Below are 55478 nucleotides of genomic sequence, written 5' to 3'. Positions count from 1 at the left end.
AAAGTAGCTTGAGACATAAATTCACGCGGCAATTGTGCCGATTCTTCAACGAGTGAAAGTGGGACGGGATTAATATTTAAATTATACGAACTCGCAATGATGCGAGCTTTTTCTTGAGCGTGTTGGACTGCTTGTAAGAGTGCTTGTTGATAATACGCGTTTGGATGGGAAATGCGGAAGCGTAATCCTCTTGCTACATTTGCACCATTTGTAACAGCTATATCATATACTTCCCCAGCTTTTTGTACATTTAAAACGGTAATTTCATACAAATGCTCTACTCGGTATCCTTGTAATAATGCCTTTTCGTTTACGTATTCATATTGAGGAGTAATTGTATAGGAAATGGTTTCTATATCTTTATCAGCGATACCAATTTGTTTAAGTGCAGCAAGTAATTGTTTAGATTGGATTGCATTTTCCTCCTGTGCTTGTTTCACATCTTTATTATCTGTTCTAATGCCTATTGTTAATACAACGACATTTGGTTTTGCTTTTATAATTCCTTCACCTTGAACAGTAATGGTTGCTTGTTTTCCGTTACGGATATCAGGTGAATAGGGGTTCATGCCAACTTGCATTTTTGCTCACCATCCTTTTTATCTCGCTATTTGCGGGCAGTAAGACCCCACCTCAAGGTTCAGAGGAAACCTAGGAAGTTAAGTGGGGGATGACTGCCCGTAAATGTCCGATTGGTTCAACTAATAATCAGTATGGGATGAAGAGAACCCCCATTGATTAAAGTTTCACTTTATATGTATATGAGTGAAAGAAAGAGAAAATTGTATGTAATAAGTTACATAATTGAGAATTATGAGGAAAGAAAACATATACAACATAGGTATTTATAGATTATAATATGTATAAATATGATGAAAAAGGGTCGAGGCTAGTGAACGAAAAAAGAGAAGCACTGATTTTAGATTTATCTACATCATTTCGAAAGATGATACGTTTATTACAAAATGATATTAATACACGTTTTTCAGAGCATATGCCATATAATGAATTTTCTGTATTACGCGCGTTATTTTTGAAAAGCCCACAAATGGCTTCACAAATAGCTAGTGAAGTAAACGTAACATCCAGCCATATTACAGCAGTAACAGATCGCCTTGTACGAAAAGGTTTTGTAACGAGAAAACGTTCTGATTCGGACCGCCGTATTGTTTATTTGGAAATTACAGAACATGGAAAAGAAGTTACACAAAAACTTGAAGCTGTACGTAAAGAATACTATAAAGAGAAGTTTAAAGAGTGGAGCGATCAAGAGGTTGAGATGGTATTAGAACTATTTGGTCGCGTACTATAATTACAATAAATGAGGATAGGAGGCGAAGTGCTCTCCTATCTTTTTTCTTTTGAATAAAAATATTTTGAAACTCTAATACTTTAAGTAAAAAGTATCGGAGGAAAAATAATGAAATATATCGTTTCACTTGCAATTATTATTGGAAGTTTTATATGCTCTAGCACATTAAGTTATGCAAAAACACCAATCCAAGTTGTGCAAAAAGAATTACATTATATTGCGAGTGATCAGCCTGTTTTATATTCAAAGCTATGGGTTCGCTCTATGCAGAATGCTATTCTTTTTCACCATAGTAATAATATTCGTGGGCAGGATACACTGCGCAATGTCACAAATTCTTCTCTCGTAAAAGTAAAACAACTTTCCCTTGAAAAAGCCTCGCATTATATCCCGAGATTATCTCAATACGTCTCTAAATTTGAAAATAAAAATGTTCAAGTTTATTACGTTGCTGTTCGTTATGAAGTGAAAAAAGAAAATCCATATCAATTGAATGGAATGAATTATTTTCTTCAAGTGTTTATACAAGAACAAGGTGATTGGAAAATTGCTGAAAGTATTGTAGCTCCCACAGATCAAATGATAGAGAACGGTGATGGATTTGGAATGAAAGAAGAGAAGAAATATGGGAAGAGAAGAGAGAGCGTGAAATAATCTTTTATATAGTAATAAGGCATTGCTCGGAAGCAATGCCTTGTTTATTTTGTATATAAAGAAAGTTTATGCTTTAAAAGACGCTGTAAGATAACATATGTCAGTACGCCAGACCCTATAAAATAAATGTAGTAAAGAGGTAAAGAATTACTACCATCAATAAAAACTGTGCCACCAAGAAGCCCAAAACAAAGAGAAGTACAGATTAAGAAATACTTATGAAGTTTTGGGTATAGCAGTATTTTTCCGTTATGTTCATTTGGGGCACGTGTATATAAATAAGCCCCTAGTGGAAGACAAATAAGTATATACATAGCAGGGCTTAACAATGTCCAAGCGGACGGAATATGATGGTAGGTAGGCCCTGTTTGTATATTGCCGAATTCATCTTTATAAGATTCACTTTGTGGGTCATAGTTGTAGTTAATACGAAAATGAGTAAGAGGAGATGCAATACTTACATTTTCTGTATAAAGAGCGTACTTATTATAATTATAATTGTATTCCTCCTGTGGTAAATCCACATGTAATGCAAGGAAAGGGAAAATAAGTCGAAAGATGTATAAAGGTAAAATGATAATAATATAACTTAAAGTCCCTTGTGAGATTACGTTCCCTGTAATGGTTCCAATAAAGAGTGTGAATGTGTAAACTGCAATAAGCATAATGATTGTATACGTAAAGTATATATGAAATGGTTCAAAAGATTGATATTGAGCATGTATCGTGTTCTTGTAGATGATATACATAAGAAGCCAACTAAGGCTAAGCGCACCTACGATATGAACGATGCCTAGTAACCATTTTGATAAAAATAAGTGTGACCGTTTAAATGGCATAGACCAAAGAAAATCGATTGTTTGATTATTGCGTTCCCATCCTATTAAGAGGATCGCTAATCCCATTAATAGAAGGGCTGGAAATAGTATAGCGTCAGCTCCCTGTATATGATACGTATAATAAGTATCTGTCGTTTTCCGTAAATATTCAGCCGTGTGCTGTGCATTCATATAATATTTATATGGTAAGGTGTATAAAGTACTTAGCCAAAAGAGCCAAATCACATATTTTCCTTGTTTATAGTTACGTATCCATAAGGCTTTATGAAACATGTATCCACCACCTCAATTTGTATTTATTTCCCTCCAAAAGCAAACTTCAATTTTAATAGACGTGTAAAAATGAAATAACTCATGATAGCGAATAGGAAAAATCCAACATAATAAGACAGCAGGGCATCTCGTCCACCTAATATTCTACCGCCAAGTAATCCGAAGCATAGAACAGTACAAAGCATGAACCACTTTTGCAAGCTAGGAAACAATAGTATTTTTCCGTTTTGTTCGTTCGGTGTACGTGTGTATAGAAAAATTGATAATGGTAAAAAGATAATGATGTAAGCAAATGGTGTTAATAGTGTCCAAGGAGAAGGCACAGAAGTATGCTCCATTGGATTGTCCTGTGGTACACTAGAAAGTTTATTTCCATAGTCATCAAATGTTTCTATCGGATGGTAATCATAAGTAATAGAAAAAGATTCTAATGGTGAAATAATCCCTACATGTTGTAAGTACTCATGAGTCTGCACCTCTATTTCTCCCATCGCCTCTAAAGACCATTGTGTATGGGTATAAATGAATCCAGAGATTAATAATATGGAACCGTATGGTAAAAATAATAAAATTGCTGTTAAGCTACTTTGGGAGAAAATATTTCCAGTAATAGTTCCGATAAATAAAGTGAATGTATAAATAGCAATGAGTACAACCGTAGCATATACAAAGTAACTATGGAACGGAGTAAAGATTTGATACTCATTGTGAAACGATATGTTTTTGATTCCGTACATGCTAATCCAACAAATGATCTGTACTGCAATAATATTGAAAACGCCGAATAACCATTTTGTTAAAAAAATATCTTTTCGCTTAAAAGGCATTGAAAAGAGAAAATCAGTAGATTGATTGTTACGTTCCCATCCAATTAAAAGACAAGCCAGTGCAATAAGAATGGCTCCTTGCGTGACGAAGGGATTATCGAATGTATTAAAAGAGTAGGAATAATAATATACATAGTCATCCAGTTTCATTTTTGATTGGTTAAGCTCCATTTGTGCTGCTTGATAATATTTATAAGGTAGTTGATACAAACTAATGAGCCAAAACAATAGAATCATATATTTTCCTTGTTTCCATTGTCTCATCCATAAAGCTTTATGAAACATGCGAATCCTCCTCAAACGTTGTGACAAATATATCTTCGAGTGACATTGGTAATTCTTCTAATAAAAGAGGTCGTTCTCTATGAAACTTCTCTAACGTAGCTGTCACATTGCCTTCAATTAAAATTGTATACACTTTTCCTGTTTGATTTAATATTTTTACATGATTTAAGTTTTCTAGTTTTTGCGGTAGTGAACGTTCGTAAGCGACTTGTATTTTTGCATAGCGAGATTTTGTATCTTCTAATGCTGTAATCGAAGCAATCGTATGATTTTTTAAAATAATGACTGTGTCTGCAATTTTTTCTACTTCATCTAAGTGATGGGTCGAAATGAGAATTGTAATCTCTCGTTCTGCTACTTCTTCAATTAAAAATTGTAGAATTTGTCTTTTTACAATCGGATCGAGTCCATTTGTTGGTTCATCTAAAATAATGTATTCTACACCTGTACAAAAAGCTAAAATAATAGCTAGAAGTGCTTTCATACCGCGTGAGTAACTACGAATGCGTTTTTCAGGTAGATTGAAGCGCTCTAGCAGCTGATAAAAATATTCTTCATTAAAGTTTTTATAAACAGCCTTATAAAACTTCGCAATTTCTTTTACTGTATATCCGCTTAATATATTAGTAGAATCCGGCACATAAGCTACCTTTTGCTTAATTCCTGGATGTTTATGAACATCTATATCGTCATATGTAATCGTTCCTTCATCGGGATCTAAAATACCAACAATTGTCCGCAGTAAAGTCGTTTTCCCCGCACCGTTTCTTCCGAGTAATCCAACAATACTTCCTTTTTGTAATGTGAAAGAAATATTGTCTAAAATGACTTGGTTATCAATTGTTTTCTTGATATTCGTCACTTTCAGCATCTGTATTCCCTCCCAGTTCTTTATAGTATGAGTCAATCCAATCATGAATTTTTTCTTTTGTAATTCCAAGATAAGAAGCCTCTAGTAATAGTTGATGAAATTGTTTTTCAACCATAGCGATTTTCCTTTCATCTAATGTCGGTGTAATCGATTGGGAGACAAACGTCCCTTTTCCTCGTAACGTTTCAATAATTCCTTGCCGTTCTAATTCTTGGTATGCTTTGCTCACTGTGTTTGGATTAATGACAAGAAGTGAAGCGAGTTCACGTACAGATGGAAGCTTGTCACTTGGAGCTAGCATGTTTTTTAATACGAGTTCTTTTATATTTTGAACAATTTGTTCCCATATCGGAGTGTTGCTTCTTGGGTCAAGTTGAATGTGCAAGAGCAATGTCTCCTTCCTGATGAAATTTAAGTGTACTATTAGATATAGTACACTTAATACAATATATGCGGTAGATTTGTTTGTCAATACGGATTTATAGAAAAATATGGTATAAAAACGCAGCGATTGGAAAAAATAGGTTTGATATAGAATGGAGGGTTAGTCATGAAGCGAGTTTTTGGAATACTTGTTTGTTTCATGTTGCTATTTTCTGGTGTTTCGGTTGGCTTTGCAGAATCTGAGAAAACAGAAGTCGAAACAGGGCCGAAGCTAGCGGAGCAAGCATCGTCAGCAATTGTTATTGAGCAAGATACGGGTAAAGTTTTATTTGAGAAAAGTCCAAATGAAAAACTGCCACCTGCTAGTATGACAAAGATTATGACAATGCTACTGATTATGGAACAAGTTGAAAAGGGAAAACTAAAACTAGAAGATAAAGTCAGAGCAAGTGAACATGCAGCTTCAATGGGTGGTTCACAAATCTTTCTTGAGCCGGGTGAAGAGATGACAGTGAATGAAATGTTGAAAGGAATTGCAATTGCATCGGGAAATGATGCATCTGTTGCAGTTGCTGAGCATATCGCTGGTTCAGAAGAAGGTTTTGTAAACATGATGAATAAAAAAGCAAAGGATTTAGGGCTGAAAAATACACATTTCCAAAATCCAACGGGTCTTCCAGCCAAAGATCATTATTCAACAGCATATGATATGTCAATTATGGCGAAAGAATTGATGAAATATCCACTCATTCGAAAATATACAGGAAAATACGAAGATTATTTACGCGAAAATACGGAGAAAAAGTTTTGGCTTGTGAATACAAATAAATTAGTTCGTTTTTATCCAGGGGTAGATGGGGTGAAAACAGGTTTTACGACAGAGGCAAAATATTGTTTAACTGCATCAGCTGAGAAAAATGGAATGCGTGTTATTTCTGTTGTCATGGGAGCACCGACTTCAAAAGAACGTAACAACCAGGTAACAAAGCTTCTTGATTATGCATTTGGACAATATACAACAAAAAAATTGTATAAGCGCGGAGAAAAAATTCAAACCGTAAAAGTAGGAAAAGGTAAGAAGGAAAAAGTAGATTTAGTTGCATCAGATAATGTATCGCTTCTTATGAAAAAAGGCGAAAATATGGATAAGGTGAAACAGGAAGTTATCGCTGAAAAGAAAGTAAAAGCACCAATAAAAAAAGGCGATGCACTCGGCACACTTGTTATTAAAAAAGATAAGGATGTTTTATTAAAGCAAACGATTGTAGCGAAAGAAGATGTTGCTGCAGCAAGCTGGTGGGAACTATTTAAAAGAACTTTAGGGATGTTTTCAACATCGAAATAGCGACAAGGATATTGCCCCTTTCCTATCCGCATACATGAAAAAGGTAGAATAATTGCTGAAAGATTCACATTATGGCGAAATAGTACTTCTTTTGTCAGTAGGAAGGATTCTTATTTTATGTTCACGAAAATCTTATGTAAATGAGTCAAGTTTAAGCATAAGGAGGAAATCGTGTGAGTCTTTCCATGCATTTAGAAGTAAAGCGTGATGTCTTATGTGTTCGGCTAGCGGGTGAACTAGATCATCATACTGCTGAAGAGTTGCGAGCAAAAGTAACAGATATGATTGAGACGCATCGCGCTCATCATATCGTACTAAGTTTAGAGAAGTTAACATTTATGGACAGTTCTGGTCTTGGTGTTATATTAGGCCGATATAAGCATGTTAAAGGTTTAGGAGGGGAGATGGTCGTTTGTGCAATCTCACCTCCTGTAAAGCGTTTATTTGAAATGTCAGGTCTGTTTAAAATCATTCGCTTAGAAGAAAGTGAAGCGCATGCGCTCGCGACATTGGGGGTGGCATAAATGAGAAATGAAATGAACCTTCAATTTTCAGCATTAAGTCAAAATGAATCGTTCGCTCGCGTTACAGTTGCTGCTTTTATTGCACAATTGGATCCAACGATGGAGGAATTGACAGAGATTAAAACTGTTGTGTCTGAAGCAGTCACAAATGCAATTATTCATGGATATGAAGGGAATGCAGAAGGTATTGTTTACATTTCAGTAATTTTGGAAGAAGCAATGGTGAAACTCATGATTCGAGATGAAGGGGTTGGCATTTTTAACTTAGATGAGGCAAGGCAACCTCTTTTTACAACTAAACCTGAATTAGAGCGTTCCGGAATGGGATTTACTATCATGGAAAATTTTATGGATGAAGTAGAAGTTATTTCAAATGAATCTTTCGGGACAACAATCCATTTGACAAAATACTTATCAAATAGTAACGCTCTATGCAATTAAGGAGAATTGCCTATGGACATAGAGGTCAGAAATGAGAAAAAGAAACCTCAGTTAAAGGACCACGAGTTAAAAGCGTTAATTCAAAAAAGTCAAGATGGAGATCAACAAGCAAGGGATACGATAGTCCAAAGTAATATGCGTCTTGTATGGTCAGTTGTACAACGGTTCCTCAATCGAGGATATGAACCAGATGATTTATTTCAAATTGGATGTATTGGACTCTTGAAGTCGGTAGACAAATTTGATTTGTCTTTCGAAGTGAAATTTTCAACCTATGCAGTTCCAATGATTATTGGAGAAATACAGCGATTCTTGCGTGATGATGGATCGGTGAAAGTAAGTCGTTCTTTAAAGGAGACTGGAAATAAAATTCGGAAAATGAAAGATGAGCTTTCTAAAGAATATGGAAGGGCTCCAACGATTAATGAGGTAGCGGAAGCGCTTGAGCTGACGCCAGAAGAAGTTGTTCTTGCGCAGGAAGCGAGCCGTGCTCCATCATCAATACATGAAACGGTTTATGAAAATGATGGGGATCCCATTACGATATTAGATCAAATTGCAGATCAAACAGAAACGAAATGGTTTGATAAAATTGCTTTAAAAGAAGCAATTAGAGAACTAGATGAGCGCGAACGTTTAATTGTATATTTGCGCTATTATAAAGATCAAACTCAATCAGAAGTAGCGGAGCGAATTGGAATTTCACAAGTTCAAGTATCAAGGCTTGAAAAGAAAATATTAAAACAGATGAAAGATCGAATAGATGAATAGCCATCTATTCGATTTTTTGTTTTGGACTAGAAGGGAGTGTTATTTCACATAAGATTGGGTAGAAGCAAAAAAACATGAAAAAGTTGTATCTTATGTTATTGTTGTTATCCTTTCCAAAATCAAAAAGTTTCAATCATCCGGAATTATTAACAGAATTCATTTATAATTTAGTGGATTTAAAATATAATCCAAGTATAAACTTGTCATTGCATTGATTATTAGCTTAAAAAATGGAATGCACAAATACATTCAGATTCTGCCCAGCTTGAAAAAGAATGGAAAAATCGAGGTGTTTCGTGATGAGTGGATCAGCAATTATGATGATGATGATTGGAATTGTAGTCATTTGGGGAGGATTAGCTTTAAGTATTTTAAATTTATTAAAAAAAAGAAGGCATAAAGAAAAAACATCTGCGCCACAATGGTGCGGATGTTTTTTTCTTTATTAATTAATAAACCTCACCTGAAAGCTCAAAATATGAAAATAACGATTTTAAAATGATACATTCGCTTTATTTACTGAGTGATTGTTGAGAAAAATCCACTGTGCACAGTTTCATTTTATAAAAAAGTTGTATTAGAAAAATTTCCAGAAACCATACTACAACTACAAGGAATAGTGAAGAGGTGAATGGAGTGGAGCGAACAATCTATCTCAAAATGCGAAATCGTCTGCAAGTATCCCCTTCATATGAGGTGAAGATTGAAGATATTGCACAAGTAGTTGGAGAGTCTGGTGTAGTAGAAAAAATAAAAAAGCAACTCGTCTATAAAATCACAAAACGTGATAAAACACATGTCGTAATTGATGCGATGAAAATTATTCAAGTGATTCAACAAACTACGCAGCATATACAAATTAATTTATTTGGTCCTGGACAAACACTTGTTGAAATCGTCTATGAAAAAAAGAAAGTACACCCTATTTTCTTTGGACTAGTTTGGATGTTACTTTTTGTCGGGGCGGCTCTTGCGATTATTTATTTTCATGAAGATGTCAGTATGCAACAAGTACATGGACGCCTATATTACATGATTACAGGAGAAATCAATTATAAACCGCTCCTATTTCAAGTTCCGTATTCTTTAGGATTGGGATTAGGGATGGTCCTATTTTTTAATCATGTGTTTCAAAAACGAATTAATGAAGAGCCAAGTCCGTTAGAAGTGGAAATGTTCCAATATCAACAGTCACTCGATCAATATGTCATGATCAATGAAAATAAAGAGAGTGCAAAACAAATTGCAGATGATTGAGTGTGGTTTGGTGATAGTAATTGGGCTTGCTGGTGGGATTGCAGTTGGAGGAGGATATGTTGCATTTTTAGCTGTGCTTGGTGTCATCCCACGATTAGCTCAGTTAACAAGGAGTGGCCATCGTATTCAATTTTTTGAATGGGCTGTAATTGGTGGTTCTTTGGCTGGAGCATGGTGCAGTTTAAGAAATATAACCTTTCAAGCCTCTCAGTATTGGCTCATTTTACTTGGCTTATTTTGTGGAACATTTATTGGTATGCTTGCTGCGGCTTTGACAGAAGTATTAAATGTTTTACCTATATTAGCAAAACGGGTAGGGGTAGATGGGAAGATTGTCATTTTACTCGTTGCACTTGTACTTGGAAAGGTAATGGGCTCTTTATTTCATTGGATTTATTTTGCAAGGTAGGAGGCATCAAGATGACACAAGATAAATTAAAAGATGATTACATAAATAAAGTAAAAGATTATCATCCAAAGCCAAACTATGTGATGAATTGTGTAAAAGCGTTCGTTGTAGGGGGACTGATTTGTACAGTAGGGGAATGCTTGATGAAATTTTATATGCATTATTTTCACTTCAGTGAGCAAAATGCGGGAAACCCTACGGTAGCGACGCTTGTGTTATTATCAGCCGCATTAACTGGATTTGGTGTGTATGATAAAATCGGTCAATTCGGAGGGGCGGGCTCAGCAGTTCCTGTTACTGGGTTTGCAAATGCAATGGCAAGTGCGGCAATGGAGCATCGCAGTGAGGGAATTGTACTCGGAGTTGCTACAAATATGTTTAAGCTTGCTGGAAGTGTAATTGTATTTGGAGTTGTTGGAGCATACATTGTTGGCCTAATCAGGTATACGTTTAAACTTTGGATGTCTTAAAGGAGACTAGATATGAGATTGACAGGGAAGCAAACATGGGTATTTCAAAATCATATATTTGTGAATGCAACAGGCACTGCTGTCGGTCCAAAAGAAGCGGAAGGTCCTCTTGGAAAGTGTTTTGATATTTCATATAATGACTTGCACTGTGAGGAAGAAAATTGGGAGCTGGCTGAAAGAAGATTGATGAATGATTCGATTCACCAGGTCATGCAAAAAGGGGATATAAGGCCTTCGCAAATTGATTTTTTTTTAGCAGGTGATTTATTAAACCAAACAGTGACAGCAAATTACGTCGCTCGCGAGCTGGGTATTCCTTTTTTAGGTATGTTTAGTGCGTGTGCAACATCGATGGAGACGTTGGCAGTTGGCTCAGCTTTTATTGATGGTGGTTTTGCTAACCGTGTAATCGCGACAGTAAGTAGTCATAATGCAACAGCTGAAAGACAATTTCGTTATCCGACAGAGTATGGTGGTCAAAGACCTGGGACAGCAACTTCGACTGTGACTGGAGCAGGCACAGCTTTAATTAGTAAAGAGCGAAGTGCTATTAAAATAACGGCTGCGACGATTGGAAAAGTACAGGATTTAGGAATTACGAATCCATTTGATATGGGAGCGGCAATGGCGCCAGCTGCAGCTCATACAATTCAACAGCATTTTGAAGATTTAGGGAGAAGTGCAGCGGACTATGATCTTATCGTTACAGGTGATTTATCAGGTGTTGGGGCACCGATTACGAAGCAACTGCTACTTGAGGAAGGGTATGATCTAGGGAATATATATAATGATTGCGGATTAATGATCTATCACGAGGATCAAGAAGAGGTTTTTGCAGGTGGAAGTGGTTGTGCTTGTTCAGCGGTTGTAACATACGGACATTTACTACAAGAAATGCAAAAAGGAAATTTACAGCGTATTTTTGTAGTTGCAACAGGAGCATTATTAAGCCCGGTTATGATACAACAAAAAGAAACAATTCCAACAATTGCACACGGTGTTGTATTTGAAAGGGTAAAAGGAGTGTGAAGTTGTGGATTTTATATATGCATTTATCGTTGGAGGAGCCATTTGTGTAGTAGGACAAATTTTGTTGGACTTTGCAAAATTAACACCTGCTCATTTAATGGCAACTTTTGTAGTAGCTGGAGCTATTTTAGATAGTTTTGGACTATATGATAAGCTCATAAAATTTGCTGGTGCTGGGGCAACCGTTCCCATTACAAGTTTTGGGCATTCCCTTTTACATGGGGCATTAGAGGCGGCAGAGAAACATGGTTATTTAGGAATCGGAATTGGCATGTTTAGTTTAACTTCCGCGGGGATTTCAGCGGCGATATTATTTTCGTTCTTTATAGCACTTATATGTAAACCGAAAGGATAAATCAAATGAGACGAAGGGTTATTTTGGTGACAGATGGAGATGAATATGCAAAGCGAGTAATTGAGCTGTTAGCAAAGGAATTTGGAGGCCGGTGTATTTCTGCATCGCAAAGCAATCCAACGAAATTGACAGGAAAAAAGATTATGGAGCTAATTATGCAAACGCCATATGACCCTGTATTTGTCATGTTTGATGATAGTGGATTTATAGGAGAAGGTTCCGGTGAAAAGGCGTTAAAATATGTGGCAATGCATAAACAAATTGATGTTCTTGGTATTTTAGCTGTTGCATCTAATACACACCGCCTGGAGTGGGCTCGTGTAGATATCAGTGTAGATCGAGAAGGCAGATTAACAGAATATGGTGTTGATAAATTCGGACTTCCTGATGGTGAAATTGGCAGAATTAATGGGGATACGATTTATTGTTTAGATGAATTAAATGTCCCAGTTATTGTTGGGATTGGTGATGTTGGGAAGATGTGTGGAAATGATGAATGGGAGCGAGGATCACCAATTACTAAAAAAGCAATTCAATTAATTTTAGAAAGGAGTGGGTTTTATGACAAAACAGAAGAAAGTTAATATTCCGATTTCTTCTTTTTTGAGTGATAATGAAAATTATTTAAAACAAACAGCTGGACTGGGCGTCACATTTGATGTCGGCATTCGTAAGTTTCAAATTCTTGATAAAGAAATCGGTGTATTATTTGTAAATGGATTGTGTGATACCAACTATATCATCCATATTTTAGAAGAAGCAGTCGATACAAATGAGATCAGAGATGTGGAAGAAGATACAGTTAAGCTTTTAGAAAATCGACTTATTCATCAACAAGTAAGTAAAGTAAAAACGATGGATGAGGTGATGGTACAAGTATTATCTGGCCTTATTATAATTTTTGTAGAAGGTGAAACAGAGGCCTTCGCAATCGATGTCCGCAGTTATCCAGGACGAACACCGACAGAGCCAGATACAGAAAAAGTGGTACGTGGGGCAAGGGATGGTTTCGTAGAAAATATTATTGTGAATACAGGACTAATAAGAAGGCGTATTCGTGATCCACGCCTTCGAAACGAAATTATTCGGGTTGGGGATCGGTCACAAACGGATATTTGTATTACGTATGTTCAGGATGTTGCTAATCCAGATTTGGTAAAGATCATTAAGCAAGAACTAGAGAATATTGAAGTAGATGGAATTACGATGGCTGACAAAACGATTGAAGAATTTTTAGTAAAGCAAGGATACAATCCTTTCCCGCTCATTCGTTATACAGAAAGACCAGATGTAGCAGCGACTCATTTGCTCGAGGGACATGTGTTAGTTATCGTTGATACATCTCCAAGTGTGATGATTACACCAACAACTTATTTTCATCATGTACAGCATGCAGAAGAGTTTAGACAAAATCCAGCAGTTGGTACATTTTTACGATGGATACGATTTGTTGGTATCTTATTTTCATTGTTTTTGATGCCTTTTTGGCTCGTATTTGTTTTAGATCCAACATTATTACCGGAAAACCTAGCTTTTATTGGACCGAATAAAATGACGCATTTACCCATTTTATTGCAAATTCTTATGGCAGATATTGGGCTCGAATTTTTAAGGATGGCATCGATTCATACGCCAACCCCTCTATCATCAGCTGCCGGCTTAATTTCAGCGATTTTAATTGGACAAATTGCGATTGATGTTGGGCTATTTGTTCCTGAAGTTATTTTATATACAGCTCTTTCGATGATTGGGATATATGCGACACCGAGTTATGAATTAGGACTTGGAAATAAACTAGGGAAATTATTTGTTGTTATTTTAACTGGTTTTTTCCATGAAATAGGATTCGTTATTGGGATGACGACGTTACTCTTGTTTTTAACATCGATTAAAAGTTTACAAACACCGTATCTATGGCCATTCCTACCATTTGATTGGGGGGCATTAACAAAAATTTTATTACGCCCGACCATTTCTAGTTTGAAAGTGCGTCCAAGCATTGTACATCCACAAAATATACGTAGACAAAAATAAGCAGGAGTATATTCCTGCTTATTTTTCATTATAAATTTATCGTTTTTTAACAAAAACACAACATTTTTTTCGTACACTTAGAGTAGATATTGTGTATGAAAGGGGAAGAGAGAATGATCAAATTATTTGTAAGCGATTTAGACGATACACTTGTTTATAATGTAAGCAATATTCATAAGGAAGATGAAAAAGCACTTTGTTGGTTAGCAGAAAAAGGGACAAATATTTGCTTTGCTTCTGGCCGTTTTACACATCGGATTCACGATGCGGTTAGGAAATTCGCCTTTCCATATTATACGACAGGGTTAAATGGAGCTACGATGCTATTGCCAAACGGACAAATATTTCATGAATCAACATTTGATGATGAAGTTGCCCAGGAAATATATCGATATATACATGAAAAAAAACTAGCTGACATTGTGTGCGCAAAAGAGCAGCGATATACGAAAAAGAAAAATGAACATCATCATGTTTTTGAAGAATCTCTGAGCGTGCATATTGCTGAAGTAGAAGCATTGGAAGAAGAATTTGGTAAGACAGTCCATCCTGCGAAGTTATTTGTGTATGGAGCAGAAGAAAAAATTGTAGCATTAGATCAAGAATTAAGAGAAACCTTTCAGGAACAAGCTGAAATTTTTATTTCTGGAAAATGTTATGTTGATATTATGCCAATAGGTGTGAGTAAAGGGAAGGCTTTGAAACGTTTAATGGAGCATTTGAAAATTGAAGCGAATGAAGTAGCATGTATTGGTGATTCTTTTAATGATATTTCTATGTTTGCGGTAACACCGCATTCATTTACTCTTCATCATGCACACCCGTATGTGAAGGGAAAAGCAAACCATGTTGTTCGTTCTGTAGAAGAAGCCATTATGAAATTACCGCTACTTGTATAATAAAAAGCTCGTCATTGACGAGCTTTTTATTACTTAAATAATGATTTAATAAAATCAATGATACTAGAGAAGAAATCTTTTACTTTATCTAAGAAACCTTGGCCTTCCTCAGATCCTAAGAAAGCTGAAACATGTTCTTTCGCTTTATCTAATTGACTACCAACTTGGTTCCAATCGATATTTAAATTTTTCATCTTATCAAAGAGTGAAACTAAACTATCTAACTGTTCATCTGTTAGGGTAATGCCAAGTTGATCCGCAATTTTTTGAATCAGTGCACGTAAATCCTCTGTTGTTTTGGGTTGTTCTTTGGCAATTTCTTCTTTTACTTTGGCAACGAGCTGAACAGCTTTTTCTTCACCAATTTTGTCACCAAGTTTCGCGGTTTGTACCATCTCTTCATTGGCTACTTTTTTTACTTCTTCAGGAATTTCTTTATTCGCTGTTGTTTCGTAAGCTTTCATTAAGCCTGTTAAAGCAGCTGTTCCTGATACCTTAAATGGTGCAGTGATTTGAATTTCTGCATCTTTAACACCTGCTGTAATAAGTGCGTTTGTGTACATTGCATCTGTTACCCAGTTAATGTTTTTTGCTCGTACAATAAGACCAGATCCTGGTTTTGTATACGTAATCATAGAAGAAGAAATCGCTCTCGTACCAATTTGCGCTTTTGGAACGATACCTTCTAGAAATTTATGTTCTTCCGCATTAGATACAGTAATAATTTGCGCATCTTTAGGTGCCTTCATTTCTTTTAAAAGATCTTGTTTTTGTTGTTCAGATAAATTTTCTCCTAATGTAACGATTGATTCTCCCTCAATTATGTCTGCAAATGAAGCTGTTGGCATAATGAATACCGTGACAGCTAATAGCAGAGCTAATAGTTTCGTTTTCACGAAAAATCGCTCCCTTTCTCTTTCTGGAATTTGCGGGCAACACAGTAATTATAGTATATTTTTAAAATTTGTCATCCGTCTTCTTGCTGATTTTAAAAAAGAAGCATACGGATTGTCGGATTCTTTTTGTTTCTGAGCACGAATATGGTAATATAGTGCTGAGATAGTTGAAAGGAGACATACACGTATGAAAACTTTAGGATACATATTAATGGAGAATGGTGAAAAAATCGAATTGGAATTTTTCCCAGAAGAAGCACCGAAAACAGTTGAAAACTTTAAAAAATTAGCAGATCAAGGATTTTATAACGAAGTTACATTCCACCGCGTGATTCCTGGTTTTGTAAGCCAGGGCGGAGACCCAACAGGAACAGGAGCAGGTGGCCCAGGTTACTCAATTCCATGTGAAACTGATGGAAATCCTCATAGACATGTAGTTGGATCACTTTCTATGGCACATGCTGGCCGTAATACAGGTGGTAGCCAATTCTTTATCGTTCATGAGCCGCAACCACATTTAGATGGTGTACATACTGTATTTGGTAAAGTGACAAGTGGTATTGAAACAGTATTAAATATGCGTCAAGGCGATACAATGAAAGAAGTTAAAGTTTGGGAAGAGTAAGTTGAAGAGAGCACTGTGCTCTCTTTTTCTTTTTTTCGTTGTTATATAATCATCATTCGAAAAATTCAGAAGATATTAAGGGAGATAGGAAATATTTGGGGATAAAATTTTGCTTTGTTCAATGTTTGTAGTGGCAAGTAGAGAAAAAACTTAAATAAGAAAAGTTTTACTCTATAAACAGGAATTTGTAAGCAACGTGCAGTAAATGATAAGAGAGAGTAAAGGATAAAGTTCTTATAGCTGACTAAACTGTTAGCAATAGAACTATTTTTGCAAAAATACATAGGATACAGAGAAGTTTTATTTCGCTATTCACGGTCAATAAACTTTGTAGTTCAATGAGTTCTACGAGAAGATAAAAAATTAGACGGAGTTTATTCATTCGTTTTAGAAAATTAAATTCTCAATGAGAAAAGTTTCCTTTATTAGTGAAAATAAAGGAATACTATACATTTGACTTTCCTAAACTCTCTTTGTATGATTATCAAGTTGTTTTGGTAGCCCTTCTCACTATAGTGAAAATATTGTAGAATGGATATGAGGTAGAAATAGTGGTAGAGGGGATATATGGTTTATAACTTTTGTAAGAAGGGATAAGGTTTATGTTAATTCGTTTTAAAAAAAGTTATGAAAAGATTGCAATGGGGCTTCTTTCTTTTATGCCGACTGAAAAAGATGTAAAAACTTTACAATTAACAATGAAAGAATATGATAAAAATGATAGTTGGCAACTGTATTTGTGGAAACAAAATGATGATTTTGTTGGGATAGTTGGAATTATCAATGAAAAAAATGTATTAGAGATTCAACATCTTAGTGTAAATCCATCACATCGTCACATGGGGATTGGTACGAAAATGGTACAAGAGTTAAAAAATAAGTTTCAAGGTGTTACAATTTGTGGTAATGAACAAACTGCTAGTTTTTGCGAAAAGTGTAAGGAAGTTGAACAGAATATACATTCATGAAAGCAGAGATAGAAACCATGTCATCTCTGCTTTCTCTTTTTTAGTTGCTTGTTTCGTTCGGCAATTACATCATTTCTGTCTCGCAATTTATGTTTATGGATAATGTACTCAGTAGCTAGCGAATGAGCATCTTTCCAAGGAATCCTTTTTTCTGTACACAATTGCAAGCATGTGTTTTCTAAAAAAGGATCTGAGAAAGGTAAAAATATAGGTGTAAAAGGTTCTTTCCTTTGAATAGACTGTAATTGTTTTTGCAAAATAGTTAAAAGTTTAGGGTGATCAAGACCTAATTTGTGTACTTGTTGACTTTCTTTTTTTAAAATAGCAATGGCGCTTTTCATCATTCGTATTGAACCATTCCAATTCGAGCGTCTGTGATGGTATAAAGAAACTGCTATTTGAATAAAACCAACCCAGTAGCTGTCACGCTCTCCTCGTGGTTTTAATTTCCAATATTCTTCTAGTACTTCGTGACATTCAAAGTAATCGTAATCTCCATGAAAATGAATTAAAAACTGTATGTATGCAGTAGGGTACATTCTTTTCGCTCCTGTCTAAACGGTCTTACGTACAGTGTATCATGAAGCGAAGCTGTAATGTGAGTAGGGGAAAGTTCTAACGCCTTTATTTTTTCAAAACTGCGAGATAAATAATAAACGACTAGAGAATCTCTAGCCGTTTATTATATTCTGCATTAGCAGAAGCAAGCCGCGCCTACAATGATTAATAAGATAAAGAGCACAACAAGCAAAGCGAAACCGCCGTGAAAACCACAATCAACATGGCCCATAGTTTTTTACCTCCTACATTGAACTTACTACACTTTTATCATATGAAGGGGTGGGCATTGTTGCATGGGCAGATGTCTATTTTTAACTAAATTTCTTAAAAAGGTTGGATAGAACATAAGTATGCTCTATACTTATGTTGTTATAGAAAAAATGTGGTGGGATGCTTTGTGCAATATAATTTTAAAGTAGAGGCTTTTGAAGGGCCTTTAGATTTATTGTTACACTTAATTCATCGTTATGAAATCGATATATATAATATTCCTGTAGCGGAAATTACAGAGCAGTATTTATCTTATATTCATACGATGAAAGAATTGCAACTGGATGTTGCAAGTGAGTATTTGGTGATGGCTGCAACGCTATTGCAAATTAAAAGTAAAATGCTGTTACCGAAACAAGAGGAAGATGTACCTGATAATGGTGAAGACTTTATAGATGATCCCCGTCAAGAGTTGATGGAGCGGTTAATTGAATATAAAAAATATAAGCAAGTTGCTGCTGAATTAAAAGAGAGAGAACAAGAAAGAGCACAACTTTATACACGTCCACCAATCGATTTTACATCGTTTCAGCAAGAAGAGGAGACAAGTTTACCTCTCGATGTCACACTGTATGATATGTTAGCAGCATTTCAAAAACTTATGCGTCGTAAAAAATCAAAACGTCCAGTAACAACGCGGATAACTCGTCAAGAAATACCGATTGAACAACGTATGAGTGATATTTTACAGCAATTAGAAACAGCTGAAGGACGCCAAAGTTTTTATGATTTATTTGTTGATGAAGAGCGCGAAGTAATGGTAGTAACGTTTTTAGCTGTACTCGAACTTATGAAAAACCAACAAATTATTATTGAGCAAGAACACAATTTTGATGAAATCTTTTTGACTCGCTCTAAAGCTTAGTAAAATACCGATTTCAAGATTGCGAGGAAAACTAGCAGTAAGTATTTGATTAGTGAGAGCTAATGATCAGTGGAAATACCCCACTGATCAAAGTTTCACATCATCTTGTTTGGGAACAATAGAAGGAGTGTTGGACCGGACGCAATATACTGTGATTCGGTTTTTGTCATGGATATTTTTGTATGGAAAGATATGAGAAAGGAGATTATACGTTGGATAGAAAAGAACAGATGGCAATTATTGAGGGGCTTTTATTTGTTGCGGGTGATGAAGGGATTTACCCGGAACAAATTGCAAAAGTACTTGAGATTGAAGTGGAAGATGTAATTAAGATTATTGAGGAAATGCAAAGGAAATGTGAAGGTGTACAGCGAGGTTTGCAAATTGTACAATTTGCAAAAGTGTATCGTCTTGCCACGAAAAAAGAACACGCGCCTTATTATCAAAAGCTAATGGATACACCAACAGCTGCGTCTCTTTCCCAGGCAGCTCTTGAAACATTGGCGATTGTTGCCTATCGTCAGCCGATTACAAGAACTGAAATGGAAGAGATTCGTGGTGTGAAAACAGATCGAGCATTGCAAACATTGGTTTCACACTTACTTATAAAAGAAACGGGTCGGGCAGAAGGACCAGGGCGCCCTATTTTATATGGTACTACGAAAGAGTTCTTAGATACGTTTGGACTTCAAACATTAGATGATTTACCGACCCTTTCAGAAGAAAATGAACAAATGAATGAAGCAGACTTATTCTTTGGCTCCTTGCAGGAACTGTCAAAATCGTAGCTTAGCACATTGCTAAGCTTTTTTTGTATATGAAATATGCCTCGTGCCATACTAAATGAAAAAAGGAGACGAATTATGAAAGGTGTACGGATTATTCTATTGCTAGTTTCTGTTTTATTATGTTTTTCATTAAACAGCACATCTGCCAAAAGATATATGACGTCTGTTCATACTGCGTCCTCTTTTTCCATGCAACGTCCGCATTTAGGAAGAATGAAAGTGAGTTTTTTTAAGGTAGGACAAGGTGATGCTACACTTATTATTTTACCTAATGGTCAAACAATGTTAATCGATGGAGGACCTTATGAGGCTGGAGAGGTAATCATTCAAAAATTAATTGAAAAGGGAATCAATCATTTAGACGTTGTGGTAGGGACTCATCCAGATATGGATCATATAGGCGGGCTTATACCGATTATAGAACAAATGCCAGTGTCACTTATATTAGATAGCGGCAAAACCTATAGTTCTTTTACATATCATACGTATAGGAATAATATTAAAAAGAGGGGTATTCCGTTTGTTCGTGTAAAACAAGGACAGCATATCCCGTTAGATCCTAAAGTTTCAATCCAGGTATTAAATAATGGAAAGTCAAAAAATGAAAATAATGAATCATCAATTGTTTTAAAAGTTCGATATGGTAAAGCTGATTTTTTATTAATGGGAGATGCGGATATACAAACTGAAAAGAAAATAATAAAGCAGTATGATGTACATGCAGATGTTTTAAAAGTAGGTCACCACGGTTCATATACGTCAACCAGTGAACAGTTTTTAGATAAGGCAAATCCTCAATTCGCTATTATTTCTTATGATAAAAAAAATCCATATGGGCATCCACATCAAAGTGTAATAAAAAGGTTAAAGAGATATGGTGTGATGACCTATACAACGGATAAACGAACGGTAGAAATTGAAACGAATGGAGAGCATCTTATAATGTGGCCTAATGTGCGACTTCCATTATTAAAGTAAATCACTATTCTTACTGTTATATATCTAAATAAAATAAGGAATCGTTACCAAATTTCATAAAAGGTTCACTGTCTCCTTTTGGAAAAAGTGAATAATATATATTATAATGAGAGAAGAAAAATAAATTTCCTTTTTTAATCATAAAAGAGGAAATTTATTTACAATGTATAGACAACTACTCGTGTATATATTAAGATGGAATTAGGCAAATAGGTAATAATAACAAGTAGGTATTTCATGGGAAAGGATCGATGAAAATGAAAACGCAAGTTGTCATCAACGCCAAAATTTATACAGGTCACGAGGTAATGGAAAGTGGATTTATTCGTTACGCAGAAAAAATTGAAGAAATTGGTTTGATGGCTCAATATGTATCACAAGAAAATGAAACTGTTTTTGATGCAGAAGGAAAAATTGTGATTCCAGGTATGATCGATGTTCATATTCATGGTGGATACGATATTGATGCGATGGATGCAAATAGCGATGGATTGGTAACTCTAGGTAAAGAAATGTTAAAAGAAGGGGTTACAACTTACTTCCCAACAACAATGACACAGGCTCCAGAAGCAATTGAAGCAGCTTTAAGTGCTGCAAAAGAAGCGAAAGAAAAAGGAGCGTATTTTGAATATATCCATTTAGAAGGACCATATGTTTCAAAAAAACGTGCAGGAGCACAGCCACTTGAGCATATCGTTCCTGCGAATATTGAACAATTTAAACAATGGCAAGAAGCAAGCGGTAATCTAATTAAATTAGTAACCTATGCACCAGAAGAAGAGGGTGCGGCAGAGTTTGAACAGTATCTTGCTGAAACTGGTGTTGTTGGTACAATAGGGCATACAGATGCAATTGATGCACAATTAAAAAATAGAAATATTACACACGCTACACACTTATACAATCAAATGCGTGGTTTACATCACCGTGAACCAGGTGTTGTTGGTCATGTGTTATTGAACCCAGATGTAATGGTTGAAGTTATTACAGATGGTATTCACATTCACCCAGACATGGTGAAATTAGCATATAAATTAAAAGGTCCTAAAAAAGTAAGTGTCATTACTGATGCGATGCGTGCAAAAGGTTTAGAAGACGGATTATATGAACTTGGTGGACAGCCTGTACACGTAAAAGATGGCAGTGCTCGTTTAGAAGACGGAACGTTAGCTGGTAGTATCTTGAAAATGGACCAAGCATTCCGAAATGTAATTGAATTTACAGGCTGTTCTATTGATGATGCTGTTTTGATGACATCAGTTAACCAAGCAGAAGAATTTGGATTAACGAATAAAGGTACATTAGCAGCAGGGAAAGATGCAGACTTTGTTGTCATGACTGAAGATTTACATGTATATGATACAGTTCGATTAGGAATTCATATGAAGGAAGGGAAGTAAATAGATGAATATTCTTGTTGTGAAAACTCCAGAAGAATTGGCAGAAGCGGGTTATAAATTAATTGAAGAAGTTGTAAAATCAAAAGAAAATCCAACATTAGGAATGGCTACAGGAAGCTCACCACTTGGGATTTATGCAGAAATGCGAAAAAATAAACTTGATACAAGCCGTGTAACCACTGTAAACTTAGATGAGTACGTAAATTTACCACACGAAGATAAAAACAGCTATCATTACTTTATGCAAGAACAGTTGTTTGATCATCTTCCATTTAAAGAAACTTATGTACCAAATGGGATGGCAAGTGATTTAGAAGAAGAGTGCAAGCGCTATGAAAGCATTCTAGCAGCTAACCCAGTTGACCTACAGATTCTTGGAATCGGTGAAAACGGTCACATCGGATTTAACGAGCCAGGAACAGCTTTTGATTCTCCAACTAACATTGTAGAATTAACAGAGTCTACACGCCAAGCAAACCTTCGTTTCTTCGAAAAAGAAGAAGATGTGCCAACTCATGCAATTACAATGGGGATTGGAAGCATTATGAAAGCAAAGCAAATTCTACTTGTTGCTATGGGACCAAAAAAAGCAGAAGCGATCAAGGAATTATTGCAAGGTGAGTATAGCGAAGCGTGCCCTGCTACAGTGTTGCAACGTCATCCGAATGTAACCGTAATTGCTGATCCAGAAGCTCTATCTTTATGCAGTGAGGCGATTGCTGATGAACATCGACAAGTATTCACCATTTCCGATCTATTATCAGATTCAAGAGTGGGTGAAACAGCTAATTGAGGACGGTGAATGGACGCCGGGAGATAAAATTCCATCTGAGAATGAACTTTGTGATAAGTTCGAAGTAAGTCGCATGACAATCAGACAGGCAATTAATAACTTAGTGGAACAAGGGTATTTATATCGAAAACGTGGAATTGGAACGTTCGTTCAACTTCCAAAAGTGGAGCAGAAACTGCAAGGAATGACGGGATTTACAGAGGATATGCTCTCCCGTGGTATGAAACCAAGCAGTCAGTTATTAAGCTTCCGCCTAGTTCCAGCTACTGCTAAAATAGCAGACCGGCTTAGAATTCAAGAGGGGGAATCGGTATATGAAGTGAGGCGTATTCGCTTAGCTGATGACGAACCGATTGCCTTTGAGACGGCATATTTGTCGCCAACTCTTGTAAAAGATATTAACGAAGAAATTCTGCAACAATCTTTATACGAACATTTAGAGAAAAAGTTAGGCTTTAAACTTGTTCGTGCTACCCAAGCAATTGAAGCGTCAATTGCAACAGATGATGAAGCGGAACATCTGCATATACCTAAAAAAGCACCTGTGCTTGTAATGCGACAATGGTCATATGCAGAAGGCGAATTACCGTTAGAATACGTGAAATGTATTTATCGTGGAGATCGTTATAAGTTTATTACGAATATTTCACGAAACAAGTAACATACTTTATTTTGTAAAATACATGAAACTCTCGATTCATTGGGTATGTAGAGAAATAAAAATACGACTCATCCTTATATGGAGTGAGTCGTATTTTTGTTTTGTTTTGAATTGTAAGTTACCACGTGTTTGACAGCGTCTTTAACAGACTCTACGACATAATGTGCATGTTCTTTCACTGCATCGTCAGCTTGTGACATGGCAAAGCTATGAGGTGTTAGATTGAACATAGGAATATCATTGTAAGAATCACCGATACAAGCAATTTCTTCAGGTTTTATTTGGAATTCTTCTAATAAAACAGAGATAGCCGATCCTTTACTAATATTTGGTGGCATGACATCTAAGCATTGTTCAGCTGAAATAAAAGTACTGACTTTCCCATGGAATTCTTCATCGATTTTTTTCTGAAGGGCTTGTAAGTCTTCTTTTATGCCACCAACAGAAATTTTATTTGGGAAGATTGTGTCATCAATTTTTTGTAATAAATTTGGTTCTTCAACAGAAGTCATTGTAACTTGTTTTTCAAGTTCATGGATAAAAGGTGTTTTTTCTTCGATGTAATAATTATGTTCATCACTTACATAACGAAAATACGGTTCCTCTTTTGTCATAGCTAACAAGTCAGGTAAAATATTTGAATCAAATGTCGCTGACAATAGCTGTTTATTTTCATGCGTATACACAAAGACACCGTTCACACTGATGCGGTGAAAATGAGTACCAACCTCTTTCATTAAACCAGCAATTTCATTATCAAGCCTGCCAGAGGCGAAACAAAGAATTACATCTTGCTCTGCGAGACTACGAAGTGCGGCAATATCTTCTTGATCAATGATGCCTCCATGTTGCATCATTGTACCATCAATATCGCTTACAAACATTTTAATCATGTTGCTTTGCTCCTTTCTATGTACATTCGCTCTTACATTATACGCATCTTGTGCAGTCATGTCTAAAAAATGACTTTTTCTAAAATGGTAGATGTTTTGCATTGACGAAAAAGAAGGATGTTCTGTAACATAAAAGCAGGCTATTTAAGTACGAGGGTGGTGTTATATGAATAATTATCTAGAAATTAAAAAAGTTTTAAATAATAATGTCATCATTGCGAGCCATCCGGAACATGAGGAAGTAGTAGTGATTGGCAAGGGAATTGGATTTGGAAAAAAAACAAAAGATGTGTTAGAAGCGGAACAAATTGAAAAAATGTTTGTTTTAAAAAATGAACGTGACCGTGAACAATATAAGCTTTTAGTGCCACATGTGAGCGAAAAGTTAATTGAATTGATGAACGATATTATGCTGTATATTCAAGAGAAGGCGCAGTCACCATTAAACGAACATATTCATATTGCCTTAACAGATCATATTTCTTTTGCAATTAAACGACTGAAACAAGGTTTTACAATAGATAACCCTTTTTTAGTTGAAACAAAAATGCTGTACCCAGAAGAATATAAAATTGCTCAAGGAGTTGTGCAACTCCTGAATTCCCGTTTGCAAATTACACTTCCGGAAGGGGAAATTGGTTTTATAGCTCTGCATATTTATAGCTCTTTAACAAACTCTGATTTATCTTCTGTTAATCAAAACTCCCGTCTTATTGCACAGCTGGTTTCTTTAATTGAAATAAATTTACACATTACCTTAGATCAAGAAAGCATACATTATCTACGTCTTATTCGTCACCTGCAGTACGCAATTGAACGAGTGAAAAACGGAGAAAAGGTTGAAGAGTCGCAAGGGTTTGCCGAGTTGCTAAGAGCAGAGTACCCTATTTGCTATAATTTGGCATGGAAATTGGTAAAGGTAATGCAAAAGGAATTACAGTTACCTGTATATGAAGCGGAAAGTATTTATTTAACGATGCATTTGCAAAGATTAGTAAAAGCGGATCAGATGTAAAAATATTTTATTTTTGTCTAAAATGAAAACGTTAAAAAAAATGATTGAATCGCTTACAAATATTTAGTATAATAATTCATGCAAAGTTATACAAATTTCGACAAACAATTTAAGGCAAATAACGAAAACGTTTGCTTTAAATAGTGAACTTATACGTAAAACTATTTTTGACACGTGTTACTGATTCGATCAGGCATGAGTGGAGAAAAGCCAGGAATGTAAGCTAGAGAAAGGGACATACTACCTTTTGTATAGCTACCGTTCTATCTTTTTTTCCTCATGCCTTTTTGGCGTTTGTCGAAAAATTATCAATATAGATAAGAGAGGAAGGGTTTCCATGTTTAAGAAGATCTTTGGTGTTCTTCAAAAGGTCGGAAAAGCGCTTATGCTTCCAGTAGCGATTTTACCGGCGGCAGGTATTTTACTTGGGTTTGGTAACGCATTTCAAAATGAAACGTTAACGGGTTTCATGCCTGCTTTAAAAGCAGATTGGTTTGTCATGGTTGCCAAAATCATGGAACAATCTGGTGATATTATTTTCGCGAACCTTGCGTTGTTATTCGCAGTTGGGGTAGCGATTGGACTCGCTGGTGGAGACGGAGTAGCTGGATTAGCAGCATTCGTTGGCTACTTAATTATGAACAAGACTATGAGTGTGTTCTTAGAAGTAGATAAGCTAGTGAAAGTAACAAGCACTGGGTCTGATCCAGTTAAAATTGGTTTTACAGATCCTGCTTACGCCAATGTATTAGGGATTCCAACGTTACAAACAGGAGTGTTTGGTGGTATTATCGTCGGAATATTAGCGGCATATTGCTATAATAAATACTTCAATATTGAATTGCCACCATACTTAGGATTCTTTGCAGGTAAACGTTTCGTACCGATTGCAACAGCAGCATTCTCTTTATTATTAGGGATTTTAATGTGCTTTATTTGGCCAACGATTCAAGGTGGCTTAAATACGTTCTCGCATCAAATGATTGATGCAAATAAAACGTTAGCGGCATTTATTTTTGGATTAATTGAACGTTCATTAATTCCATTTGGATTACATCACATTTTCTATTCACCATTCTGGTTTGAATTTGGTCAATATACAAATGCAGCGGGCGAATTAATTCGTGGTGACCAAAAGATCTTTATGGCACAATTAAAAGATGGTGTAGAATTAACAGCTGGTACATTTACAACAGGTAAATATCCGTTCATGATGTTCGGTCTTCCAGCAGCAGCTCTAGCAATGTATCATGAAGCACGTCCAGAAAATAAAAAATTAGCAGCTGGTATTTTAGGTTCTGCTGCGTTAACAGCTTTCTTAACAGGTATTACAGAACCACTTGAATTCTCATTCTTATTCGTAGCACCAGTACTATTCGGAATACATGCTGTATTCGCTGGTCTATCATTTATGACAATGCATATTCTAGGTGTTAAAATTGGTATGACATTCTCTGGTGGTTTAATTGACTTCATGTTATTCGGTGTTCTTCAAAACCGTACACCATGGTGGTGGGTAATCGTTGTAGGTCTTGTACTTGCAGTTATTTACTACTTCGGATTCCGCTTTGCAATCCGTAAATGGGATTTAAAAACACCTGGTCGTGAAATAACAACAGATGCTGATGGCGCAGGGAAAACAGAAGCAGGTGAACTTCCTCGTGAAGTGTTAGTAGCACTTGGAGGTAAAGAGAATATTGCTTCTCTAGATGCTTGTATTACTCGTTTACGTGTTCAAGTTAATGAACAAAAAAATGTCAACAAAGATCGTTTAAAAGAACTTGGGGCAGCGGGAGTACTTGAAGTTGGAAATAATATTCAAGCTATTTTCGGACCTAAATCTGATACATTGAAATCACAAATTCATGATATTATGTCAGGTCGTACACCTCATGTTGAAAAAGAAGAGCCAGTAAAAGTAGAAGAACCTGTACAAAAAGCTGATACAAATGAAACAATTGTATCTCCAATTGAAGGGAATCTTTTACCAATTACAGAAGTACCTGATCAAGTTTTTTCAGGGAGAATGATGGGTGATGGATTTGCAATTGAGCCAACGGAAGGAACAGTTGTTTCTCCAGTGGATGGAGAGATTGTTAATGTATTCCCAACAAAACATGCGATTGGTATTCAATCTGAAGGTGGAAAAGAAATCCTAATTCACTTCGGTATTGATACAGTAAAATTAAATGGTGAAGGTTTTGAAGCACTTGTAGCACAAGGTGATAAAGTGAAACAAGGACAACCTTTATTAAAAGTAGATTTAGCATTTGTAAAAGAAAATGCACCATCTATTATTACACCAATTATTTTTACAAATTTAGGGCAAGGGCAACAAGTTGAATTGAAAAAAGAAGGTAATGTTAAGAAGGGCGAAGCAGCTATTATTGACATTCAGTAAGAAATTGACGCAAAATGTTTATAATTATAATAGGCGATGTGGTTGACCGAACATCGCCTATTATATACAATATAGGTGGTGTAGTACTAACGTCTATACAACTTAAAAAATACTGTATTTAAAGGAGATAAATTATTATGGAAAAAATCTTTAAAGTAACTAGTGACTCAGGAATTCATGCTCGTCCAGCAACTCTACTTGTTAACACTGCAAGCAAATTTGGTGCTGACATTAACTTAGAGTATAACGGTAAAAACGTTAACTTAAAATCAATCATGGGTGTTATGTCTTTAGGTATTCAACAAGGCGCAGAAATTAAAATCACTGCAAATGGTGATGATGCAGCTCAAGCACTAGCAGCTATCGAAGAAACTATGAAAAACGAAGGATTAGGAGAATAATGACTCTTAATATTCAAGGGATCGCTGCATCAAGTGGGATTGCTATTGCAAAGGCTTTCAGACTTGAAAATCCTGAATTTAACATTGAAAAGAAAACGATTACGAACGAAGCTGCAGAAATTGCACGCTTAGACGCTGCGCTTGAGAAAGCAAAATCTGAATTAGAAGCAATTAAAGACCATGCTTTTGCTGAGCTTGGTGCTGATAAAGCTGCTATCTTCGAAGCACATTTACTAGTACTAAATGATCCAGAACTAGTTAACCCAGTAAAAGATAAAGTAAACAATGAAAAAGTAAATGCTGAATTTGCAATGGATGAAGTTGCAACAATGTTCATTACTATGTTTGAAAACATGGATAACGAATATATGAAAGAGCGCGCAGCGGATATTCGCGACGTAACAAAACGCGTTCTTGCACATTTACTAGGAATTAACTTCTCAAACCCAAGTACAATTTCTGAAGAAGTAATCATCATTGCTGAAGATTTAACACCATCTGATACAGCTCAATTAAACCGTAAATATGCAAAAGGTTTTACAACTGATATTGGTGGACGTACATCTCACTCTGCAATTATGGCTCGTTCTATGGAAATTCCAGCTGTTGTTGGTACAAAAGTTGTTATGGAGAAAATCCAAAACGGCGATATGGTAATTATCGACGGTTTAGATGGAGAAGTAATTGTGAACCCATCTGAAGAAACTCTTCATGCTTTTGAAGAAAAGAAAGCGAAATTCGAAGAACAAAAAGCTGAATGGGCTAAGTTAAAAGATCAAGCAACTGTAACAAGCGATGGACATCATGTTGAGCTTGTTGCAAACATCGGAACACCAAATGATGTACAAGGTATCATTGACAATGGTGGAGAAGGCGTTGGTTTATACCGTACAGAATTCTTATACATGGGCCGTGATAATCTTCCAACAGAAGAAGAACAGTTCGAAGCGTATAAAGCAGTTCTTGAAGGTGTAAAAGAAGGTCAACCAGTTGTCGTTCGTACACTTGACATCGGTGGAGATAAAGAGCTTCCGTACTTACACTTACCAAAAGAAATGAACCCATTCTTAGGTTACCGTGCAATTCGCTTATGTCTTGAAGAACAAGATGTGTTCCGTACACAACTTCGTGCATTACTTCGTGCAAGCGTATATGGTAATTTAAAAATTATGTTCCCAATGATTGCAACTCTTGATGAATTCCGTCAAGCAAAAGCAATTTTATTGGAAGAGAAAGAAAGACTTGTTCAAGCTGGTACAACTGTTTCTGACGCTATTGAAGTAGGTATGATGGTAGAAATCCCTGCTTCTGCAGTATTAGCAGATCAGTTTGCTAAAGAAGTTGATTTCTTCTCTATCGGAACAAATGACTTAATCCAATACACAATGGCTGCTGACCGTATGAATGAGCGTGTATCTTACTTATACCAACCGTATAACCCGTCTATTTTACGTCTTGTAAAAATGGTTATCGATGCTGCTCATAAAGAAGGAAAATGGGCTGGTATGTGTGGTGAGATGGCAGGAGATTCACTTGCAATCCCATTATTACTTGGATTAGGATTAGATGAATTTAGTATGAGTGCAACATCTATCCTTCCTGCAAGAACACAACTGAGTAAGTTGTCAAAAGCACAAATGGAAGAATTAGCACAAAAAGCATTGACAATGTCAACTGCTGAAGAAGTTGTTGAATTAGTTAAAAGCATTTAATACTAATAAAAAAACCTGAGCCGATTTGAAATCGGTCTCAGGTTTTCTTATATACTAAACCTAGATGAGCTTTTATAAATCTGGGGATACGAAATAGATTTAAACAGCGATTGCGATTATATCTTCCGGGCAGACACGTAATAAACCTCTAAATGTGTTTACTTCTTCTCCATCAAGCTCTTCTGCATCTGCTTCTTCAAATTGGGAGAAAAGCGCTACTCCACAGGAAAAACCTTCAAATACAACGTCACGGAATGTACCGCAATGTTTGACTTTTAAAAGAGAAATTCTTGTTCCGATTGAAATGTTAATAAGAACGTTACATAGTGATGATTTTTTTCGATCGTCTTTATGGAAATCATCTTTTCGAAAATCATCTTTTTTACAATCATTGTCAAAGTGACAACCTCTAAAGTCGTCACGACATCCAAAAGATCCAAACATAATTCTCATCACCCCCTTCACACTTATAATGTATGTAAGTTACATATGTGGTGATTGGACAGAGCGGGAATTTTTGCTGGGATATTTTCTTATTTTAAATGACTAGATAGGTATTTGTTACTTAATGGTATTTAGATAAGGACAAATGACAGGAGGATAGATCGAAACTTTTCTTAGTGTTTTTTCTTTATTCAAGAATTTGGGTTTTATCATCTTTGCATCAATAAGAGTTTTTAGGGGACTTATTATCCACGTATAATTGGATACATAGAAAAAGATACCTTCGTTGATAACAAGGTATCCTTTACACTTTTTTACTTTTATATAAAACGATTGCATACACGGGAAGAGCCAACAGTAATGGTACGATAGATTGTGAAATATGTAGTCCGTCTTCTAGCTGTAGTGCTTTTTCTTTTGGAAATTGTAGCATTGTAATATTTGTGGCATCTCCAATAAAGTATAGAAGCAGTACAGTTACGGTATAGCTTAAAAATGCAATAAAGCTTCCATATGAATTCAATGAAAATCCCTCTCTTGTTATCTATTTGTTACTATTGTATCATAATTGTAACAAAAAAACACCCCTATATTTCAAATTAGAAACATAATTCGACACGATACGTCATTTTTAAGCGTATATCAGGGGAGAATGAAGTTGAATTTATAGAGTTATGTCGATTTTTATATAGAGTTATTACAGAGAGATGACATTAAAGTAAAAACGAAGGACACTAGCCTTCGTTCTTAACTCATTATTCATAGTTAGTAACTTTCTACCCTGAAATTTCAAGATAGTATAGATTTAATTTATTTTATTTTACCCATTCTGTTACTTGTTCAACATTCATACGTGGTGCTGGATGTCCTTTTAATGTAGATTCACCAATTGTAATTAGCATGATTGGTACATAGCGAGAAGAAACATTAAATTCATCCATTAGTGCTTGCGGATTAAAACCACCGATTGCACAAGTGTCCCAGCCAGTTGCCTTAGCTGCAAGCATAAGTTGCATTGCGGCTAAGGATGCATTAGAGAAGGCTGCATCGCGTGGATATTGTTCACGCTTATATGCAGATTCGATATTTTGTGCTAAACGTTCTTTTGCTTCTTCTTTCATAAATCCTTGCTCTACGATTGGTCCATATACAGAATCAATGTTTTTATTTGCTTCTAGATCACCTAAAATAGCGACTACTGCAGAGGCATCGAGAATTTGTTGTTGGTTATAAGCGATTGGATGTAAACGGTTTTGTACATCTTTGCCTTGGAAAACAAGGAATTTCCAATGTTGTAAGTTCCAAGCTGACGGTGCTTGACCAGCTGCTTTCAAAATTTCTTGTAATTCCTCTTTTGAAATCTCTTTTTCAGGATTGAATGCACGATTAGATGTTCGTTCATATAAAACAGTAAAGAAATCTTGCTGTGTCATAATATACCTCCTAAGTTTTATGCGGATTTATAAAAAATACCATATGTAAAAAAATCAACTTACATTTTGTAAGTTATTACTGTAAAAGAATATAATATCTTTATTTTAATTGTCAAGTTGTTGAGAATAGAATAAAAAGGGACATTCGTACAATCGCTGTCATTCATATAGTCATACAATAAAAGGATGATTCACAGATCAAGAAGAAATATGTAAAGTGAAGCTTCTGTCAGTGGGAGAGTTCCTCATTCCTGTTGATGATCAGCCCTCACCAATCGGGTTCTTTTGATAACGGTCCCTTATAGAAAAGGATAGTGAAGAATTCAGTAGAACAGGATATATGAAGTGAGTGAAGACCAGTGGTGAACATATTACATTTTTTATTAGAGAATACGGTTTTTCAAAATGTATTACAGGATCTCCATGTAAATGTACTTTATATAGAAGAAGGGCGTAATCACCAGTATACGATAGACAATATACATCCGAAATGTATGTTTATAGCAAGTAGTTTTGAAGAAGGAGAAATGTTATTTGAAAAAGTGCGACCACAAATTGTGATCATTTATGTGTCGAATGGTACGCAAGTAGAGTATATAAAACAAATATATAATTCAATGAGTTCTTTTATTGTTATCTGGGATCAGCCGGTGACTTCAAAATTTGTAGATTTGCTTACAATAGGGGTACGAAATATTGTGATAGCTCCTGTTACACCACAGGCTGTGTTAGAAGAGGTAAACAAAAGCCTCTATCAATTAACACTATTGCAACAAGTGACTATTCAACAAGAGCTTCTTCAAATGATGTTTGATTTTCAAAATGATTTATTATTCATTTTAGAAGATGATGAGATCGTCGACTGTAATACGAACTTTTTGAGTTTTTTTGGATATGAAAATTTAGTTTCATATCATGAGAATCATATGATATTTGCGGAACATTTTATTCAAGAGCATGGATATTACGCAACAGATCACGATATAACTTGGCTCGATGATTCTTTAGCGCAAGCCAGAAAAATAAAAATGTATAATCATGAAGGCGAAGAGTTTGTTTTTTTATTACGTGCTGCATCTGTACCAGAAGATTTCTCTAGGTTTATTGTTAAGTGTACAGATATTACGGAATTAGATGAACTATATCAAGAACAAGAACAGCTTGCTGCAATTGATTCTTTAACAGAAATATATAATCGTTTGAAGTTTCAACAACTATTAGAAGAAAAATGGAAAAAAGAGAAACGAATGAATCAAACAATGGCAATTATTCTTTTTGATATAGACGATTTTAAAAAAGTGAATGACACATATGGTCATGATTTTGGTGATTTAGCATTAATTCAGTTAGCCGAACTTATGAAATCTAAAATAGCATCCCAGCATATTTTCGCACGGTGGAGCGGAGAAAAATTTATTATATTAGTAATCAATACGACGGAAAAAGAGGCCTTCCAAGTTGCTGAATCACTACGTTTTTTTATTGAAACGAAACAATTCTCGAGCATTTCGAAGTTAACCGCAAGTTTTGGAGTTGCTTTATATGAGCAAGGGATTACAAAAGAAGAATTGATGCAGCGAGCGGATATTGCTTTATATGAAGCGAAAAAAAATGGGAAAAACCAAGTGCGTTTATATAGAAAAGAAAAAATGTGAATTTTTCGCAACAAAGTGTTGCGATTTTTTTCTGTTGTCTGATAATAGAAAGAGGGGACCATTTATAACGAAGTAACTGCGGAGGTTTTTGAATGATAAAAAGATTTATTATGATGGTCTTCGGCTGCTTTATAGTATGCGGAATTGTGTACTACTTTTTTTATACGTCGGAGAAGCAAGAAGTGTCAACATCAAAGGTAACGCCTTCTGTTAAATCTGAATTACAGGATAATTTGGAAGAAAAAAAGGAACCGTCAATTGATTATGCTAGTGTGGCACAAAAGTTAGATCAATATTTAAAAAATAAAGATTTTAATGGAACGGTTCTTGTAACAGATAAAGATCATGTTGTGCTGAACAAAGGATATGGATATGCGGATGTTCAAAGTAAAATTGAAAATACGCCACAAACCAAATATCGAATTGGTTCAATTACTAAGACTGTTGTGGCAACATCAATTTTACAGTTGCAAGAGCAAGGAAAGTTAAATATTCAGGACAATGTAAATAAATATATTCCTGTATTTCCGGCAAATAAAAATATCACATTATATCACTTATTAACACATACTTCGGGTTTACCAGGGGAGGGAAAGGGAAAAGTAAATGCCGCGTCACGTTTAAATTTAGTTACGTGGATTGGAAAACAAAATGTAGAATTTCCACCGGGAACTGGCTGGAGGTATACGGATTATAATTATATGGTGTTGGCTTATATTATAGAAAATATAACTAAAAAGCCTTTAGGTGAATATATAAAGGAAAACATTTTTGAGCGAGCGAAAATGTATGAATCGGGCATGGGGAATATGGTGCCAGGAGATCAACATTTTACTAAAGGATATACAAAGAAAGATAATGTACTTGTACCTGCACCAAAATTGGCAATGGATTGGTTATATGGCTGTGGTGAGATGTATACTACAGTTGGAGATATGAAAAAGTTAGATGAAGCGATTATAAACGGAAAACTTCTTTCAGAGAAAAGTATACAAGCGATGTTTACACCTTCATCCGAAAAACAATATGCATTTAGTTTATATATTTACCATGATTATTTTCATAATCATGGTGTACTTGCTGGTTGGAATACATTTAATAATTTTAATAAAGATAAGGGAACATTTGTTGTTTTATTCTCAAATGTACAAAATAGCATAAATGATGATTTCAATAAGGAATTTCGAAAGATGGTAAGCGACTTATTAGAACAAAGGGGATGAGTGGATGAAACAAGTAATTTCATCAATTGGTTTTATAGGTACAGGTGTTATGGGGAAAAGTATGGTACAGCATTTATTACAAGGTGGCTATATAGTATATGTGTATAACCGTACGAAAGAAAAAGCAACTTCTTTATTAAAAGAAGGAGCGCATTGGTGTGATTCACCAAAAGAATTGGTGAAAAATGTAGATGTTGTTATGACGATGGTAGGGTATCCGCATGATGTAGAAGAAATCTATTTTGGAACAGAGGGAATTCTCGAACATGCAAATGAAGGTACAATTGCAATTGATTTTACAACATCTACACCAACACTAGCAAAGCGTATATATGAAGCTGGAAAAACAAAGAATGTACATACTCTAGATGCACCGGTATCGGGAGGAGATATTGGAGCGAAAGAAGGAAGACTTGCCATTATGATTGGTGGAGATCCAGAAGTATATGAAGTTTGTTTACCTTTATTTGAGAAACTCGGGGAAAACATTCAGCTACAAGGACCAGCAGGAAGTGGACAACATACAAAAATGTGTAATCAAATTGCGATCGCTTCTAATATGATAGGAGTTTGTGAAGCGGTAGCGTATGCAAAGAAAGCAGGTTTAGATCCAGATAAAGTACTAAAAAGTATTTCAACTGGAGCAGCTGGTAGTTGGTCATTAAGTAATTTAGCTCCGCGTATGCTAAAGGAAGACTTTGCGCCAGGGTTTTATGTAAAACATTTCATGAAGGACATGAAGATTGCATTAGATGAAGCTGAAAAGTTAGAATTACCTGTACCTGGATTAGCTCTAGCAAAAGAGCTATATAATGAATTAATAGAAGCGGGAGAAGAGGATAGTGGGACACAGGTTTTGTATAAGAAATATATGGGGGTAATATAATGGATTTAGAAAAATTTGATGGAATGATTGATGCTGTGCAGCGTGCAACCTGTATGCCAATTAATGATAAACAACAAGCAGCATTTAAACAAAAGTATGATTTTGAGCCAACATTTGAGTATGGACGTGATGAGAACGGTCATTATGTTATTCGAGCATCAAAGGAAATGCTAGAAGAAATGGAATTTTATTTAGCTTTAAAGTACGATCGTGAAGGAATCGATCTTTATATGCATGCTGAAATTGATGGAGTACGCTATGTATCTGTTAGTTATGGAGAAGATGCTCTTCATTTACAAGAACTATTTCAGTTTTTGGAAGATAATAAATAAAAAAGTCCTCATTTGAGGACTTTTTTATTATGTTTAAAATATTTTTTCGGAAAAGCTGGAAGTTAATTTTGAAAAGGCAGGCTATATTGAAGTAGATGTATGGTGAGGATATAGTAATGGATTATAAGCTAGAAGCACGACGAGAGCGTTCAATTGGAAATGGGATGATTTTAGCCATATGATTGTGACGGAATTGTTTTGTACGAGCGTGACGTAATATATATAATGCAAAGAGAATAGCAACAGGAATAGCGCCGAATAAACCAAAGAGTAAAGCGCTTACAGAAGATGCGACAAAACCTAGCATACCGATTTCTAATTCCTCCATAATTGCTCCAAGAATAGCAGGAATAGCTCCACAAGTAACCCCAAGTATAAGTGCTATAATTAAATTCATGTTCTTCCCCCTCTTTTTGCAGTTTTCTTTTCACTTCATTTTCTATTATTTGTATTATAACACAATTTAAACAGAATTTTCAGAAAAAGTTCAAAAAATGTTCAAATTTTATTGATAAATACACTTGATAAATTCTTAAATAAGGAGAAGGTTTGTGTAGTGTCGAAAAAAACAAAAAATCAGGCTTATTTCATATTTTTGAAATAAGCCTGTTCCATAGGAGGATGTATATATGTAGAGTGAATAAAAGGAAGGAAAAGGGGGTCCAATTCCTTTTATTCAACTAACTACCTTAATAAATAGGAACCCAGCCTTCCGTTGTAACAAAAATACGAATGGCTACAACTTGGCGATCATCTTGTAATGTGAAATAATGTCTTGCATTTTCAGGTACTGAGATAAGATCACCAGGTTTAAGTTCAACATCAAAGAAGTGCCCATCTTTACCTTCAATGGCAAAAATACCATGTCCGCTGACAATAAAACGAACTTCATCGTCAGTATGATGGTGCTCTCGTTTAAAGTTAATTAATAACTCATCAAGGTTAGGAGTTGCATTTGAAAGGGAAATAACATCATGTGCTTTATAACCTCGACGTTCTGAAACATCAGCAATTTCCTTAGAGAATACTGTTAAAATTTCTTTTTTGTTTTCATCAGTTAAGGAGTAGTTTTCTTTTAAATGAGCAGGAAGTTTTGAAATATCCCATTTCTCATATAAAACGCCTTCTCCTTGTAAAAATTGCTCTACTTCCACTTCATTTTCAATGCGAGTATTTATTTCATGAATATAAATTTGCGCCATGTGAAACGCCTCCTTGAATTGATAATAGTTTTATATGAAATTGGAATAAAAACTCATATGCTTCTAATCTTTTCTTTGCATCAAAGCTATCTTTTCCCCAAACGGTAATCCCATGGTTTCGGATTAATACAGCGCCTGAATCTTCACGGATATGCTTCTTGAATTTTTCCCCAAGTGAAGGAATGTGGGCATCATTTTCAATAATTGGGATGCGAATTGTTGCACCTTCTTCCCAAATATCAAGGGCTTTAATAATTTCTTGATTACGAAGAATAACTTCTTCGTTATATAAATTTGTGATGACGTTATTATCGGTTGTATGAACATGCAGGACACAACCAGCATTTGTATGGTTATAAATATGCGTATGCAATATGGTTTCGGCAGAAGGGCGTAAATCGGTCTCTAAGACTGGTTCTCCTTGATAATCTACCAATAGAAAATCATCAGGTGTTGTTTTTGTTTTATCCTTACCGCTTGCTGAAATAAGAAAGGTAAGTGGTTCGTGATTTACTTTTATAGAAATATTTCCACTTGTTGCTGGAAACCAGTTGCGACTCGTTAATTCCTTTTTTATTTCACTTAGGTTATGCCACTGACGAAAAAGTTGTTTCATAACTTTACCTCCAACAAGTGCCGTAATTCAGTTTGAATATCATAAAATGTTTCAAATGGTGTGTAAGGAATATGGTATTCTTCACATTTTGTAATAAGAAAATCTCGAGCAAATACCTTATCAGCTTGTTTGGCTGCTTGTAAATCTGTAATTGAGTCGCCTACTACAATATGAAAATCATTTTTAGAACTAAGGTTTCGAATTAATGTTGATTTACAAAGGCCACAATTATAATTACAATGTTCATCGCAAGGGTGTGGCCATTTTACTTCGATATATTTTTCGGAAAAATCAGTCGCGTTACAATAAATTCGGTTTTCTGGAACGAGTCCTTCCAAGAGGGGATGAACGAAGAAATCCATCCCTCCAGAAATAACATAAAAAGAAATGTTATTTTCATTTATAAACTGTAAAAATTCCTCAAAACCAGTGCGTATATTAGCTGTTTCTTTGAGGAATCTGATGATATTATCACGCAAAGTTGTTGGTAATAATTTAAAAAGTTGTGATACACCTTCTTGAATAGAAATGTCTTGTGATAAAATCTTTTGTTTTATTTCCTCAGCTTTTGGTGGTGCGAATTTTTCCATAATGGAAACGATATTATCGTTATTTGTAATGGTTCCATCAAAGTCACAGAAGATTTGAATACTCATATTTTCACCTCGCGAGATGGATTTCCCCATAATTGCAGTGCAGCATGTAAATCAGTGTTATCTACTTCATGCAATGGTGTTCGATGCAAAGCGGCATCAATTGCTGCTCGAAATGCTTTTCCGCCGCCTTGTGCACCGCTTGGATGACCGTGAATACCACCACCTGCGTTAATGACAACATCCTTGCCAAAATCGCGAAGGATAAATGGAACAAAACCAGGATGAATGCCAGCTGATGGAACAGGGAAGCTTCTTTTTAAAGCAGGGTCTTCTTTTGTTAGTGCCTCTGTAATAAGAAGCGCTTCCTCTTTTTCTAATGCAACACTGCCGTATGGTGATGGAAATAAAGAGAAATCTGCACCAGCATAACGAAGCAATTTTCCAAGTAACAATGGTGAAGAAAATCCGTATAATTTTGATGATGCATAAGCACCGCTAACAGCAGGATGCGCCATAATAGGAATTGAAATATTTTCATCTTCTGCAAGTGACTGGAGTACATCTAATCCGTACGCAAATACATTGAAGAGTAGGATATCTGCACCGTATTCGATTGCTCGTTTTGCATTTTCTTTTAAATCATACGTACGTCCTGTTAAATTTACTGCATATAAAGTTTTATGACCATATGTTTCGTATACAGACTGTAATACTTCTTTTCCTGCATGAATTCGTTTTGTGAGCGGTGTTAATGAATTTTCAAATAAGATTTCATCATCTTTTACAATATCTACACCGCCAATTGCTTGATCACGTAGTTGAGTTTTTAAATATCCGATATTGCGTCCGATCATTCCTTTGAAAATGCTCATTAGAAGTGGACGGTCGTGAATATGTAAGAGATTTCGAATTCCCTCAATGCCAAATTTAGAGCCAGGGAAATGTTCTTTTAAGTCATCTGAAAATGTTAAATCAATCAGTTTAACTTCGCCATCTAATGATAATTTTCCAAAAGTTGTTGTTAAAATAGCTGGTAAATCAGGGCTGAAATTTAGTGATGGATAATGAATTTTAATGAGTCCACGTGTTATTTTTTTTCCAAGATACGTATTTACATGTTCTTGTTCTTCCAACTCTTCGACATGAATGACGCTACCTTTATGTTGTTTTAATTGTTCTTGTAATAAGTGTGGTAAATGAGTCCATGAACCAATTGTCAAACCGAGAGCAATTTGCTCAGCCTTTTTCGCTAAATTATGGGAATCATCATGGATTAAATATGTTGCTGTTATTCCGCTCATTTTCATAACCTCCTAGTTAAATAAAAAAACCTCTCAGCTAAGGAGAGGTTTTTTTACAACCAGCTCCTTATCTGTCAGCGTAATGCTGCGAGAATTAGCACCGTGCCTACAATTGTAGATCGGTTGCCGGGTTTCGTCGGGCTCGTCCCTCCACCTGCTCTTGATAAGAAGTATTTAGAAATGTTAAAATTTTTTTGATATCTGAATTTTGACAGAGTTTTTTTAGGATGTCAATGGCTTTTTGAAAATTTTTAATTTCTGGATTCGTTGAATAGCTTCCTGTAATCGTTCTTCTGTATGTAATAACCCGATGCGAACGTAGCCTTCACCATGTTTGCCGAATCCGACTCCAGGTGCAACTGCTACATGTGCTTGTTCTAACAATAAGTCAGTAAATTGCTCCGATGTATAACCATCAGGAACGGGAAGCCATGCAAAAAATGATCCATTTGGTGCGACAACATCCCAGCCGATCGAACGGCAAGCTGTAATGAGTACATTTCTCCGTGCTTCATAGCGTTCAACCAATTCATTTACACAAGATTGTGAACTTAATAGTGCCTCGCGAGCCGCCTCTTGCACAGCACCAAAAATGCTTACATACATATGATCTTGTAGTAAATTGATCGTTTCAATTACACTTTCGTTACCGACAGCAAAGGCGATGCGCCAACCAGCCATATTAAATGTTTTTGATAGTGTATAAATTTCAATACCAACATCTTTGGCACCGTTTGCTTGTAAGAAGCTAGTTGGTTTGTTACCATCAAAGCCAATTGCTCCATAGGCAAAGTCGTGAACCACTAAAATATCGTTTTCATTTGCAAATGTAATTGTTTCTTCAAAGAACTCTTTTGATGCGACAGCACCAGTTGGATTGTTAGGATAATTTAAAAACATCAATTTTGCTTGTTTGGCAATAGAATCATTGATTTTATTGTAATCTGGTAAAAAATTATTTTCTGCTAACAATGGCATCGTCTCAAATTGTGCTTTTGCTAAAGCGACACCTGATAAATAGTCAGGATATCCTGGGTCAGGTACAAGAATTGTATCACCAGGGTTTGTAAAACAAAGCGGTAATTCAACCAGCCCTGCTTTACCACCAAATAAAATAGCAACTTCTGTTTTAGGGTTTACGTTGACTCCGTATTCACGTTCATAGAACGTCGCAACGGCTTTTTTTAAGCTTTCATGTCCGCGAAATGGCGGATATTTATGGTGAACTGCTTTTTCTGCTGCACGTTGTAAAGCTGTTACGATATGCGGCGGTGTTGGTTGATCTGGGTTGCCTTGTCCTAGATTGATAACATCGTGACCTGCTTCAACTACTTTGTTAACTTTTGCAACAAGTGAAGCGAAAAACTGTGTTGGTAATGATGTTACAATCTCGGAAGGTTGAAAATGTTTCATACTTTCCACCTCTTTTGAAAGTTGTTACAATTCTAGTGACAAATAATATAACCTTTCCAAGTTTTTGTAAAGAAAAAAATAATTGAAAATGGGGCGGATAAAATGAGAGTCGCATGTATTCAAATGGATATTGCTTTTGGTGATGTGAACACAAATATTGAAAATGCAAAGAAAAAAATAGGAGAAGCGATGCAAGGAAAGCCGGACGTTATCGTATTACCAGAACTTTGGACGACTGGTTATGACCTAGAAAGACTGCCGGAAATTGCAGACGGGGAGGGGATTCAAACAAAGCAGCTTCTTTCAGAATGGGCACAGCAATATGGTGTGAATATTGTTGGTGGTTCTATTGCGAAGCAAACAAAGCATGGTGTTACGAATACGATGTATACAGTGAATCGTGAGGGGAAACTGCAAAATGAGTATAGTAAAGTTCATTTATTCCAGTTGATGAATGAACATAACTATTTAATAGCAGGTGATGAAACAGGAGAATTTACATTGGATGGTGTGCAGTGCGGTGGTGTGATTTGTTACGATATTCGTTTTCCAGAATGGATGCGTGTTCATACTGTAAGAGGGGTAAATGTATTATTCGTTGTAGCAGAGTGGCCGCTTGTTCGCTTAGCTCATTGGCGTTTACTTCTTCAAGCGAGAGCGGTTGAAAATCAATGTTATGTGGTTGCATGTAATAGAGCAGGAGAGGATCCAAATAATGTGTTTGCTGGACACTCTCTTATTGTTGATCCATGGGGAGAAATTGTAGCAGAAGCAGGAGAAGAAGAATCGATTTTACATGGGAAGCTAAACTTAGAAAAAATTAAGGAAGTACGTAAGGGAATTCCTGTTTTTGCTGATCGACGTCCAGAATTGTATAAATAAAAATGTTGACAAGTGATTTTTATTCTTGTTATAGTCTGTAGCAGAAAGTTAAAAATTCAAATAAATTTTATAACTCTTATCAAGAGCAGGTGGAGGGATTTGGCCCGATGAAACCCAGCAACCGACCGTAATACCATTGTGAGATGGGGCGCTTATGCGCCAAAAAGGCACGGTGCTAATTCCAGCAGAAAGGATAGCTTTCTGACAGATAAGAGGGGAGAAGCTAAACTTCAAACCTCTTTCTTCATGGAAAGAGGTTTTTCTTATGATGAAAAACCTCTGAATTAAAAAAGGGGGATAAGAAAATGGGATATCGTTCATTAACAGAAGAAACAGCAGTTCAGTATGTAAAAGAGCATGGATATTTTGAGGAAAATGCAAAGGTAACTTGTTATGAAATAGGAGATGGAAATTTAAATTATGTATTCCAGCTTCATGATGGGGAACGCGGTATCATTGTAAAACAAGCTCTTCCATATGCAAAAGTCGTTGGAGAAAGCTGGCCACTTTCGTTAAGAAGAGCCACCATTGAAAGTCAAGCATTGCAAGTTTTTGCAAAATATGTCCCAGAATATGTTCCGAAAGTATATGGTCATGATGAAGAATTAGCTGTGACAGTAATGGAAGATTTATCAGCTCTTACAATTACTCGTAAAGGATTGATTGAAGGGGAAGACTATCCGCTTTTATCTAGGCATATTGGCCGCTTTTTAGCATACGTTCTTTTTTATACTTCAGATTTTGGTCTATTAGCAGAAGAGAAAAGGGTGTTAGATGGAAAGTTTGTCAATCCTGATCTTTGCAAAATTACAGAAGATCTTGTGTTTACAGATCCGTTTGGAAATTATGATACAAACGATTATGAGAAAGAATTGCAGCCTGTATTAGACGAACTTTGGTGTGATAAGAAATTGAAGTTACAGGTAGCGCAGTATAAATATAAATTTTTAACGAGAAAAGAAGCATTAATTCATGGAGATTTACATACAGGTAGTATTTTTTCATCATCTTCGGAAACGAAGGTAATTGATCCGGAATTTGCAACATATGGTCCATTAGGATTTGATCTAGGTCAATTCATAGCAAATCTATTATTAAATGCGTTATCAAGAGAAGAAGAGAAACGAAATATCTTATTCTATCATATTGAAAAAACATGGAATAGTTTCGTCGAAGTATTTACAAAGTTATGGTTACTAGAAGGCGTAGAAGCATATACGAAAGAGAAACAATGGTTAGCACTTGTACTGCAAAATATTTTTAGTGATGCAGTTGGTTTTACTGGTTGCGAGATCATTCGTCGAACAATTGGATTGGCACATGTGGCAGATCTAGATGGAATTAAGGATGAGAATCGAAGAATTCAAGCTAAAAAACATGCATTATATTTAGGGCGAGAATTATTGTTACATAAAACGATAAGTGCGGATATCCGCTTATTCCAAACATTATTTCAATATATTGTATCAGGGGAGGTAAAAGCATGAGTACGATAGTTGCCGTTCCGCGCTCCATAAGCTGGAAGGGAGATTCTATTGCGTTATTAAATCAAACGAGATTACCGCATGTTGTAGAATATAAAACATTAACAACTATTGAAGATGTGTGGAAAAGTATTGTGATGTTAGAAGTGCGCGGAGCACCTGCAATTGGTATTACGGCGGCTTTTGGTTTAGCACTTGCAGCAAAAAAATATAGTGTTACGAATATCACTGACTTTGAAAAAAATTTTAAAAGAGATTGTAATTATTTAGCAACCTCACGTCCGACAGCTGTTAATTTATTTTGGGCAATTGATCGTATGAGTATCGCTATTAAGAAAGCAACAACAATTAAAGAAGCAAGAAAAATACTAGAGGAAGAGGCGCTCAAAATTCAGCAGGAAGATGAAAATGTATGCCGTAGTATTGGGGAGCATGCTTTAACTAAGTTTAAAGATGGTGACCGTGTTTTGACGATTTGTAATGCTGGAAGTATAGCTACTGCCCGTTACGGAACAGCACTAGCCCCATTTTATATTGGAAAAGAGCGTGGGCTGAATTTACACGCTTATGCATGTGAAACAAGACCTGTTTTGCAAGGAGCACGTCTTACTGCATGGGAATTGCAACAAGCTGGTATTGATGTAACGCTCATTACAGACAATATGGCAGCCCAAGCGATTCGAACAAAAAATATTGCTGCTATCATTGTAGGAGCAGATCGAATTGTTGCAAATGGTGATACAGCAAATAAAATAGGAACTTTAAATTTAGCTATACTAGCAAAATATTTTCATATTCCTTTCTATGTTGCGGCTCCGCTTTCTACATTTGATATTACGAAGAAAACAGGAGCTGAAATTGTGATTGAAGAACGCGATGAAGCTGAAGTTACAAAGGTTTTTGGGAAACGAATTGCTCCAGAGGGCGTTGGTGTATATAATCCTGCATTTGATGTAACTCCTTATAGTCTTATTACTGGAATTATTACTGAAAAGGGAATTTTACAAGGGGATTATGCTGTAGAGATTGCTTCATTATTTGAAAAAACAAGCTAATGTGTAGTAGCTTGTTTTTTTACTGCCCGATTTCCTTTCTTTTGCTTATTTATTTAAAAGAAAGGAGGGGAAATAGATGGAGGAATGGATATCTATGATCGGTAATGTTGGGTTTCCAATTGTTGTAACGCTATATTTATTGCATCGTATTGAAAGTAAATTAGATGGTGTAATTGTTGCGATAGAGAAATTACCACAACAGATGACAAGATATGAAGCTCCGCATGAAACGAAGTGAAGAAAAAGGCTTATGCGCCCTAGGGCATAAGCCTTTTTCATAATTAAGAACAGCTACTGTGCTGTATAGCCTCCATCAATGACAACAGCCTGACCAGTTATTCCTTTTGTTTTTTCACTTGCTAAAAATAAAGCATAGTCAGCAATTTCCTCTACAGCTAGCAATCGTTTTTGTGGTACGAGTGGATAAATAACATCTTCTAATACACGCTCTAGTGGAACATTTCTTGTTGTTGCTAAATCTTGGAGTTGGTTTCGAACAAGCGGTGTATCAACATAGCCGGGGCAGAGCGCATTTACTGTAATCCCATGTGTAGCTCCCTCTAAAGCGGCAACCTTTGTTAAACCAATTACACCATGTTTCGCACTATTATAGGCAGCTTTTCCAGCGAAGCCGACGAGTCCATTAATAGAGGCAACATTAATAATGCGTCCATACTTTTGCTTTTTCATAATTGGAAAAGCATGTTTTATTGCGATAAAAGGTGCAATTTGCATAATTTTAATAAGAAGTTCAAACTTATCGGTTGGGAATTCTTCAATTGGCGAGACGTGTTGCATACCAGCATTATTTATTAATACATCAAGTGAGCCGAATTTTGTAACAGTTTCAGAAATAGCTTCGGATATTTCTTGCTCAGATGTAACATCACATCTTAGTCCTATTGCTTCATATCCTTTCCTGCATAATTGTTCAGCCGCTTCCTTCGCACGATCTTCAAGGCGATCACTAATCACCACTTTTGCTCCTTCTTTCGCAAAAGCATTTCCCATTTCATAACCTATTCCACTTGCAGCACCTGTTAAAAAGACGACACGATTTGAAAGCATGATGAGAGCACTCCCTTATATATAAGATTTGTCTTATTGCTCTATTTAGAGGGAATGCAATGAAAATCCTGCAAAGATTTGGAAAAGATATATCGGACTATTTTGTAAAGTAAGATACTTACGCTTATCTATCTTGTAAAACAAGGTAGAGGGAGGATTCGGATTATGTCGAAAAGTCAAATGCTGAAAGGGATTTTAGAAGGGTGTCTCCTTGGCATCATTTCTGAAGGCGAAATATATGGCTATGAAATGAGTGAAAAGCTAGCCAAGTATGGTTTCACAATGGCAAGTGAAGGAAGTATTTATCCGTTATTAATACGGATGCAAAAGGAAGGATTAATAACAAGTACAATGAAGGAATCTCCATCTGGTCCAAAGCGAAAATATTATACATTAACAGAAAAAGGTGAAGATGCACTAGATGAGTTTATGGATCGCTGGGAAGCGATGCAAAGTAGTGTAGAGCGTCTGTTGAAAGGGAAGGGGAGACGAAGATAATGCTATCTACTGAAGCAAGAAGTTTCTTATTGAATATGAGAGTGTTTTTAACAGCAAAGGGTATAAAAGAAAGTGATGCTGAGAGTTTTTTAGAGGACGCTGAACTACATTTAATGGAAGGCGAGAATGAAGGGAAAAGCGTGCAAGATATTTTTGGAAGCTCACCGAAAGAATATGCAAATGAACTTGTTAAAGTAATGGAAAAAGATCGAAGAGAGAGCTGGAAACAAATCGGATATACAGTGATGAATATTGTTTCGTTTTGGATTATTGCCTCTATTTTAATTGTAAATGATAACGGGCAATTACAGATTTCATTCGTTCAATGTATTGGGTATGGTATGGCATTAATGATTGTACTTGTAGCACCTAATATAGCTTTTCGGAAAATGGCCTTTCGGATAGGGTTTATAAAACAATGGTTTATTCAAGTTTTATTGATGGTAATTCCAATGTTTTTATTAGGGGCAGTAATTATACTCGATATGATGTATCCTACACGGATGATTGGATTAACTCAGTTGCAAGGCTATATGATAGCTGGCGTAATTTTCATAGTAACAGTAATTACAAATGTGCATTTTGAAGGGTGGTTTAAAGTTTTATATTTAGTCGTTCCACTTTCTATCATGTTTGTTTTTAAAACATTTACGTCAGAAGATTTAATTCCGATGTTATTTCAGATTGTGTGCTTATATGGCAGCCTATTTATTCTTATTTTCATTGAGTTTATGATGAAGGCGAATAAAAGAGAGTCAGCTAGATAGGGAGGGGAAATGATGCAAATTTCTAAAGAAGGTGACAAGTTTTTAATTGATACGAAAGTGTATTTATTAACAAAAGGAATTAAGAAAGAAGATGTAAATGCATTTTTAGAAGATGCAGAGCTTCATTTAATAGAAGGAGAGAAGCAAGGGAAGACCGTAAGAGATGTCTTTGGGGATTCACCGAAAGAATTTGCAAAACAGCTTGCAAGTGAAATGGAAGTAGATAAAAGGGGAATTATAGCTGGTTGATTTATTTAATTGTGAATGTGGTAACATTTACGATGATAAAAAGTATTTCCAAAGAAATATGATAAGAGGATATAGGGAGAATACTTTTCTATTTGTGATACAATATTCCTTATAATCAGATTGGAATAAAACACTTTAAACAGTAACAATTTTAGTTGCTGTTTTTTCTGTTTAATAATGGGCTTTGTAAAGCAAGGTGCTTCTGCTCTTTTGTTAATAACGACTCAATTTGGACTCTGTCAGGACGAGGAACAATTGGGTGCATGAGATTACTTGAAGAAGGATGGTGTTCAGATCCAGTTGGAGAATGTGGATCTGCATGGGTCAGTTTTCCGTTAATACGCCTTGTAAATAAAATATGTCCTATTTCATGAGCAAGTGTATATATGTTTTTCATAGGAGAAGCAGCATTAGTAAGAATGATATAACCTGTGAGGATTTGGTTAATAACCAATGAATAGGCACATGCAATTACGGACTGCTCTTTAAAATAATTACTTCCAATGTAACAAATATAAATATCACAATTTGGAACTTGTGATGAGCAGGTGTTAAAAAAAGAAGAAACTTTTGGTTGGTTTTGGATAGAATCAATATAACTAATTTCACCATCGTGAAATCTAAATGATTCCTTTAGTATAATGACATCTTTAATTTGAAATGAAATTGGCTTCCATATTGATTCAGCAACTGCTAAGTCTTTGGTGATACGGTCGTCTGTAATATCGGAGCCTGGGGCAATGCAAATACATATATTTACGTATGGATCCATTAGAAACACCTCAAATGGAAAACAGTTTATTGATATACTATGTGACGGGAAAGTGATATGTATGGATATAAATCCTATAAATGGGTTTATTTTAAAAAGTTGGAATTGACGAAAAAACTTTTATATATTTATATTATAATTTATGCGGATTGAGAGAAGGTACATAAATGAAGGGATTCAAACAAAAGCTCACCTGTTTCGTTTTTTAGCAGCATTATGTTTTAGTAGTGGGCTTGCTTGTAATAGCATAATAGAAAACGCAGTAATTACAGGAGTATTATTCGGCGTAACTTGTTTATTAATAGCTGTGTTTTTAACTGAGAAGAAGAATATAGATTAATGAACAATGTGAATATAAAAATGAACTAAAGAAGTCAGAAAATATTCATAGTTGGATAAAGTTGTATATAGTCTTTTCTGCTATAGTAAAAGAAAAGGGGGAGAATTTATGTACACATTAAAAATTGTGTCAGATCGAGAGGCTGTTTATCAGTTTGCAAGTTATGTAAGAGTGGTTCAAGGGGTAGAGAATGTGCATGTGGAGGTTGGAGAAGCTTTATATGAACATCCACTTATGAAATTTTATGTACATGTAACGATTGAAGAGACATATGAAAAGCAAAAAGTATTACAGGAAATTGCTCGATTAGTAGAATTAGGGCGTTTTACATATGTTCATTATCGAAATGAAGAGATTGAAAAGGCATTTGAAGCAGTTAAATATGAAAGTTTTCGAAAATAAAAGTAATGAAAAGGGAGCGAATGCTCCCTTTTTTTGCTAGTAGGAATATTTTTTTACATGGCACAAAAAAAGAAGAAATTTTGCTATGATAAGGAAGGAGAGATAAGGAGAGGAGAGTTTATACGATGGGGTATATCGAAGAGTTACGAAAATCAGTCGGTACAAGGCCGTTAATTCTTGTAGGATCAGCAGTAATTATTTTAAATGAAAAACAAGAAGTATTGCTTCAATACCGTTCGGATACATATGATTGGGGTGTACCAGGTGGTGCAATGGAGTTAGGTGAAACAACGGAAGAAACGGCTCGACGAGAGCTTTTTGAAGAAACAGGATTAGAAGCGAAGACGTTGCAGTTTCTTGGTGTTCTTTCTGGGAAAGATGTATATTATCGCTACCCAAATGGGGATGAAATTTATAATGTGATTCATCTATACCAAGCGCATCACGTGAATGGAGAAATAGAGCTTGATGAAGAAGGACTGGATCTCAAGTATTTTCCTGCTGAAAAGTTACCGAGTTTAAATAAAACAACAGAGAGAATTTTACAAAAATTTTTATATGCATTAACAGAATAGAGGGTTAATTTCCTCTATTTTTATTATATTAAATATTTTGATTTTTTAGTATGTTTGTAGTATGATAAGTTTAGATATACATCTTATGCTATTCCATCCAAAAATTTACTAGGGTACATAAGAGAGGGGCAAGTGCAAGATGCATAATGTTGTCATTACAGCTGCAGTTCGTTCGCCAATTGGAACTTTTGGAGGAGCGCTAAAAAATGTAACGCCAGTAGAATTAGCTGTTCCTGTACTTCAAGAAGCTGTCAAAAGAGGCGGAGTAGATCCTCATGAAGTGGATGAAGTCATTTTAGGACACTGTATTCAAAGAACAGATGAAGCAAATACAGCGCGAACAGCTGCATTAGCAGCAGGATTTCCAGAAACAGTTACAGGTTATACAATTCAGCGTCAATGTTCTTCAGGTATGCAAGCGATTATGTCAGCAGCAATGCAAATTCAGTTAGGTGTAAGTGATGTTGTTGTTGCAGGTGGAGTAGAAGCGATGAGCTCAAGCCCTTATGCATTAAAACAGCACCGATGGGGGCAGCGTCTTCAGCATGGAGAAATTCGTGATACGGTGTGGGAAGTTTTAGAAGATCCGATCCATCATATTATGATGGGAGAAACAGCTGAAAATTTAGTTGAACAATATGAAATTACAAGAGAGGAACAAGATGAAGTTGCACTGCGTAGCCATCAATTAGCGATTCAGGCAATTGAATCAGGTTATTTTGATGAACAAATTGTTCCTATTACAATAAAAGAACGTAGAAAAGAAGTAGTATTTTCAAAAGATGAACATCCACGTACAGATATTACAGCCGAAAAATTGGCGGGGCTAAAACCAGCATTTCGTAAAGGTGGATCCGTAACGGCAGGGAATGCATCCGGTATTAATGATGGAAGTGCGGTTTTAGTATTAATGAGTGAAGAAAAAGCTAAGGAGAAAGGTTTACAACCATTAGCTAGAATTGTTGGCTATTCTGTAGCTGGAGTAGATCCAAAGATTATGGGAATTGGTCCAGCACCAGCAATTCGTAAAGGATTAGAGAAAGTAAATTGGTCATTAGAAGATGCTGATTTATTAGAAATTAACGAAGCTTTTGCGGCACAATATTTAGCAGTTGAGAAGGAACTTGGATTAAACCGTGAGAAAGTAAACGTCAACGGAAGTGGTGTTGGCCTTGGACATCCAATTGGCTGCACAGGAGCACGTATTACAGTAAGTTTAATTCACGAATTAAAAAGACGAGGTTTAGAAAAAGGGATTGCTTCTCTTTGTGTCGGTGGTGGCATTGGAGTAGCACTATTTGTAGAAGCACTATAAAAAAGAAGAAGCAGCGAGCTGCTTCTTCTTTTTTGCTATCAACGAGCAATATTACGTTTCACTTTATGATTGGAACAAATGATGAAACAAGCGATCACGATTCTCGAAAAAGAGTTTCATCGTTTGATAATGCTCAGTTTCTTCTAGCGTTGCTTCAGTGATTCCTTCTTGTGAGAAAGAATATATACTGGACTCTGGATAAGCCATCAAAATAGGAGAGTGAGTTGCGATAATGAATTGTGATCCTTGCTCTGCTAATTCATGCATCCGAATGAGCATAGAAAGCTGTCTCATTGGAGATAAGGCTGCTTCAGGCTCGTCTAAAATATATAAGCTTTGTCCTGAAAAACGATTCATAAATAAGGAAAAGAATGATTCTCCATGTGATTGATCATGTAAGGATATACCACCATATGAATCAATAACCTTGCCTCCCCCTAATGGTTCAGAATCAATTTCATCGATATAAGAAGCAACATTATAAAATGATTCTGCTCGTAGAAAGAACCCATCTTTTGGTGTCGCGACGTTTTTTGCTACGCGAATATACTTATGTAAAGATGAATGGGAATCATGTGTAGTGAAACGGAAATTTTTTGTCCCACCTTCCGCGTTAAATCCTAAAGCGACAGCAATTGCTTCTAACAATGTTGATTTGCCAGTTCCGTTTTCTCCGATTATAAATGTTACATTTGGATGAAAATCTAGTGATTGTAGTGTTCGGATAGCGGGTAAGCAATATGGATAGACGGAAAAATTAGGGATATGTTCTTTTTGTAAGGAGACGTTCTTTAGAAAGGTTGTATACTCATTCAAAATATATACCTCAATTCGTTGAAGATTTTGTTTCTAATATAGCAGTAAGTACAAAAATCAGATAACTTGCAAATAAAATGACAAATTGTAAAACCGGGAAATCTAGTCCTTCCCAGACATAGGTGTTTCTTTTTATAATAAAAATCAGTATAGTAGCCATAAAACCTAGTAGACTTGGAATATGCTTTACTATTTTTATATGTTTCCATAGAAAAAGCCCATATACGTGGTTATAAAAAGTCCTAATAGAATAAGGAGAAATACGAGTATGAGTGGCAACATTACATCACCTCTTTTTCCTGAAAATTACATTTAAATTATATCATTTAAAGTGTAGATATTCCAATGTCAAAATAAGTATTGCATATAAAGCAATGCTATCGTTATGATAGATTGTATTCTATATAAATCTATTTTGACTTTTCAACATATAAGTCGCTGCTACGAAGAACAAAAGGGGGCTGCCTCGTTCCTCTCTTTGTTATGAGTCTACCTTTGTATTTATTCGATATCAATATATAAATTTATGCAGCATAGGAGTACATGTCTTGGCTTTGTATTCATTATATTTGTTCTTTTGAAATATAGAGATTCTCAATCAAAAGTAGATATGATTTCAGTAAGAGAGAAAAGGAAATACTGGGGATGGTCAATGATTACAGTGCTTCGCGTGTTTACTGCACATGCATTGTTAGATCTACATTTCTAAATTTTACAAATAGGGAGTATAATAGTATCTGGACTTACAAGTGTTTTTTGTGGTATATTCATTGTTTTAGCAGTATATAAAATAAGGGAATAATCTAGTTAATTATGAATGAGAGTGTTAGGAGTAATAAGAAGATGAAAATATGGAAAAGTATTTGTATTTTATGTAGTTTTCTCATTATACTAAGTGGTTGCTTCCATAAGGAAGAAAAAAAAGAAGTTAAGAAGAAAGAATCAATTCCAGAGACGACTGAATATGGTGGCAAGGAATTAAAGAAGGTTGGACAGGCTGTAAAAGAAAAAGGATGGGGAACATTTAAATTAGAGCAACTAAAACATGTGAATCAAACGTTTGAAGTAGCTCCAATGAAAATTCATGTGCAAGATGTAAAGGTCATCGCATTATCACAAATGAGTCAAGATGCAAAAGATACATTGAAGGTATATACAGCATTAAGTCCAGAAGAAGTGCAACGCAGACTTGGTGATAAAGTTAATCGAGAAGATGCTGAGTTGTACGCTTCGTTAAGTGGAAAAGACATTGAAGATAAAGTACGTTATGTCGAAATTACATATAAGGTAGAAAATAGTGGAGATAAAGACATACAGTTTTTCTCTATGAATGATGTTACGATTAATGGAACACAGCAATTTAATGTCCCAAAACAAAACTTCTTATATGAAGAGGATACGCTTGTAGGTACAAAAAGTGTTACAAGTGAAGAGTATAAACCAGGCGAGACAAGGGAAGGAATAATTGGATTAATACTCGAGGATGAGAAAAAAGAGGTTACTCAAATCGCATTTACAACAGATGTTCTTGCAACGGGTGATACACATGAAACTGTTGTAGAACCACAAACATTTAACATCTCACTGTCTAAGTGAGATGTTTTTTGTATAGAAAATGAACAGGAAATTTGTCAAATCAAAGCGAATGTATTATAAAGTGCAAAGGGGGAAGAAAAATGGAAAAAAGATGTTACGAATGCGGTAGTAAAGAGATAGAAAAAGCAACGATAGCACCAAATCAAAAAAACTATCTTACTTTATTTGCACAAACAGTCGCAGAGGTAGAAATTTGTAAAAAATGCGGTACTGTTATCACAATAAAAGAGGAGCATCCAAGTTATCAAAATCAACAGATGGACTGAAAAAGTTTTGGTTCTTGAAACAAATAGCCATTTTTAGGTGTTTGCTGACTGTTTGTTTTGCTCGTTTAAATAAACTTCTACGGTTTGTAATTGTTTAGAAATTCGAAATGCTTCCTTTTGTTCCTGAAATTGTTTTTCGTTATAAGGACCAAAACGGCGATTGTTGTTCATATCAATAATCCAATAATGTTCGCTCTGTTTATTTGTAATACTAGATTCTGGGTTATTAGGGTCAGATTTTTCTTCAATTTGTTTTGCAATAATGTATATATCGTCCCAGGCAATTTCTACAATTTTAGCTGGTACATGTTGAGTAGCGTATACAGCGTCTTGTTTTGGAAAAAGTTCAAATGCATTTCCGGAAGTATTTATTAGTTCATATTCATCATTGATGGTGTAAGCTGAATGGCTAGAGTTTGCTGCGCAACCAGTCAGCAATATAATGGTAATTACGGTCATCAATCGCTTCAATATGAGGCCCTCCTTAAAAAATGCTTGTTGTAAACATATTGTACAAGAAAAGAAAAAGAAACGCCAATATATGAGTTATTTACAATGGTTTTTAGAAATGGTACGATGAAGCAGGTAAAGAAGGATGCAAAGGAGTCGACATAAAATGAAGTTAAAGATGCATCGTCCAGCGGTGGTAATGAATCGCATAGGTGCCTCCATTATTGATATGTTTTTCATCTCGGTTATGTATGGTGCGGTTGTGGCAATTGTAACGGGAAATTATGGGGCCATTTTCAATCGTTTTAATATAAGCCTAGGTGATTACCGATATGATCTTACGCTTGTTTTTATATTAATGGCTATCTATTTTATTTTTGTTCCATTTATATGGAACGGTTGTACAATTGGTAAAAAGATTACACGAACAAAACTTATATCATTAACAAATGAAAAGTTAACAATTCAAACGCTAACAGTACGGTTCTTTGTATTGTTATTACCAAACATATTGCTACTAGGAATTCCATCTATTTGTAATGTGTATATGATGTTGTTCCGTAAAGATAACTGTGGTTTCCATGACTTAATTATGAAAACGAAAGTGATGAGTCTTGTCTAAAGAATAGTATGATAGAACGATAAAGAGTTATATTTTTTACCCCTTTTTGAATAGCAATATATTATTCAAAAAGGGGGGATTTAGGACTTATTAAAAAAATATATATACCTTTATTTTTTTGCAAAATTCGATAAGTTAAATTGGTATAATGGAGTTCATATAGGGTGGATATCCCCTATAGAGTATATCCATATTGATGTAGGATGTGTTAGAAAGTAAGCAAAAGCAAACTTTTTAACACATCCTATTTTTTGTTTTGTTAGATTGGAAATTAAGAAAATGATACAATGAATGAAACAAGTTTGTTATATAACAAGGGGGAGATCGAAATGATAGAAAGTAGCTTAATTTTTTGGGGCATACTTATTTTTATCGGTCTAGCTTTTGATCAATATAATAGTAAGAAAAAAGAGAAAACAAACAAGTAAACGATTACAAAGGGTGGTATTGACTTTTCCTGCTTGCAGAGCTACAGGCGAAAGGAGTATACTGAATGACGGTAAGACTTACAGAAGGGGTAATGACGATGAAGCTTGCAGGAAAAGTTGCCGTTGTAACTGGCGGTGGCATCGGTATTGGACGTAGTACAGCTCTTTTGTTGGCAGAACAAGGTGCAAAAGTAATTGTGACAGATATTGATAAGGAAAATGGACAAGCAACAGCAGAAGAAATTGTAGATTTAGGTGGAGAGGCACTTTTTGTTACCCATGATATGGCGAAACAAGGCGATTGGCAACATGTCATTGAAGTAGCTATTGATGCTTATAATCGTATTGATGTGCTCTTTAATAATGCTGGCTTATATAAAATAGATTCTATTTTCTCACGTCAACAAGAGAACGATTCCAATGTACTTTGTATTAATGATGTTTGGATAGAAATAAAACAATTGACATCATCTTTTATGAAACAGCAAGAAGAAGTAACGTTAACTGACTTACCTATTTTTGGTATTATCAGTGCAAAAGAACAGTCATTTCATACAGTAGGAACCCTAATATAATAGTAGAGAAC

General features: G+C 35.5%; 67 protein-coding genes, 2 pseudogenes and 2 riboswitches (1 of these 71 only partly in view). Of the genes and pseudogenes, 47 read left to right on the top strand and 22 right to left on the bottom strand.

The features are described 5' to 3' along the window. Positions 1-581, bottom strand: partial view of an SIMPL domain-containing protein gene (locus tag J4P91_RS04805; RefSeq protein WP_207993093.1) — the 5' portion only. It extends 82 nt beyond the left edge of the window; the window shows 581 of its 663 coding nt (coding positions 1-581); it begins with the start codon at positions 579-581; its stop codon lies off the left edge, out of view. Between the two features lie 311 nt (positions 582-892). Between J4P91_RS04805 and J4P91_RS04800 the strand changes: the two genes are divergently transcribed. Both J4P91_RS04800 and J4P91_RS04795 read left to right on the top strand, forming a co-directional pair. Then, the gene (locus J4P91_RS04800; protein ID WP_001003304.1) at positions 893-1312 is read left to right on the top strand and encodes a MarR family winged helix-turn-helix transcriptional regulator; all 420 of its coding nucleotides are present in this window, start codon (positions 893-895) and stop codon (positions 1310-1312) included. 108 nt (positions 1313-1420) lie between these two features. Continuing rightward, positions 1421-1966 (top strand): hypothetical protein, encoded by a 546-nt coding sequence (locus J4P91_RS04795; RefSeq protein ID WP_207993092.1) that lies wholly within the window; start codon positions 1421-1423, stop codon positions 1964-1966. A 44-nt stretch (positions 1967-2010) separates the two neighbouring features. On the opposite strand, the gene J4P91_RS04790 is transcribed toward J4P91_RS04795, so the two are convergent. Genes J4P91_RS04790 through J4P91_RS04775 form a run of 4 tightly spaced genes read right to left on the bottom strand, consistent with a single transcriptional unit; the run spans position 2011 to position 5446 of the window. Continuing rightward, entirely contained in the window at positions 2011-3078 is a 1068-nt protein-coding gene (locus J4P91_RS04790; RefSeq protein ID WP_207993091.1) for an ABC transporter permease subunit, read from the bottom strand. 23 nt (positions 3079-3101) lie between these two features. Beyond that, a complete protein-coding gene (locus J4P91_RS04785; RefSeq protein WP_017151011.1) occupies positions 3102-4190 on the bottom strand; it encodes an ABC-2 transporter permease in 1089 nt (362 codons plus the stop codon). Further along, complete coding sequence (locus J4P91_RS04780) at positions 4180-5061, bottom strand: ABC transporter ATP-binding protein (protein ID WP_017151012.1); 882 nt, start codon at positions 5059-5061, stop codon at positions 4180-4182. Before J4P91_RS04780 ends, J4P91_RS04785 begins: the two co-directional genes overlap by 11 nt. Continuing rightward, complete coding sequence (locus J4P91_RS04775; protein WP_017151013.1) at positions 5027-5446, bottom strand: GntR family transcriptional regulator; 420 nt, start codon at positions 5444-5446, stop codon at positions 5027-5029. Before J4P91_RS04775 ends, J4P91_RS04780 begins: the two co-directional genes overlap by 35 nt. Before the next feature lie 165 nt (positions 5447-5611). Here J4P91_RS04775 and J4P91_RS04770 point away from each other — a divergent pair, with 165 nt between their 5' ends. From J4P91_RS04770 to J4P91_RS04710, 13 genes are all read left to right on the top strand, one after another. Then, the gene (locus J4P91_RS04770) at positions 5612-6790 is read left to right on the top strand and encodes a D-alanyl-D-alanine carboxypeptidase family protein (protein ID WP_017151014.1); all 1179 of its coding nucleotides are present in this window, start codon (positions 5612-5614) and stop codon (positions 6788-6790) included. A gap of 173 nt (positions 6791-6963) precedes the next feature. Continuing rightward, the gene (gene spoIIAA / locus J4P91_RS04765) at positions 6964-7314 is read left to right on the top strand and encodes an anti-sigma F factor antagonist (protein WP_017151015.1); all 351 of its coding nucleotides are present in this window, start codon (positions 6964-6966) and stop codon (positions 7312-7314) included. Continuing rightward, positions 7315-7755 carry an anti-sigma F factor gene (spoIIAB, locus tag J4P91_RS04760; protein ID WP_017151016.1) on the top strand — a complete coding sequence of 147 codons (441 nt, stop codon included), beginning with the start codon at positions 7315-7317 and terminating at the stop codon, positions 7753-7755. Between the two features lie 12 nt (positions 7756-7767). Then, positions 7768-8526: an RNA polymerase sporulation sigma factor SigF gene (gene sigF, locus J4P91_RS04755; protein WP_207993090.1), complete on the top strand. Its 759-nt coding sequence runs from the start codon at positions 7768-7770 to the stop codon at positions 8524-8526. Positions 8527-8825: 299 nt separating this feature from the next. Further along, positions 8826-8975, top strand: a complete 150-nt coding sequence (locus tag J4P91_RS04750; protein WP_207993089.1) for a methionine/alanine import family NSS transporter small subunit — start codon at positions 8826-8828, stop codon at positions 8973-8975. A gap of 187 nt (positions 8976-9162) precedes the next feature. Beyond that, a complete protein-coding gene (locus J4P91_RS04745) occupies positions 9163-9783 on the top strand; it encodes a stage V sporulation protein AA (RefSeq protein WP_017151018.1) in 621 nt (206 codons plus the stop codon). After that, on the top strand, positions 9776-10192 hold the full coding sequence (locus J4P91_RS04740; protein WP_017151019.1) for a stage V sporulation protein AB: 417 nt from the start codon (positions 9776-9778) through the stop codon (positions 10190-10192). Before J4P91_RS04745 ends, J4P91_RS04740 begins: the two co-directional genes overlap by 8 nt. Positions 10193-10203: 11 nt before the next feature. Next, on the top strand, positions 10204-10662 hold the full coding sequence (spoVAC, locus tag J4P91_RS04735) for a stage V sporulation protein AC (RefSeq protein WP_017151020.1): 459 nt from the start codon (positions 10204-10206) through the stop codon (positions 10660-10662). Positions 10663-10674: 12 nt separating this feature from the next. Continuing rightward, positions 10675-11691: a stage V sporulation protein AD gene (gene spoVAD / locus J4P91_RS04730; protein ID WP_017151021.1), complete on the top strand. Its 1017-nt coding sequence runs from the start codon at positions 10675-10677 to the stop codon at positions 11689-11691. A gap of 4 nt (positions 11692-11695) precedes the next feature. Continuing rightward, the gene (gene spoVAE / locus J4P91_RS04725; protein ID WP_017151022.1) at positions 11696-12046 is read left to right on the top strand and encodes a stage V sporulation protein AE; all 351 of its coding nucleotides are present in this window, start codon (positions 11696-11698) and stop codon (positions 12044-12046) included. Positions 12047-12051: 5 nt separating this feature from the next. Then, complete coding sequence (gene spoVAEA, locus J4P91_RS04720; protein ID WP_026049157.1) at positions 12052-12630, top strand: stage V sporulation protein SpoVABEA; 579 nt, start codon at positions 12052-12054, stop codon at positions 12628-12630. Next, a complete protein-coding gene (locus J4P91_RS04715) occupies positions 12608-14080 on the top strand; it encodes a spore germination protein (RefSeq protein WP_207993088.1) in 1473 nt (490 codons plus the stop codon). The genes spoVAEA and J4P91_RS04715 overlap by 23 nt, the downstream gene beginning before the upstream one ends. 95 nt (positions 14081-14175) lie before the next feature. Next, positions 14176-14979: a Cof-type HAD-IIB family hydrolase gene (locus J4P91_RS04710; protein ID WP_207993087.1), complete on the top strand. Its 804-nt coding sequence runs from the start codon at positions 14176-14178 to the stop codon at positions 14977-14979. Between the two features lie 29 nt (positions 14980-15008). On the opposite strand, the gene J4P91_RS04705 is transcribed toward J4P91_RS04710, so the two are convergent. Continuing rightward, positions 15009-15875 (bottom strand): DUF1002 domain-containing protein, encoded by an 867-nt coding sequence (locus J4P91_RS04705; RefSeq protein ID WP_017151026.1) that lies wholly within the window; start codon positions 15873-15875, stop codon positions 15009-15011. A 187-nt stretch (positions 15876-16062) separates the two neighbouring features. Here J4P91_RS04705 and J4P91_RS04700 point away from each other — a divergent pair, with 187 nt between their 5' ends. Both J4P91_RS04700 and J4P91_RS04695 read left to right on the top strand, forming a co-directional pair. After that, complete coding sequence (locus J4P91_RS04700; RefSeq protein WP_017151027.1) at positions 16063-16500, top strand: peptidylprolyl isomerase; 438 nt, start codon at positions 16063-16065, stop codon at positions 16498-16500. 602 nt (positions 16501-17102) lie between these two features. Further along, on the top strand, positions 17103-17468 hold the full coding sequence (locus J4P91_RS04695; protein WP_017151028.1) for a GNAT family N-acetyltransferase: 366 nt from the start codon (positions 17103-17105) through the stop codon (positions 17466-17468). 20 nt (positions 17469-17488) lie between these two features. Here the strand turns inward: J4P91_RS04695 and J4P91_RS04690 are convergent, their stop codons facing one another. Both J4P91_RS04690 and J4P91_RS04685 read right to left on the bottom strand, forming a co-directional pair. Continuing rightward, a complete protein-coding gene (locus J4P91_RS04690; RefSeq protein ID WP_017151029.1) occupies positions 17489-18007 on the bottom strand; it encodes a DUF309 domain-containing protein in 519 nt (172 codons plus the stop codon). A gap of 155 nt (positions 18008-18162) precedes the next feature. Then, positions 18163-18258: a YjcZ family sporulation protein gene (locus tag J4P91_RS04685; protein ID WP_017151030.1), complete on the bottom strand. Its 96-nt coding sequence runs from the start codon at positions 18256-18258 to the stop codon at positions 18163-18165. A 168-nt stretch (positions 18259-18426) separates the two neighbouring features. On the opposite strand from J4P91_RS04685, the gene J4P91_RS04680 reads away from it, so the two are divergent. The 6 genes from J4P91_RS04680 to phnF all read left to right on the top strand — a co-directional run bounded on the left by J4P91_RS04680 (position 18427) and on the right by phnF (position 23784). Next, on the top strand, positions 18427-19164 hold the full coding sequence (locus J4P91_RS04680; RefSeq protein ID WP_017151031.1) for a segregation/condensation protein A: 738 nt from the start codon (positions 18427-18429) through the stop codon (positions 19162-19164). A 212-nt stretch (positions 19165-19376) separates the two neighbouring features. After that, positions 19377-19952: an SMC-Scp complex subunit ScpB gene (scpB, locus tag J4P91_RS04675; RefSeq protein ID WP_207993086.1), complete on the top strand. Its 576-nt coding sequence runs from the start codon at positions 19377-19379 to the stop codon at positions 19950-19952. Positions 19953-20027: 75 nt separating this feature from the next. Next, positions 20028-20930, top strand: coding sequence for a ComEC/Rec2 family competence protein (locus J4P91_RS04670; protein ID WP_207993085.1), 903 nt, complete (start codon positions 20028-20030; stop codon positions 20928-20930). Between the two features lie 257 nt (positions 20931-21187). Beyond that, positions 21188-22330: an N-acetylglucosamine-6-phosphate deacetylase gene (nagA, locus tag J4P91_RS04665; RefSeq protein ID WP_207993160.1), complete on the top strand. Its 1143-nt coding sequence runs from the start codon at positions 21188-21190 to the stop codon at positions 22328-22330. A 4-nt stretch (positions 22331-22334) separates the two neighbouring features. Next, a complete protein-coding gene (gene nagB / locus J4P91_RS04660; protein ID WP_017151035.1) occupies positions 22335-23123 on the top strand; it encodes a glucosamine-6-phosphate deaminase in 789 nt (262 codons plus the stop codon). Continuing rightward, the gene (phnF, locus tag J4P91_RS04655; RefSeq protein WP_081584591.1) at positions 23053-23784 is read left to right on the top strand and encodes a phosphonate metabolism transcriptional regulator PhnF; all 732 of its coding nucleotides are present in this window, start codon (positions 23053-23055) and stop codon (positions 23782-23784) included. The genes nagB and phnF overlap by 71 nt, the downstream gene beginning before the upstream one ends. A 74-nt stretch (positions 23785-23858) precedes the next feature. Here the strand turns inward: phnF and J4P91_RS04650 are convergent, their stop codons facing one another. Further along, positions 23859-24677, bottom strand: coding sequence for an HAD family hydrolase (locus tag J4P91_RS04650; protein ID WP_207993084.1), 819 nt, complete (start codon positions 24675-24677; stop codon positions 23859-23861). Positions 24678-24843: 166 nt separating this feature from the next. On the opposite strand from J4P91_RS04650, the gene glcT reads away from it, so the two are divergent. The 4 genes from glcT to ptsP all read left to right on the top strand — a co-directional run bounded on the left by glcT (position 24844) and on the right by ptsP (position 30206). Next, positions 24844-25692, top strand: a complete 849-nt coding sequence (gene glcT, locus J4P91_RS04645; RefSeq protein WP_207993083.1) for a glucose PTS transporter transcription antiterminator GlcT — start codon at positions 24844-24846, stop codon at positions 25690-25692. Positions 25693-26029: 337 nt separating this feature from the next. Further along, positions 26030-28093, top strand: coding sequence for a PTS glucose transporter subunit IIABC (ptsG, locus tag J4P91_RS04640; protein WP_207993082.1), 2064 nt, complete (start codon positions 26030-26032; stop codon positions 28091-28093). Between the two features lie 137 nt (positions 28094-28230). Further along, positions 28231-28494, top strand: coding sequence for a phosphocarrier protein HPr (gene ptsH, locus J4P91_RS04635; protein ID WP_000411078.1), 264 nt, complete (start codon positions 28231-28233; stop codon positions 28492-28494). Further along, positions 28494-30206 (top strand): phosphoenolpyruvate--protein phosphotransferase, encoded by a 1713-nt coding sequence (ptsP, locus tag J4P91_RS04630; protein ID WP_207993081.1) that lies wholly within the window; start codon positions 28494-28496, stop codon positions 30204-30206. The genes ptsH and ptsP overlap by 1 nt, the downstream gene beginning before the upstream one ends. Positions 30207-30305: 99 nt before the next feature. On the opposite strand, the gene J4P91_RS04625 is transcribed toward ptsP, so the two are convergent. The 3 genes from J4P91_RS04625 to J4P91_RS04615 all read right to left on the bottom strand — a co-directional run bounded on the left by J4P91_RS04625 (position 30306) and on the right by J4P91_RS04615 (position 32083). After that, complete coding sequence (locus tag J4P91_RS04625; RefSeq protein WP_017151041.1) at positions 30306-30650, bottom strand: DUF3915 family protein; 345 nt, start codon at positions 30648-30650, stop codon at positions 30306-30308. Positions 30651-30954: 304 nt separating this feature from the next. After that, complete coding sequence (locus J4P91_RS04620; RefSeq protein ID WP_017151042.1) at positions 30955-31173, bottom strand: hypothetical protein; 219 nt, start codon at positions 31171-31173, stop codon at positions 30955-30957. A 292-nt stretch (positions 31174-31465) separates the two neighbouring features. Further along, a complete protein-coding gene (locus J4P91_RS04615) occupies positions 31466-32083 on the bottom strand; it encodes a nitroreductase family protein (RefSeq protein ID WP_017151043.1) in 618 nt (205 codons plus the stop codon). 362 nt (positions 32084-32445) lie between these two features. Here J4P91_RS04615 and J4P91_RS04610 point away from each other — a divergent pair, with 362 nt between their 5' ends. From J4P91_RS04610 to J4P91_RS04595, 4 genes are all read left to right on the top strand, one after another. Beyond that, positions 32446-33738 (top strand): sensor domain-containing diguanylate cyclase, encoded by a 1293-nt coding sequence (locus J4P91_RS04610; RefSeq protein WP_207993159.1) that lies wholly within the window; start codon positions 32446-32448, stop codon positions 33736-33738. A gap of 92 nt (positions 33739-33830) precedes the next feature. After that, entirely contained in the window at positions 33831-34961 is a 1131-nt protein-coding gene (locus tag J4P91_RS04605) for a serine hydrolase domain-containing protein (protein WP_207993080.1), read from the top strand. A 4-nt stretch (positions 34962-34965) separates the two neighbouring features. Next, positions 34966-35847, top strand: coding sequence for an NAD(P)-dependent oxidoreductase (locus tag J4P91_RS04600; protein WP_017151046.1), 882 nt, complete (start codon positions 34966-34968; stop codon positions 35845-35847). Next, positions 35847-36179, top strand: coding sequence for a DUF3909 family protein (locus J4P91_RS04595; RefSeq protein WP_017151047.1), 333 nt, complete (start codon positions 35847-35849; stop codon positions 36177-36179). The genes J4P91_RS04600 and J4P91_RS04595 overlap by 1 nt, the downstream gene beginning before the upstream one ends. A gap of 121 nt (positions 36180-36300) precedes the next feature. On the opposite strand, the gene J4P91_RS04590 is transcribed toward J4P91_RS04595, so the two are convergent. The 6 genes from J4P91_RS04590 to J4P91_RS04565 all read right to left on the bottom strand — a co-directional run bounded on the left by J4P91_RS04590 (position 36301) and on the right by J4P91_RS04565 (position 41307). After that, on the bottom strand, positions 36301-36576 hold the full coding sequence (locus J4P91_RS04590; RefSeq protein ID WP_017151048.1) for a hypothetical protein: 276 nt from the start codon (positions 36574-36576) through the stop codon (positions 36301-36303). 292 nt (positions 36577-36868) lie between these two features. Further along, complete coding sequence (locus J4P91_RS04585; protein WP_017151049.1) at positions 36869-37381, bottom strand: cupin domain-containing protein; 513 nt, start codon at positions 37379-37381, stop codon at positions 36869-36871. Beyond that, the gene (locus tag J4P91_RS04580; RefSeq protein ID WP_017151050.1) at positions 37359-37997 is read right to left on the bottom strand and encodes a methylthioribulose 1-phosphate dehydratase; all 639 of its coding nucleotides are present in this window, start codon (positions 37995-37997) and stop codon (positions 37359-37361) included. Before J4P91_RS04580 ends, J4P91_RS04585 begins: the two co-directional genes overlap by 23 nt. Continuing rightward, a complete protein-coding gene (locus J4P91_RS04575) occupies positions 37994-38653 on the bottom strand; it encodes a 2-hydroxy-3-keto-5-methylthiopentenyl-1-phosphate phosphatase (protein WP_017151051.1) in 660 nt (219 codons plus the stop codon). Before J4P91_RS04575 ends, J4P91_RS04580 begins: the two co-directional genes overlap by 4 nt. After that, positions 38650-39894 carry a 2,3-diketo-5-methylthiopentyl-1-phosphate enolase gene (gene mtnW, locus J4P91_RS04570; protein WP_207993079.1) on the bottom strand — a complete coding sequence of 415 codons (1245 nt, stop codon included), beginning with the start codon at positions 39892-39894 and terminating at the stop codon, positions 38650-38652. Before mtnW ends, J4P91_RS04575 begins: the two co-directional genes overlap by 4 nt. Positions 39895-39958: 64 nt before the next feature. Beyond that, positions 39959-40064, bottom strand: a riboswitch (SAM riboswitch). A 52-nt stretch (positions 40065-40116) separates the two neighbouring features. Continuing rightward, positions 40117-41307 carry a pyridoxal phosphate-dependent aminotransferase gene (locus J4P91_RS04565; protein WP_207993078.1) on the bottom strand — a complete coding sequence of 397 codons (1191 nt, stop codon included), beginning with the start codon at positions 41305-41307 and terminating at the stop codon, positions 40117-40119. A 14-nt stretch (positions 41308-41321) separates the two neighbouring features. On the opposite strand from J4P91_RS04565, the pseudogene J4P91_RS04560 reads away from it, so the two are divergent. The 4 genes and pseudogenes from J4P91_RS04560 to J4P91_RS04545 all read left to right on the top strand — a co-directional run bounded on the left by J4P91_RS04560 (position 41322) and on the right by J4P91_RS04545 (position 44966). Next, positions 41322-42189, top strand: a pseudogene (locus J4P91_RS04560) (carbon-nitrogen family hydrolase). A 73-nt stretch (positions 42190-42262) separates the two neighbouring features. Next, a riboswitch (SAM riboswitch) is annotated at positions 42263-42404 on the top strand. A 90-nt stretch (positions 42405-42494) separates the two neighbouring features. Next, the gene (mtnK, locus tag J4P91_RS04555) at positions 42495-43676 is read left to right on the top strand and encodes an S-methyl-5-thioribose kinase (RefSeq protein WP_207993077.1); all 1182 of its coding nucleotides are present in this window, start codon (positions 42495-42497) and stop codon (positions 43674-43676) included. Next, the gene (gene mtnA / locus J4P91_RS04550) at positions 43673-44728 is read left to right on the top strand and encodes an S-methyl-5-thioribose-1-phosphate isomerase (protein ID WP_207993076.1); all 1056 of its coding nucleotides are present in this window, start codon (positions 43673-43675) and stop codon (positions 44726-44728) included. The genes mtnK and mtnA overlap by 4 nt, the downstream gene beginning before the upstream one ends. Before the next feature lie 76 nt (positions 44729-44804). After that, positions 44805-44966: a YvrJ family protein gene (locus J4P91_RS04545; protein WP_017151057.1), complete on the top strand. Its 162-nt coding sequence runs from the start codon at positions 44805-44807 to the stop codon at positions 44964-44966. A gap of 53 nt (positions 44967-45019) precedes the next feature. Here the strand turns inward: J4P91_RS04545 and J4P91_RS04540 are convergent, their stop codons facing one another. Next, positions 45020-45796 carry a 3-hydroxybutyrate dehydrogenase gene (locus J4P91_RS04540; RefSeq protein WP_207993075.1) on the bottom strand — a complete coding sequence of 259 codons (777 nt, stop codon included), beginning with the start codon at positions 45794-45796 and terminating at the stop codon, positions 45020-45022. A gap of 165 nt (positions 45797-45961) precedes the next feature. Here J4P91_RS04540 and J4P91_RS04535 point away from each other — a divergent pair, with 165 nt between their 5' ends. The 3 genes and pseudogenes from J4P91_RS04535 to J4P91_RS04525 all read left to right on the top strand — a co-directional run. Then, positions 45962-46294 carry a PadR family transcriptional regulator gene (locus J4P91_RS04535; RefSeq protein ID WP_207993074.1) on the top strand — a complete coding sequence of 111 codons (333 nt, stop codon included), beginning with the start codon at positions 45962-45964 and terminating at the stop codon, positions 46292-46294. Further along, positions 46294-47061: a DUF1129 domain-containing protein gene (locus tag J4P91_RS04530; protein ID WP_207993073.1), complete on the top strand. Its 768-nt coding sequence runs from the start codon at positions 46294-46296 to the stop codon at positions 47059-47061. The genes J4P91_RS04535 and J4P91_RS04530 overlap by 1 nt, the downstream gene beginning before the upstream one ends. A 12-nt stretch (positions 47062-47073) precedes the next feature. Beyond that, positions 47074-47301, top strand: a pseudogene (locus J4P91_RS04525) (hypothetical protein); the annotation flags it as partial. Positions 47302-47461: 160 nt separating this feature from the next. Here J4P91_RS04525 and J4P91_RS04520 read toward each other — a convergent pair. Beyond that, positions 47462-48082: an ImmA/IrrE family metallo-endopeptidase gene (locus J4P91_RS04520; RefSeq protein ID WP_017151061.1), complete on the bottom strand. Its 621-nt coding sequence runs from the start codon at positions 48080-48082 to the stop codon at positions 47462-47464. A gap of 448 nt (positions 48083-48530) precedes the next feature. On the opposite strand from J4P91_RS04520, the gene J4P91_RS04515 reads away from it, so the two are divergent. The 3 genes from J4P91_RS04515 to J4P91_RS04505 all read left to right on the top strand — a co-directional run bounded on the left by J4P91_RS04515 (position 48531) and on the right by J4P91_RS04505 (position 50714). After that, the gene (locus tag J4P91_RS04515) at positions 48531-48824 is read left to right on the top strand and encodes a DUF3928 family protein (RefSeq protein WP_017151062.1); all 294 of its coding nucleotides are present in this window, start codon (positions 48531-48533) and stop codon (positions 48822-48824) included. Positions 48825-48949: 125 nt separating this feature from the next. Next, complete coding sequence (locus J4P91_RS04510) at positions 48950-49399, top strand: NUDIX hydrolase (protein ID WP_207993072.1); 450 nt, start codon at positions 48950-48952, stop codon at positions 49397-49399. Between the two features lie 139 nt (positions 49400-49538). Next, positions 49539-50714: an acetyl-CoA C-acetyltransferase gene (locus J4P91_RS04505; RefSeq protein WP_017151064.1), complete on the top strand. Its 1176-nt coding sequence runs from the start codon at positions 49539-49541 to the stop codon at positions 50712-50714. 63 nt (positions 50715-50777) lie between these two features. Here J4P91_RS04505 and J4P91_RS04500 read toward each other — a convergent pair whose 3' ends face one another. After that, positions 50778-51530, bottom strand: a complete 753-nt coding sequence (locus tag J4P91_RS04500; RefSeq protein WP_207993071.1) for an AAA family ATPase — start codon at positions 51528-51530, stop codon at positions 50778-50780. Between the two features lie 499 nt (positions 51531-52029). Between J4P91_RS04500 and J4P91_RS29675 the strand changes: the two genes are divergently transcribed. The 3 genes from J4P91_RS29675 (at position 52030) to J4P91_RS04485 (ending at position 53392) form a co-directional block, all read left to right on the top strand. Further along, positions 52030-52239: a DUF4184 family protein gene (locus J4P91_RS29675; protein ID WP_374192012.1), complete on the top strand. Its 210-nt coding sequence runs from the start codon at positions 52030-52032 to the stop codon at positions 52237-52239. 134 nt (positions 52240-52373) lie between these two features. Beyond that, positions 52374-53126, top strand: coding sequence for a DUF4352 domain-containing protein (locus J4P91_RS04490; protein ID WP_017151066.1), 753 nt, complete (start codon positions 52374-52376; stop codon positions 53124-53126). An 80-nt stretch (positions 53127-53206) separates the two neighbouring features. Continuing rightward, the gene (locus J4P91_RS04485) at positions 53207-53392 is read left to right on the top strand and encodes a hypothetical protein (RefSeq protein WP_017151067.1); all 186 of its coding nucleotides are present in this window, start codon (positions 53207-53209) and stop codon (positions 53390-53392) included. Between the two features lie 33 nt (positions 53393-53425). Here the strand turns inward: J4P91_RS04485 and J4P91_RS04480 are convergent, their stop codons facing one another. After that, positions 53426-53863, bottom strand: coding sequence for a DUF3997 domain-containing protein (locus J4P91_RS04480; protein ID WP_017151068.1), 438 nt, complete (start codon positions 53861-53863; stop codon positions 53426-53428). A gap of 145 nt (positions 53864-54008) precedes the next feature. Here J4P91_RS04480 and J4P91_RS04475 point away from each other — a divergent pair, with 145 nt between their 5' ends. From J4P91_RS04475 to J4P91_RS04465, 3 genes are all read left to right on the top strand, one after another. Next, on the top strand, positions 54009-54464 hold the full coding sequence (locus J4P91_RS04475) for an RDD family protein (RefSeq protein WP_017151069.1): 456 nt from the start codon (positions 54009-54011) through the stop codon (positions 54462-54464). A gap of 329 nt (positions 54465-54793) precedes the next feature. After that, positions 54794-54892, top strand: coding sequence for a flagellar motor protein (locus tag J4P91_RS04470; protein ID WP_207993069.1), 99 nt, complete (start codon positions 54794-54796; stop codon positions 54890-54892). Between the two features lie 65 nt (positions 54893-54957). Beyond that, positions 54958-55467, top strand: coding sequence for an SDR family NAD(P)-dependent oxidoreductase (locus tag J4P91_RS04465; protein ID WP_017151072.1), 510 nt, complete (start codon positions 54958-54960; stop codon positions 55465-55467). The last annotated feature ends 11 nt before the right edge of the window (positions 55468-55478 follow it).

The sequence above is a fragment of the Bacillus sp. XF8 genome (genome assembly GCF_017498755.1).
Lineage (GTDB): Bacteria > Bacillota > Bacilli > Bacillales > Bacillaceae_G > Bacillus_A > Bacillus_A bingmayongensis.
The sequence above is the reverse complement of the archived record's forward strand: the minus strand, read 5'-3'. Positions and strand labels throughout refer to the sequence as shown.

What these genes read in the sequence shown, in the direction of transcription:
- J4P91_RS04795 (WP_207993092.1), top strand. Translation starts at nt 1,421, where the DNA reads ATGAAATATATCGTTTCACTTGCAATTATTATTGGAAGTTTTATATGC.
- J4P91_RS04790 (WP_207993091.1), bottom strand. Translation starts at nt 3,078, where the DNA reads ATGTTTCATAAAGCCTTATGGATACGTAACTATAAACAAGGAAAATAT.
- J4P91_RS04785 (WP_017151011.1), bottom strand. Translation starts at nt 4,190, where the DNA reads ATGTTTCATAAAGCTTTATGGATGAGACAATGGAAACAAGGAAAATAT.
- J4P91_RS04780 (WP_017151012.1), bottom strand. Translation starts at nt 5,061, where the DNA reads ATGCTGAAAGTGACGAATATCAAGAAAACAATTGATAACCAAGTCATT.
- J4P91_RS04770 (WP_017151014.1), top strand. Translation starts at nt 5,612, where the DNA reads ATGAAGCGAGTTTTTGGAATACTTGTTTGTTTCATGTTGCTATTTTCT.
- spoIIAB (WP_017151016.1), top strand. Translation starts at nt 7,315, where the DNA reads ATGAGAAATGAAATGAACCTTCAATTTTCAGCATTAAGTCAAAATGAA.
- sigF (WP_207993090.1), top strand. Translation starts at nt 7,768, where the DNA reads ATGGACATAGAGGTCAGAAATGAGAAAAAGAAACCTCAGTTAAAGGAC.
- J4P91_RS04750 (WP_207993089.1), top strand. Translation starts at nt 8,826, where the DNA reads ATGAGTGGATCAGCAATTATGATGATGATGATTGGAATTGTAGTCATT.
- J4P91_RS04740 (WP_017151019.1), top strand. Translation starts at nt 9,776, where the DNA reads ATGATTGAGTGTGGTTTGGTGATAGTAATTGGGCTTGCTGGTGGGATT.
- spoVAC (WP_017151020.1), top strand. Translation starts at nt 10,204, where the DNA reads ATGACACAAGATAAATTAAAAGATGATTACATAAATAAAGTAAAAGAT.
- spoVAD (WP_017151021.1), top strand. Translation starts at nt 10,675, where the DNA reads ATGAGATTGACAGGGAAGCAAACATGGGTATTTCAAAATCATATATTT.
- spoVAEA (WP_026049157.1), top strand. Translation starts at nt 12,052, where the DNA reads ATGAGACGAAGGGTTATTTTGGTGACAGATGGAGATGAATATGCAAAG.
- J4P91_RS04715 (WP_207993088.1), top strand. Translation starts at nt 12,608, where the DNA reads ATGACAAAACAGAAGAAAGTTAATATTCCGATTTCTTCTTTTTTGAGT.
- J4P91_RS04710 (WP_207993087.1), top strand. Translation starts at nt 14,176, where the DNA reads ATGAAAGGGGAAGAGAGAATGATCAAATTATTTGTAAGCGATTTAGAC.
- J4P91_RS04700 (WP_017151027.1), top strand. Translation starts at nt 16,063, where the DNA reads ATGAAAACTTTAGGATACATATTAATGGAGAATGGTGAAAAAATCGAA.
- J4P91_RS04695 (WP_017151028.1), top strand. Translation starts at nt 17,103, where the DNA reads ATGTTAATTCGTTTTAAAAAAAGTTATGAAAAGATTGCAATGGGGCTT.
- J4P91_RS04690 (WP_017151029.1), bottom strand. Translation starts at nt 18,007, where the DNA reads ATGTACCCTACTGCATACATACAGTTTTTAATTCATTTTCATGGAGAT.
- J4P91_RS04685 (WP_017151030.1), bottom strand. Translation starts at nt 18,258, where the DNA reads ATGGGCCATGTTGATTGTGGTTTTCACGGCGGTTTCGCTTTGCTTGTT.
- J4P91_RS04670 (WP_207993085.1), top strand. Translation starts at nt 20,028, where the DNA reads ATGAAAGGTGTACGGATTATTCTATTGCTAGTTTCTGTTTTATTATGT.
- nagA (WP_207993160.1), top strand. Translation starts at nt 21,188, where the DNA reads ATGAAAACGCAAGTTGTCATCAACGCCAAAATTTATACAGGTCACGAG.
- nagB (WP_017151035.1), top strand. Translation starts at nt 22,335, where the DNA reads ATGAATATTCTTGTTGTGAAAACTCCAGAAGAATTGGCAGAAGCGGGT.
- phnF (WP_081584591.1), top strand. Translation starts at nt 23,053, where the DNA reads ATGAACATCGACAAGTATTCACCATTTCCGATCTATTATCAGATTCAA.
- J4P91_RS04650 (WP_207993084.1), bottom strand. Translation starts at nt 24,677, where the DNA reads ATGATTAAAATGTTTGTAAGCGATATTGATGGTACAATGATGCAACAT.
- glcT (WP_207993083.1), top strand. Translation starts at nt 24,844, where the DNA reads ATGAATAATTATCTAGAAATTAAAAAAGTTTTAAATAATAATGTCATC.
- ptsG (WP_207993082.1), top strand. Translation starts at nt 26,030, where the DNA reads ATGTTTAAGAAGATCTTTGGTGTTCTTCAAAAGGTCGGAAAAGCGCTT.
- ptsH (WP_000411078.1), top strand. Translation starts at nt 28,231, where the DNA reads ATGGAAAAAATCTTTAAAGTAACTAGTGACTCAGGAATTCATGCTCGT.
- ptsP (WP_207993081.1), top strand. Translation starts at nt 28,494, where the DNA reads ATGACTCTTAATATTCAAGGGATCGCTGCATCAAGTGGGATTGCTATT.
- J4P91_RS04625 (WP_017151041.1), bottom strand. Translation starts at nt 30,650, where the DNA reads ATGTTTGGATCTTTTGGATGTCGTGACGACTTTAGAGGTTGTCACTTT.
- J4P91_RS04615 (WP_017151043.1), bottom strand. Translation starts at nt 32,083, where the DNA reads ATGACACAGCAAGATTTCTTTACTGTTTTATATGAACGAACATCTAAT.
- J4P91_RS04605 (WP_207993080.1), top strand. Translation starts at nt 33,831, where the DNA reads ATGATAAAAAGATTTATTATGATGGTCTTCGGCTGCTTTATAGTATGC.
- J4P91_RS04600 (WP_017151046.1), top strand. Translation starts at nt 34,966, where the DNA reads ATGAAACAAGTAATTTCATCAATTGGTTTTATAGGTACAGGTGTTATG.
- J4P91_RS04595 (WP_017151047.1), top strand. Translation starts at nt 35,847, where the DNA reads ATGGATTTAGAAAAATTTGATGGAATGATTGATGCTGTGCAGCGTGCA.
- J4P91_RS04590 (WP_017151048.1), bottom strand. Translation starts at nt 36,576, where the DNA reads ATGAATTTAATTATAGCACTTATACTTGGGGTTACTTGTGGAGCTATT.
- J4P91_RS04585 (WP_017151049.1), bottom strand. Translation starts at nt 37,381, where the DNA reads ATGGCGCAAATTTATATTCATGAAATAAATACTCGCATTGAAAATGAA.
- J4P91_RS04580 (WP_017151050.1), bottom strand. Translation starts at nt 37,997, where the DNA reads ATGAAACAACTTTTTCGTCAGTGGCATAACCTAAGTGAAATAAAAAAG.
- J4P91_RS04575 (WP_017151051.1), bottom strand. Translation starts at nt 38,653, where the DNA reads ATGAGTATTCAAATCTTCTGTGACTTTGATGGAACCATTACAAATAAC.
- mtnW (WP_207993079.1), bottom strand. Translation starts at nt 39,894, where the DNA reads ATGAGCGGAATAACAGCAACATATTTAATCCATGATGATTCCCATAAT.
- J4P91_RS04565 (WP_207993078.1), bottom strand. Translation starts at nt 41,307, where the DNA reads ATGAAACATTTTCAACCTTCCGAGATTGTAACATCATTACCAACACAG.
- mtnK (WP_207993077.1), top strand. Translation starts at nt 42,495, where the DNA reads ATGGGATATCGTTCATTAACAGAAGAAACAGCAGTTCAGTATGTAAAA.
- mtnA (WP_207993076.1), top strand. Translation starts at nt 43,673, where the DNA reads ATGAGTACGATAGTTGCCGTTCCGCGCTCCATAAGCTGGAAGGGAGAT.
- J4P91_RS04545 (WP_017151057.1), top strand. Translation starts at nt 44,805, where the DNA reads ATGGAGGAATGGATATCTATGATCGGTAATGTTGGGTTTCCAATTGTT.
- J4P91_RS04540 (WP_207993075.1), bottom strand. Translation starts at nt 45,796, where the DNA reads ATGCTTTCAAATCGTGTCGTCTTTTTAACAGGTGCTGCAAGTGGAATA.
- J4P91_RS04535 (WP_207993074.1), top strand. Translation starts at nt 45,962, where the DNA reads ATGTCGAAAAGTCAAATGCTGAAAGGGATTTTAGAAGGGTGTCTCCTT.
- J4P91_RS04530 (WP_207993073.1), top strand. Translation starts at nt 46,294, where the DNA reads ATGCTATCTACTGAAGCAAGAAGTTTCTTATTGAATATGAGAGTGTTT.
- J4P91_RS04520 (WP_017151061.1), bottom strand. Translation starts at nt 48,082, where the DNA reads ATGGATCCATACGTAAATATATGTATTTGCATTGCCCCAGGCTCCGAT.
- J4P91_RS04515 (WP_017151062.1), top strand. Translation starts at nt 48,531, where the DNA reads ATGTACACATTAAAAATTGTGTCAGATCGAGAGGCTGTTTATCAGTTT.
- J4P91_RS04510 (WP_207993072.1), top strand. Translation starts at nt 48,950, where the DNA reads ATGGGGTATATCGAAGAGTTACGAAAATCAGTCGGTACAAGGCCGTTA.
- J4P91_RS04505 (WP_017151064.1), top strand. Translation starts at nt 49,539, where the DNA reads ATGCATAATGTTGTCATTACAGCTGCAGTTCGTTCGCCAATTGGAACT.
- J4P91_RS04490 (WP_017151066.1), top strand. Translation starts at nt 52,374, where the DNA reads ATGAAAATATGGAAAAGTATTTGTATTTTATGTAGTTTTCTCATTATA.
- J4P91_RS04485 (WP_017151067.1), top strand. Translation starts at nt 53,207, where the DNA reads ATGGAAAAAAGATGTTACGAATGCGGTAGTAAAGAGATAGAAAAAGCA.
- J4P91_RS04475 (WP_017151069.1), top strand. Translation starts at nt 54,009, where the DNA reads ATGAAGTTAAAGATGCATCGTCCAGCGGTGGTAATGAATCGCATAGGT.
- J4P91_RS04470 (WP_207993069.1), top strand. Translation starts at nt 54,794, where the DNA reads ATGATAGAAAGTAGCTTAATTTTTTGGGGCATACTTATTTTTATCGGT.
- J4P91_RS04465 (WP_017151072.1), top strand. Translation starts at nt 54,958, where the DNA reads ATGACGGTAAGACTTACAGAAGGGGTAATGACGATGAAGCTTGCAGGA.